Origin of the sequence: Actinosynnema sp. NPDC091369 (assembly GCF_044757065.1) — a bacterium.
GTDB lineage: Bacteria > Actinomycetota > Actinomycetes > Mycobacteriales > Pseudonocardiaceae > Actinosynnema.
Genome location: NZ_JBIVUG010000007.1, coordinates 269254 through 324768 on the forward strand (window position 1 = coordinate 269254; position 55515 = coordinate 324768).

General features: G+C 73.1%; 58 protein-coding genes (2 of these 58 cut by a window edge). 34 read left to right on the forward strand and 24 right to left on the reverse strand.

Going from position 1 to position 55515, the window contains the following annotated elements; translation table 11 throughout:
- A protein-coding gene (locus ACIQMJ_RS27230) for a hypothetical protein (protein ID WP_499763828.1) crosses the window boundary here: on the reverse strand, positions 1-360 show its 5' end (the start). It extends 873 nt beyond the left edge of the window; 360 of the gene's 1233 nt are visible here — the first part of the coding sequence; the start codon lies at positions 358-360; its stop codon lies off the left edge, out of view.
- Positions 361-589: 229 nt separating this feature from the next.
- On the opposite strand from ACIQMJ_RS27230, the gene ACIQMJ_RS27235 reads away from it, so the two are divergent.
- From ACIQMJ_RS27235 to ACIQMJ_RS27245, 3 genes are read left to right on the forward strand one after another with little or no spacing between them, the layout of a single operon-like run.
- The gene (locus tag ACIQMJ_RS27235) at positions 590-1990 is read left to right on the forward strand and encodes a hypothetical protein (RefSeq protein WP_499763829.1); all 1401 of its coding nucleotides are present in this window, start codon (positions 590-592) and stop codon (positions 1988-1990) included.
- Entirely contained in the window at positions 1987-3153 is a 1167-nt protein-coding gene (locus ACIQMJ_RS27240; protein ID WP_499763830.1) for an ARPP-2 domain-containing protein, read from the forward strand. Before ACIQMJ_RS27235 ends, ACIQMJ_RS27240 begins: the two co-directional genes overlap by 4 nt.
- Before the next feature lie 13 nt (positions 3154-3166).
- Complete coding sequence (locus ACIQMJ_RS27245) at positions 3167-4366, forward strand: MFS transporter (protein WP_499763831.1); 1200 nt, start codon at positions 3167-3169, stop codon at positions 4364-4366.
- Here the strand turns inward: ACIQMJ_RS27245 and ACIQMJ_RS27250 are convergent.
- Positions 4358-5368 (reverse strand): PaaX family transcriptional regulator, encoded by a 1011-nt coding sequence (locus ACIQMJ_RS27250; protein ID WP_499763832.1) that lies wholly within the window; start codon positions 5366-5368, stop codon positions 4358-4360. The two genes, ACIQMJ_RS27245 and ACIQMJ_RS27250, sit on opposite strands and share 9 nt — an antisense overlap.
- A gap of 300 nt (positions 5369-5668) precedes the next feature.
- Here ACIQMJ_RS27250 and ACIQMJ_RS27255 point away from each other — a divergent pair, with 300 nt between their 5' ends.
- A complete protein-coding gene (locus tag ACIQMJ_RS27255; RefSeq protein ID WP_499763833.1) occupies positions 5669-6907 on the forward strand; it encodes a poly(ethylene terephthalate) hydrolase family protein in 1239 nt (412 codons plus the stop codon).
- 100 nt (positions 6908-7007) lie between these two features.
- Here the strand turns inward: ACIQMJ_RS27255 and ACIQMJ_RS27260 are convergent, their stop codons facing one another.
- Both ACIQMJ_RS27260 and ACIQMJ_RS27265 read right to left on the reverse strand, forming a co-directional pair.
- Positions 7008-7826, reverse strand: coding sequence for a rhamnogalacturonan acetylesterase (locus ACIQMJ_RS27260; protein ID WP_499763834.1), 819 nt, complete (start codon positions 7824-7826; stop codon positions 7008-7010).
- Positions 7827-7863: 37 nt separating this feature from the next.
- Positions 7864-9240, reverse strand: coding sequence for a pectinesterase family protein (locus tag ACIQMJ_RS27265; protein ID WP_499763835.1), 1377 nt, complete (start codon positions 9238-9240; stop codon positions 7864-7866).
- Positions 9241-9468: 228 nt separating this feature from the next.
- Between ACIQMJ_RS27265 and ACIQMJ_RS27270 the strand changes: the two genes are divergently transcribed.
- The 3 genes from ACIQMJ_RS27270 to ACIQMJ_RS27280 all read left to right on the forward strand — a co-directional run bounded on the left by ACIQMJ_RS27270 (position 9469) and on the right by ACIQMJ_RS27280 (position 13771).
- Positions 9469-11541, forward strand: coding sequence for a sigma-70 family RNA polymerase sigma factor (locus tag ACIQMJ_RS27270; RefSeq protein WP_499763836.1), 2073 nt, complete (start codon positions 9469-9471; stop codon positions 11539-11541).
- A gap of 239 nt (positions 11542-11780) precedes the next feature.
- The gene (locus tag ACIQMJ_RS27275; protein WP_499763837.1) at positions 11781-13001 is read left to right on the forward strand and encodes a riboflavin synthase; all 1221 of its coding nucleotides are present in this window, start codon (positions 11781-11783) and stop codon (positions 12999-13001) included.
- A gap of 2 nt (positions 13002-13003) precedes the next feature.
- Positions 13004-13771, forward strand: a complete 768-nt coding sequence (locus ACIQMJ_RS27280) for a class I SAM-dependent methyltransferase (RefSeq protein ID WP_499763923.1) — start codon at positions 13004-13006, stop codon at positions 13769-13771.
- A 111-nt stretch (positions 13772-13882) separates the two neighbouring features.
- Here the strand turns inward: ACIQMJ_RS27280 and ACIQMJ_RS27285 are convergent, their stop codons facing one another.
- A complete protein-coding gene (locus ACIQMJ_RS27285) occupies positions 13883-14926 on the reverse strand; it encodes a DUF2330 domain-containing protein (RefSeq protein ID WP_499763838.1) in 1044 nt (347 codons plus the stop codon).
- 138 nt (positions 14927-15064) lie between these two features.
- Between ACIQMJ_RS27285 and ACIQMJ_RS27290 the strand changes: the two genes are divergently transcribed.
- From ACIQMJ_RS27290 to ACIQMJ_RS27320, 7 genes are all read left to right on the forward strand, one after another.
- Entirely contained in the window at positions 15065-15460 is a 396-nt protein-coding gene (locus ACIQMJ_RS27290) for a hypothetical protein (protein WP_499763839.1), read from the forward strand.
- 397 nt (positions 15461-15857) lie between these two features.
- Positions 15858-19490, forward strand: coding sequence for a nitrate reductase subunit alpha (locus ACIQMJ_RS27295; protein ID WP_499763924.1), 3633 nt, complete (start codon positions 15858-15860; stop codon positions 19488-19490).
- Positions 19490-21199 (forward strand): nitrate reductase subunit beta, encoded by a 1710-nt coding sequence (gene narH, locus ACIQMJ_RS27300; RefSeq protein ID WP_499763840.1) that lies wholly within the window; start codon positions 19490-19492, stop codon positions 21197-21199. Before ACIQMJ_RS27295 ends, narH begins: the two co-directional genes overlap by 1 nt.
- On the forward strand, positions 21196-21873 hold the full coding sequence (gene narJ, locus ACIQMJ_RS27305; RefSeq protein ID WP_499763841.1) for a nitrate reductase molybdenum cofactor assembly chaperone: 678 nt from the start codon (positions 21196-21198) through the stop codon (positions 21871-21873). The genes narH and narJ overlap by 4 nt, the downstream gene beginning before the upstream one ends.
- Positions 21870-22595: a respiratory nitrate reductase subunit gamma gene (gene narI / locus ACIQMJ_RS27310; protein WP_499763842.1), complete on the forward strand. Its 726-nt coding sequence runs from the start codon at positions 21870-21872 to the stop codon at positions 22593-22595. Before narJ ends, narI begins: the two co-directional genes overlap by 4 nt.
- A 180-nt stretch (positions 22596-22775) precedes the next feature.
- Entirely contained in the window at positions 22776-23972 is a 1197-nt protein-coding gene (locus ACIQMJ_RS27315) for a S8 family peptidase (protein WP_499763843.1), read from the forward strand.
- Between the two features lie 442 nt (positions 23973-24414).
- On the forward strand, positions 24415-25329 hold the full coding sequence (locus ACIQMJ_RS27320) for a LacI family DNA-binding transcriptional regulator (protein ID WP_499763844.1): 915 nt from the start codon (positions 24415-24417) through the stop codon (positions 25327-25329).
- Between the two features lies 1 nt (position 25330).
- On the opposite strand, the gene ACIQMJ_RS27325 is transcribed toward ACIQMJ_RS27320, so the two are convergent.
- A complete protein-coding gene (locus ACIQMJ_RS27325) occupies positions 25331-26644 on the reverse strand; it encodes an APC family permease (protein ID WP_499763845.1) in 1314 nt (437 codons plus the stop codon).
- 66 nt (positions 26645-26710) lie between these two features.
- On the opposite strand from ACIQMJ_RS27325, the gene ACIQMJ_RS27330 reads away from it, so the two are divergent.
- Positions 26711-27565, forward strand: coding sequence for a DUF4253 domain-containing protein (locus ACIQMJ_RS27330; RefSeq protein ID WP_499763846.1), 855 nt, complete (start codon positions 26711-26713; stop codon positions 27563-27565).
- A gap of 215 nt (positions 27566-27780) precedes the next feature.
- Entirely contained in the window at positions 27781-28014 is a 234-nt protein-coding gene (locus tag ACIQMJ_RS27335) for a cupin domain-containing protein (protein ID WP_499763847.1), read from the forward strand.
- Positions 28015-28065: 51 nt separating this feature from the next.
- Here ACIQMJ_RS27335 and ACIQMJ_RS27340 read toward each other — a convergent pair whose 3' ends face one another.
- Complete coding sequence (locus ACIQMJ_RS27340) at positions 28066-28209, reverse strand: hypothetical protein (RefSeq protein ID WP_499763848.1); 144 nt, start codon at positions 28207-28209, stop codon at positions 28066-28068.
- A gap of 159 nt (positions 28210-28368) precedes the next feature.
- Between ACIQMJ_RS27340 and ACIQMJ_RS27345 the strand changes: the two genes are divergently transcribed.
- Positions 28369-29688, forward strand: coding sequence for an amidohydrolase family protein (locus tag ACIQMJ_RS27345; protein WP_499763849.1), 1320 nt, complete (start codon positions 28369-28371; stop codon positions 29686-29688).
- Positions 29689-29748: 60 nt separating this feature from the next.
- Positions 29749-30432, forward strand: coding sequence for a thiaminase II (gene tenA, locus ACIQMJ_RS27350; protein WP_499763850.1), 684 nt, complete (start codon positions 29749-29751; stop codon positions 30430-30432).
- 3 nt (positions 30433-30435) lie between these two features.
- Here tenA and ACIQMJ_RS27355 read toward each other — a convergent pair whose 3' ends face one another.
- From ACIQMJ_RS27355 to thiE, 6 genes are all read right to left on the reverse strand, one after another.
- Entirely contained in the window at positions 30436-31206 is a 771-nt protein-coding gene (locus ACIQMJ_RS27355) for an HAD-IIA family hydrolase (RefSeq protein ID WP_499763851.1), read from the reverse strand.
- Positions 31206-31682: a nucleoside 2-deoxyribosyltransferase gene (locus tag ACIQMJ_RS27360; RefSeq protein WP_499763852.1), complete on the reverse strand. Its 477-nt coding sequence runs from the start codon at positions 31680-31682 to the stop codon at positions 31206-31208. The genes ACIQMJ_RS27355 and ACIQMJ_RS27360 overlap by 1 nt, the downstream gene beginning before the upstream one ends.
- Before the next feature lies 1 nt (position 31683).
- Complete coding sequence (locus tag ACIQMJ_RS27365) at positions 31684-32442, reverse strand: class I SAM-dependent methyltransferase (protein ID WP_499763853.1); 759 nt, start codon at positions 32440-32442, stop codon at positions 31684-31686.
- A gap of 34 nt (positions 32443-32476) precedes the next feature.
- Positions 32477-33502 (reverse strand): thymidylate synthase, encoded by a 1026-nt coding sequence (locus tag ACIQMJ_RS27370; protein WP_499763854.1) that lies wholly within the window; start codon positions 33500-33502, stop codon positions 32477-32479.
- Between the two features lie 69 nt (positions 33503-33571).
- On the reverse strand, positions 33572-34390 hold the full coding sequence (thiD, locus tag ACIQMJ_RS27375; RefSeq protein WP_499763925.1) for a bifunctional hydroxymethylpyrimidine kinase/phosphomethylpyrimidine kinase: 819 nt from the start codon (positions 34388-34390) through the stop codon (positions 33572-33574).
- A 176-nt stretch (positions 34391-34566) separates the two neighbouring features.
- A complete protein-coding gene (gene thiE, locus ACIQMJ_RS27380; RefSeq protein WP_499763855.1) occupies positions 34567-35232 on the reverse strand; it encodes a thiamine phosphate synthase in 666 nt (221 codons plus the stop codon).
- 145 nt (positions 35233-35377) lie between these two features.
- Here thiE and thiS point away from each other — a divergent pair, with 145 nt between their 5' ends.
- From thiS to ACIQMJ_RS27395, 3 genes are read left to right on the forward strand one after another with little or no spacing between them, the layout of a single operon-like run.
- Entirely contained in the window at positions 35378-35599 is a 222-nt protein-coding gene (thiS, locus tag ACIQMJ_RS27385; RefSeq protein ID WP_499763856.1) for a sulfur carrier protein ThiS, read from the forward strand.
- Positions 35592-36347, forward strand: a complete 756-nt coding sequence (locus ACIQMJ_RS27390) for a thiazole synthase (RefSeq protein WP_499763857.1) — start codon at positions 35592-35594, stop codon at positions 36345-36347. The genes thiS and ACIQMJ_RS27390 overlap by 8 nt, the downstream gene beginning before the upstream one ends.
- Complete coding sequence (locus ACIQMJ_RS27395; RefSeq protein WP_499763858.1) at positions 36347-37102, forward strand: tyrosine-protein phosphatase; 756 nt, start codon at positions 36347-36349, stop codon at positions 37100-37102. The genes ACIQMJ_RS27390 and ACIQMJ_RS27395 overlap by 1 nt, the downstream gene beginning before the upstream one ends.
- A 29-nt stretch (positions 37103-37131) precedes the next feature.
- Here the strand turns inward: ACIQMJ_RS27395 and ACIQMJ_RS27400 are convergent, their stop codons facing one another.
- The 4 genes from ACIQMJ_RS27400 to ACIQMJ_RS27415 are packed head-to-tail and all read right to left on the reverse strand — an operon-like array spanning position 37132 to position 40903.
- Positions 37132-38280, reverse strand: a complete 1149-nt coding sequence (locus ACIQMJ_RS27400) for an MFS transporter (protein ID WP_499763859.1) — start codon at positions 38278-38280, stop codon at positions 37132-37134.
- 31 nt (positions 38281-38311) lie between these two features.
- Positions 38312-39085, reverse strand: a complete 774-nt coding sequence (locus tag ACIQMJ_RS27405; RefSeq protein WP_499763860.1) for an ABC transporter ATP-binding protein — start codon at positions 39083-39085, stop codon at positions 38312-38314.
- Positions 39078-39866 (reverse strand): ABC transporter permease, encoded by a 789-nt coding sequence (locus tag ACIQMJ_RS27410; RefSeq protein ID WP_387490836.1) that lies wholly within the window; start codon positions 39864-39866, stop codon positions 39078-39080. Before ACIQMJ_RS27410 ends, ACIQMJ_RS27405 begins: the two co-directional genes overlap by 8 nt.
- Positions 39863-40903, reverse strand: coding sequence for an ABC transporter substrate-binding protein (locus ACIQMJ_RS27415; protein ID WP_499763861.1), 1041 nt, complete (start codon positions 40901-40903; stop codon positions 39863-39865). Before ACIQMJ_RS27415 ends, ACIQMJ_RS27410 begins: the two co-directional genes overlap by 4 nt.
- Before the next feature lie 297 nt (positions 40904-41200).
- On the opposite strand from ACIQMJ_RS27415, the gene ACIQMJ_RS27420 reads away from it, so the two are divergent.
- The 6 genes from ACIQMJ_RS27420 to ACIQMJ_RS27445 all read left to right on the forward strand — a co-directional run bounded on the left by ACIQMJ_RS27420 (position 41201) and on the right by ACIQMJ_RS27445 (position 46737).
- Positions 41201-41665 (forward strand): RHS repeat-associated core domain-containing protein, encoded by a 465-nt coding sequence (locus ACIQMJ_RS27420; RefSeq protein ID WP_499763862.1) that lies wholly within the window; start codon positions 41201-41203, stop codon positions 41663-41665.
- Positions 41666-41723: 58 nt separating this feature from the next.
- On the forward strand, positions 41724-42599 hold the full coding sequence (locus ACIQMJ_RS27425; RefSeq protein ID WP_499763863.1) for a serine hydrolase: 876 nt from the start codon (positions 41724-41726) through the stop codon (positions 42597-42599).
- A gap of 32 nt (positions 42600-42631) precedes the next feature.
- Positions 42632-43381 carry a class I SAM-dependent methyltransferase gene (locus ACIQMJ_RS27430; protein WP_499763864.1) on the forward strand — a complete coding sequence of 250 codons (750 nt, stop codon included), beginning with the start codon at positions 42632-42634 and terminating at the stop codon, positions 43379-43381.
- Positions 43382-43476: 95 nt separating this feature from the next.
- Positions 43477-45045 carry an MFS transporter gene (locus ACIQMJ_RS27435; protein WP_499763865.1) on the forward strand — a complete coding sequence of 523 codons (1569 nt, stop codon included), beginning with the start codon at positions 43477-43479 and terminating at the stop codon, positions 45043-45045.
- 82 nt (positions 45046-45127) lie between these two features.
- On the forward strand, positions 45128-45298 hold the full coding sequence (locus tag ACIQMJ_RS27440; protein ID WP_499763866.1) for a hypothetical protein: 171 nt from the start codon (positions 45128-45130) through the stop codon (positions 45296-45298).
- On the forward strand, positions 45295-46737 hold the full coding sequence (locus ACIQMJ_RS27445) for an MFS transporter (protein ID WP_499763867.1): 1443 nt from the start codon (positions 45295-45297) through the stop codon (positions 46735-46737). Before ACIQMJ_RS27440 ends, ACIQMJ_RS27445 begins: the two co-directional genes overlap by 4 nt.
- Here the strand turns inward: ACIQMJ_RS27445 and ACIQMJ_RS27450 are convergent.
- The 3 genes from ACIQMJ_RS27450 to ACIQMJ_RS27460 form a co-directional block, all read right to left on the reverse strand.
- Positions 46734-47999, reverse strand: a complete 1266-nt coding sequence (locus ACIQMJ_RS27450; protein ID WP_499763868.1) for a glycosyltransferase — start codon at positions 47997-47999, stop codon at positions 46734-46736. The genes ACIQMJ_RS27445 and ACIQMJ_RS27450 overlap by 4 nt on opposite strands.
- Positions 47996-48601 carry a TetR/AcrR family transcriptional regulator gene (locus ACIQMJ_RS27455; protein ID WP_499763869.1) on the reverse strand — a complete coding sequence of 202 codons (606 nt, stop codon included), beginning with the start codon at positions 48599-48601 and terminating at the stop codon, positions 47996-47998. Before ACIQMJ_RS27455 ends, ACIQMJ_RS27450 begins: the two co-directional genes overlap by 4 nt.
- A 75-nt stretch (positions 48602-48676) precedes the next feature.
- On the reverse strand, positions 48677-49000 hold the full coding sequence (locus tag ACIQMJ_RS27460; RefSeq protein ID WP_499763870.1) for a hypothetical protein: 324 nt from the start codon (positions 48998-49000) through the stop codon (positions 48677-48679).
- A 268-nt stretch (positions 49001-49268) separates the two neighbouring features.
- On the opposite strand from ACIQMJ_RS27460, the gene ACIQMJ_RS27465 reads away from it, so the two are divergent.
- Positions 49269-49487 (forward strand): hypothetical protein, encoded by a 219-nt coding sequence (locus ACIQMJ_RS27465; RefSeq protein ID WP_499763871.1) that lies wholly within the window; start codon positions 49269-49271, stop codon positions 49485-49487.
- The gene (locus ACIQMJ_RS27470; protein ID WP_499763872.1) at positions 49484-49906 is read left to right on the forward strand and encodes an SRPBCC family protein; all 423 of its coding nucleotides are present in this window, start codon (positions 49484-49486) and stop codon (positions 49904-49906) included. Before ACIQMJ_RS27465 ends, ACIQMJ_RS27470 begins: the two co-directional genes overlap by 4 nt.
- 4 nt (positions 49907-49910) lie before the next feature.
- Here ACIQMJ_RS27470 and ACIQMJ_RS27475 read toward each other — a convergent pair whose 3' ends face one another.
- The 3 genes from ACIQMJ_RS27475 to ACIQMJ_RS27485 form a co-directional block, all read right to left on the reverse strand.
- Positions 49911-50471 (reverse strand): EF-hand domain-containing protein, encoded by a 561-nt coding sequence (locus ACIQMJ_RS27475; RefSeq protein ID WP_499763873.1) that lies wholly within the window; start codon positions 50469-50471, stop codon positions 49911-49913.
- A gap of 134 nt (positions 50472-50605) precedes the next feature.
- The gene (locus tag ACIQMJ_RS27480; RefSeq protein ID WP_499763874.1) at positions 50606-50764 is read right to left on the reverse strand and encodes a hypothetical protein; all 159 of its coding nucleotides are present in this window, start codon (positions 50762-50764) and stop codon (positions 50606-50608) included.
- Positions 50765-50885: 121 nt separating this feature from the next.
- Positions 50886-51575 (reverse strand): TetR/AcrR family transcriptional regulator, encoded by a 690-nt coding sequence (locus ACIQMJ_RS27485; RefSeq protein WP_499763875.1) that lies wholly within the window; start codon positions 51573-51575, stop codon positions 50886-50888.
- Between the two features lie 97 nt (positions 51576-51672).
- Here ACIQMJ_RS27485 and ACIQMJ_RS27490 point away from each other — a divergent pair, with 97 nt between their 5' ends.
- The 5 genes from ACIQMJ_RS27490 (at position 51673) to ACIQMJ_RS27510 (ending at position 54820) form a co-directional block, all read left to right on the forward strand.
- Positions 51673-52350 (forward strand): arsenate reductase/protein-tyrosine-phosphatase family protein, encoded by a 678-nt coding sequence (locus ACIQMJ_RS27490; protein WP_499763876.1) that lies wholly within the window; start codon positions 51673-51675, stop codon positions 52348-52350.
- A gap of 14 nt (positions 52351-52364) precedes the next feature.
- Positions 52365-53075 (forward strand): aquaporin, encoded by a 711-nt coding sequence (locus ACIQMJ_RS27495; protein WP_499763877.1) that lies wholly within the window; start codon positions 52365-52367, stop codon positions 53073-53075.
- Positions 53072-53485, forward strand: a complete 414-nt coding sequence (locus ACIQMJ_RS27500; RefSeq protein WP_499763878.1) for an arsenate-mycothiol transferase ArsC — start codon at positions 53072-53074, stop codon at positions 53483-53485. The genes ACIQMJ_RS27495 and ACIQMJ_RS27500 overlap by 4 nt, the downstream gene beginning before the upstream one ends.
- A 9-nt stretch (positions 53486-53494) precedes the next feature.
- Positions 53495-54211 carry a spermine/spermidine synthase domain-containing protein gene (locus tag ACIQMJ_RS27505; protein WP_499763879.1) on the forward strand — a complete coding sequence of 239 codons (717 nt, stop codon included), beginning with the start codon at positions 53495-53497 and terminating at the stop codon, positions 54209-54211.
- Positions 54212-54550: 339 nt separating this feature from the next.
- Positions 54551-54820 (forward strand): hypothetical protein, encoded by a 270-nt coding sequence (locus ACIQMJ_RS27510; protein WP_499763880.1) that lies wholly within the window; start codon positions 54551-54553, stop codon positions 54818-54820.
- A gap of 78 nt (positions 54821-54898) precedes the next feature.
- Here the strand turns inward: ACIQMJ_RS27510 and ACIQMJ_RS27515 are convergent, their stop codons facing one another.
- Positions 54899-55515, reverse strand: partial view of a C40 family peptidase gene (locus ACIQMJ_RS27515; protein ID WP_499763881.1) — the 3' portion only. It continues 904 nt past the right edge of the window; the window shows 617 of its 1521 coding nt (coding positions 905-1521); the start codon falls outside the window, past its right edge; the stop codon is at positions 54899-54901.

Here is a 55515-nt window from a genome sequence, read left to right on the forward strand (position 1 = left end):
GAGCGCGTCGATGGCCTCTTGGGAGGCAACCTCGGGAACGATTGTGGACAACGAATCGCTGTAGAGAAGAGCTCGCACCAGGACCGGACGCGGCGCCTGGATGAACGGGTAATACAGCATTCCAGCCATGAGCCCTGCAGTGTACGACGCTGATCTCGCCGAGCTTGAGACCTCGTGGTCACTCGCGGTTCCTCGCAGGCGGATCACCGACCAGACCGGGGTCGGTGATCCGGTGCGGCGGCGAGGTCCTAGTAGCATCGAGTCCTCGAAGACCGTGGCGCGCGGCTCCAGCAGCGACCGCAGCCGTTCCGCGGCGGGGCTGTCCGCGCCGGCGTGCGCCAGGAAGAAGTCCCACTCCAACCCCGGTCCCACCTCACCGCGCGGCGCCCCTCGCAGTCACTGTGTCGGTCGGACCCCGCCCGGCGCTACGCCTTGATGTCGGGGCGGAGCCCGCCACGTCGTTGCTAGAGTTCGCCGGCCGGCCGCGGGACTCCGGTGCGACTTCCGGAACCCGCCTCTGAAGCGATGATTCGCTGATCGCGCCCCCACTCCCCGGCCGGCCTCGAACCCTCTCCCGGAGCGTGCACGCATGGACGCCATCACCGCCGACGACATGCTGATGTTCATCAACGCGGCGACGACGTCCACGGCGCAGCGCGAGTTCCACGGCGGGGCCGAGGAGCAGCGGTTGTCGCTGGACTTCCTGCACGACTACGTGATCGGCAACTACCGAGACCTGTACGCCGCCGCGCTGGCCCTGGACATCAACGACCACAACGCCGCCCTGATGGTCCGCAAGCTGCTGGAGACCGCCAATGAGGCGACCGGCGACCAGCGGCGCGTCGAGGGCGCGCTGATCGCGCGGCGCCTGCGGGTGATGCCGCCGCAGCGGGTGTACGACCTGTTCCGCGCGCTGCGCCGGGCACGGGTGAACAACCGGCGCACCCGCGCGATCATCCGGGAGTGGGTCGCGGCCCGGCCCGACCCGGTGTTCGACGCGGTGAAGTACCGCACCGGCCTGAAGCGGGCGCTGCGGCACGCGCACGTCGCGCCGGACGGCGAGCTGGGCCCGTTCCTGTTCACCGGTCGGCACCGCCGGTACGAGACCCCGCTGCTGGAGACGTGGCGGCGGGCGCACTACGAGCAGGCGTCGGTGTACGAGCTGCCCTACACCGTGGCCGAGGGGTTCGCCGCCCGGCACCGGATCGACCGGGCGACGTTCCTGCGGCGCATCGCGCCCCGGATGACCCGGCTGGAGCGGCTGCGGGTGCAGCAGGCCGCGCGCCGGGACGGGGCCGAGGTGGCGGTCGACCTCGGGTCGATGCCGCTGACCCGGCTGGCCTCCTACGTCCTGTCGCTGCCGGTGCCCGAGCGGGTCGACCGGCGCGGCGAGCTGACCGGGGCGCTGCGCGCCGCCGCGGTGCGGGCCGCCGGGCGGGTCGCGGGCGGGTGGGGCCGGGTCGCGGCGGTGCTGGACGACAGCTTCTCGGCGTCCGGTTCCGGGCAGAAGCGCCGCCGGCCGCTGGCGGTCGCGCTGGCCTGCCACTACCTGCTGGCCGAACTGGCGACCGAGTACGTCCCGCTGTGGACCTCGGGACGCACCGACGCCCTGCTGACCTACCCGTACGGGATGACTCCGCTGGGCGACCGGGTGCTCGACGCGCTGGAGCACGCGCCGGACCGGCTGCTGATCGTCTCCGACGGCTGGGACAACGCGCCGTACGGGCTCGCGTCGGAGGTGCTGCGGGTGTGGCGGGCGCGCCTCGACCCGGACCGCCGGGTGGTCGCGGTGCACCTCAACCCGGTGTACGACGCGGCCGACTTCGACGTGAAGCGGCTGGCCCCGGCGGTGCCGACCGTCGGCGTGCGCGACGCGGAGGACGTGCCCGCCCTGGTCGAGTTCGCCCGGTTCACCGAGGGCCGGACCGGGTCCGCGGACCTGCGCGCGCACTTCGACGACCGGGTGGCCCGGTTCCTGGAGGAGGGGTGACGGTGGAGCTCGACCTGACCGGGCTGACCACGAGGGCGGCGCAGGTGTGGGGCGGGGTCCGGCTCGTGCCCGTGACGCGGGACGAGCCGATCACCGGGCTGCGGCTGCACGCGCGCGCCTACGGCGACGAGCCGGGCGTGGTCGAGGTGGGTCCGCGCACGCACTACACGTCCTACATCCCGCACGGCTTCGTGGCGACGTGGTCCGACGACGACACCCCGGTCGCGGCCTACGGCACGCAGCTCGACCGCGGCGGCGCCGGCGACGACCGCCCGGCGCGCGGCCTGCGGCTGCGCTTCCACCGCCGGATGGCGCGCCGCGTCGAGCGCAACAGGCTGCGGTTCCTGCCCCTGCACGTGGCGGTCGAGGGGTACCTGGCGCTGCACTTCGGCGGCCCGGAGATCGTGTGGGACGAGTGGTCGCAGCGCGCGATCCGCCGGGGCCTGTCGCCGCGCGTGGAGGAGGCGTACCTCGGCGCCGAGGTCGAGGGCCTGGCGGACGCGCTGAAGCACTTCGAGATCCACCCGGGCCAGTGCGGCGTGCTGGTGTACGTGGCCGACGCGCCGGCCTCGGCGTTCGTCGTGCCGCACCCGGACGACTACCGGGCGCTGCACGCCACGCTGCTCCAGGACATGTACGGCGAGCTGGTGCACCACTACGCGACCCTGGCATCGCCCTCGCCCCGGTTCGACGTGCGGCTGCCCGACGACGTGGCGTCGGTGGCGGACCTGCGTGCGGCGGCGGCGCGGGAGCAGGCGGAGTGGGCGCGGTTCCACGACACGACGATGGCCGCCGGGCTGCTGGGCGAGACCTACGCGACGAGCCGCGTGTACCGGGCGGGCGACTACACGCTGTCCCGGTTCCTGCCGACGTTCCGGCTCAAGGAGGAGAACCACATCGGCGAGCTGATCACCGACCGCGACGGCCGCACGGCCTACCTGAAGACGTTCCGCCTCTCCGAGTCCCAGATCCGCCGCGGCCACCTGCTGACCACCCTGGCCGCGCACGACTGGCACCTGGCGACCGCCGCGGTCGCGTCGGGCGTCACCGAGCACCAGCTGGGCCTGCGCCTGGCCGGGGCGGGCTTCGGCGCGCTGCTGCGCGAGGACGTGCTGGCCCGCTACCGGGCGCAGAATGACCCGCGACGCAGCACGAGGACCTGAGGGGACGACCCGCGTGACCAGTGGACCCGGCAACGCCGGTGCGCAGCGCGCCGCCATCGCCGCCGTGCAGGTGCTCGGGCTCGCCGTGTGGTTCTCCATGTCTGCGGTGGCGCCCGGCCTGCGCGGCGAGTGGGGGCTCGACTCCGCCGAGGCGGTGTGGCTCACCGCGTCCGTCCAGCTCGGCTTCGTGACCGGCGCGCTCGCCTCGACCACGCTCAACCTCGCCGACCGCGTCCCGCCCCCGCGGCTGCTCGCCGCCGGCGCCGCCGCGGCCGCCGCGTGCACCGTGCTGCTGGCCCTGGTGGTCGACCGGTTCGCCGCGGCCGTGCCCCTGCGCTTCCTCACCGGCACGTGCTTGGCCGCGGTCTACCCGGTCGGCATGAAGCTCATGGTGTCCTGGGCGCCCAGCACCGGACGGGGCCGGACGATGGGCGTCCTCATCGGCGCGCTCACGCTCGGCTCGACGCTCCCCCACCTCATCGCGGGCCTCGGCTCGCTGCCGTGGCGCGGCGTGCTGCTGGCCGCCGCGGGGGCCGGGTTCCTCGCGTCCCTGGTCGCGCTGGCGTTCATCCGGATGGGCCCGCACGCCGCCGCGTCCGCGCCCGTCCGCAACCCGCGCTACGCCCTGACCATGTTCACCCAGCGCCGCCCGCGCCTGGCCAACCTCGGCTACTTCGGGCACATGTGGGAGCTCTACGCCCTGTGGACCTGGATCCCGGCGTTCCTGGCCGCCGGGGACGGGGCGGGGGGCCTGCCCGGATCGGTCGGGATCACCGTGTTCCTCACCATGGGCGTCGGCGGTGCGCTCGGCTGCCTGCTCGGCGGCTGGGGCGCGGACCGGTTCGGCCGACCTCCGGCCGCGATGGCGGCCCTGCTGGTCAGCGGCCTGTGCTGCCTGGCCTCCCCGCTGCTCTTCCCCGCGCCGCCCGCGCTCGTGGTGGCGTTCTGCGTGGTCTGGGGCGCCGCCGTGATCGCCGACTCCGGGGTGTTCTCCACCTCCCTGAGCGAGGTCGCCGATCCGCGCTACGTCGGCACGGCCCTGACCGCCCAGACCGCGATCGGGTTCGCCCTCACCGTCGTCACCATCCAGCTCACGCCCCTGCTCGCGGACGCCGTCGGCTGGCGCTACGCCTTCCTCCTCCTGGCCCCCGGTCCCCTCGCCGGGGCCCTCGCGATGCACGCGCTGCGGGATCGCCGCGCCCGGTCAGCGTGACGCCGTGCGCACCGCGGGCCGGGCCGTCACGCCGGTGCTCATCTCGGCCACGGTGTGCGCCCGGATGTCGGGGCGCGGTCCGTCCTGCTCGGCGACGGACCGCACGTGGTCCTGGGCCGGTTCGATCAGGCCGTCGTAGACCTCGCAGAACACCTCTCGCGCGCGGGCCCGCGGCCAGTCGGCCGGCAGCAGGTCGACCGGCAGCAGCGGGTCGAGCGTCGGGAAGCGCCGGTAGGTGTCCATCACCTCGGTGCGGGCCCGCACGGCGGACGCGCCCGTAACCCCGCCCGCCCGGATGCGGGGCAGCAGCGGCTCCCAGGTCCGGACGAAGGCCCGGTACCGCTCCGCGATGGCCGTGAGGTCCCACGCCTCGATCGGGTCGCGCGTGACGTCCGCCCGGAAGTCGAGCTGACGCGCGCGGAACGTGGTCAGCGAGCCCGGGGTCGCCGCGACCAGCTCCGCGTGCGCCTGCTCGGTCAACGGGTGCGGCGAGACCCAGACACCGTCGTAGAGCGGCCCGTAGCCGCGCCACCGCAGCTGCGCCCGCAGCGAATTCCGCCGGGTCTTCTCCTCCTTCGGCATGGTGAAGACGACGACCGTCCACGAGCCGTCCCACGCGTCGGGCTCGGTGGCGAAGGTGGCGATGGAGATGCCACCGCCGAGCAGTTCCGCCGCGGCGGGCTCGGTCAGGCGGTACGAGCTGGACCGGCCCTGCCGGCTGCCCTCGACCACGCCGCGCCGGGCCAGCCTGCTGACGGCGGTGCGCGCGGCCCCGGCCGTCACGCCGAACCCGCCCAGCAGCGCCACGATCGCGGTGGTCGGCAACCAGGCGCGGGTGCCGATGGTGTAGTCGGCGATCAGCGTCACCGCCAAGCCCTGCGGTGAGCTGCCGCTCTGCCGGCGCGGCAACCGCGCCGAGCCGGCTTCGACGTCGGGGAAGATCTCCTCCACGTTGAACGGGCTGATCACGCTGTGCTCCCGTCGCAGGTCCGCGTTGTCCACCGACCCTATCGAGACGTTTATTGACACTTCTGCGGACCGGAGACAAACTACCTGACATATTCGGGCTCGCCGGGACGCCGCCACGACGGCCGCAGCCGCGGCACGGGTCGGCGCCACCGACCGGATCGCACCACCGCACCCACCCCCCGCGCACGCCGGGCAGCCGGTGTCGCGCCCGACCCTGTCCACGTCACGTGGTAGGAGGGACATCCAGTGGCAGAACCAGAACGGGCACCCCGGGCGTTAGCCGGGCAGCCCCGCACCACCCGCCCGGGACGGTGGTGGAGGTACGCCGCCGCCGTGGCCGCGGCGGTGACCGTGCTCGGAGCGCTGACCGCCACGAGCGTCACGCGTCCCGCGTTGGGCGCGGCGGACAACCCCTACCAGCGCGGACCGGACCCGACCCCGGCCAGCGTCTCCGCCAACCGCGGCACGTTCGCGACCGCGGAGGTCGGCGTCGGCGCCGGGAACGGCTTCGGCGGCGGCGTGATCTACTACCCCACCGACACCAGCCAAGGCAGGTTCGGCGCGGTGGCGGTCGTGCCCGGCTACACCGCGACCTGGGCTGCCGAGGGCGCCTGGATGGGCCACTGGCTGGCGTCGTTCGGGTTCGTGGTCATCGGGATCGACACCAACAGCCGCACCGACTGGGACACCGCGCGGGGCACCCAGCTGCTGGCCGCGTTGGACTACCTGACGCAGCGCAGCTCGGTGCGGGACCGGGTGGACGCCACGCGGACCGCGGTCATGGGCCACTCCATGGGCGGCGGCGGTGCGGCGGCCGCGTCGTTGCAGCGGCCCTCGCTGAAGGCTTCGATCGGCCTGGCGCCGGCCAGCTTCTCGCAGAACCTGACGACCACCCGCGTGCCCACCATGCTGCTCTCCGGGCAGAACGACACCACGATCACGCCGGCGAGCGTGCTCACGCTCTACAACGGCATCCCGGCGTCGGTGGAGAAGGCGTACCTGGAACTCGCCGGCGCGGGCCACGGCTTCCCGACCTCGAACAACACCACGATGATGCGCAACGTCATCCCGTGGTTCAAGGTCTTCGTCGACAGCGACACCCGCTACACGCAGTTCCTGTGCCCGCTGGCGAACTGGAACGGCATCCGGACCTACCAGAGCACCTGCCCGCTGGTGCCCTCGACGCCGCCGACCAGCACCACAACCAGCACCACAACCAGCACCAGCACCAGCACGACGACGTCGACCACCACCAGCACGACCACGACCACGCAGCCCGTCGGCGCGTGCAGCGCCACCTACCGGACCGCCAACTCGTGGGAGGGCGGCTACCAGGGTGAGGTGACCGTGACCGCCGGCGGCTCGGGCGTCAACGGCTGGACCACCCGGTGGACGCTGGGCAGCGGCCAGACCATCAGCCAGGTCTGGAACGGCACGCTCACGGTCGACGGGTCGACCGCGTCCGTGCGCAACGCCTCGTACAACGGCACGCTACCGGCCGGGGCGTCGGCCACGTTCGGCTTCATCGGCGGCGGCTCCCCGCCCACGTCCCTCACCTGCACCAGCCCGTGACGGCCTGACGGCGGCGATGGTCCCGGCCGAGGGGGAACGCTTACCTCCTCGGCCGGGACCGTCGCGGAAGTCCAGCAGGGCAACAGGCGTCCGGCAGCGGTCAGTACGGCGGGGTGTCGGGCCAGACGATCGAGCTGGTCGGGACGGGTGCGGTGAGCCTCCGGAAGCGGTGGGGCGGGACGGCTCCGCGGTCGCGCAGGCCGGTGGCGACGAGTCGGGCGACCTCGATCGCGCCGAACGCCCGGAAGTGCGTGTTGTCCTGGACGCCGTCGGGGTAGTTGGCCGATTCCCCGGCCGCCAGGTGCAGGAAGTGCTCCTTCGTCCCCTCCACGCCCGCGCGGTTCCACAGCGCCGTGCTGGACGCGGTCAGGTCGACCAGCGGCACCCGCTTGGCGGCCGCGAGTTCCCGCATGGCCTCCGGGTAGGCGCCGTGCGACGGCGCGGCGACGCCCGCGCCGGTGAAGCGACGCCGTTCCACCGGCGTGATCAGGACCGGGATCGCACCCTTGGCCCGGCTCCGGTCGACGTACTGCGACAGGTAGGACTTGTAGGTCGTGGACGGCTCGGTGTAGCGGGCCGGGTCCTCGACCTTCTCGTCGTTGTGCCCGAACGAGATCAGCAGGTAGTCGCCGGGCTTGATGCGGGCCAGGATGTGGTCGAGCCGGCCCAGGTCGACGAAGCTCTTCGAACTGGCCCCGGACTTGGCCACGTTCACCGCCACGGCGCCGGGGGTCAGGAACGCCGGGAGCGCCTGCCCCCAGCCGGTCCGGGGAGCCAGCGAGGACACGTAGGTCGACGCGGTGGAGTCCCCCGCGATGTAGACGTGGACGGGCGGCGCCGCCGAGGCCGTGCCCGTGACGGCCAAGGGGGCGAACGACACGGCCACCACGGCGCCGATGGTCAGGCGTTTCAGGCTCATGCGCGGTGTTCCTCTCCGGTTCCCGGCTCGGGGCGGCTCATCCGACGGGGTTCCAGCCGTCGGTGCCGGCCAGGTACTTCTGCGGGGTGTAGTCGGCGGCCTGGGTGTCGGGCAGTTGTGGCCGGTTGGTGTTGGTGCCCGCGCCGGTGCCGGTGTTGCGGTATTCGAGGAATCGGGCGTTCTTCCACGAGTTGCCGGACATGTCGGTCCAGGGTTGGGCGGTTTTGATGGTCGCGTTGAGGGTGGATTCGCGGTAGAGGACCTGGGCGTCGGGTCGCCAGGGTCGGCCGAGCTGGGTGGTGTTGTTCGTGGTGCCGGTGATGGTGGAGCGGTGGAACAGGAAGCCGTACTTCTTGTCGGCCGGGGTGCTGGCGGCGGTGATGGGGCCGCCGGTGGTGCGCTTCTCGTGCACGGTGGTGCGGTCGAACACGATGGTGCCGCCGCCGAAGATGAAGTCGACGGTGCCTTCGACGTAGGAGTCGGCCATGTAGGCGCGGGTGTCGTTGTTGACGAGGAAGGTGTCCTGGTCGCCGAGCAGGCGGACGTTGCGGAACACGGCGCGGTCGGCGTTGAGGTGCAGCGCCACCGCCTGCTGGTCGGCGGCGCTCCAGTCCTCGTTGTAGTCGTTCGAGATCGTCAGGTTCGTGGCGGTGAAGTCGCGGCCGTCCACGAACATGCTGGCACTGTTGAACGTGCCGCTGGTGACGGCGTGGTTGTTGTAGACGATCACCACGTTCGACGGCGACGTGCCCAGCCCCTGGAGGGTGATGGCGGTCTTGGTGGACGGCACCCGCACCACCTCGCGATAGGTGCCCGGCTTGATGGTGATGACCCGGCGCGTCGTGCTGTTGGCGGGCGCGGCGTCGATCGCGGCCTGCACGGTGCGGTAGGTGCCGGTGCCGTCAGCCGCCACCGTGGGCTTGGTCGTCGACGGTGACGTGGTGGTCGTCGGCACAGTCGTGGTTGTAGTGGTGGGTGCGGTCGTGGTGGTGGGTGCGGTCGTGCCGGTGCACGCGACACCGTTGAGGGTGAAGCTCGTGGGCGCGGGGTTGGCGCTGTTGTTCCAACTCCCGTTGAAGCCGACGGTGACCGAGCCGCCGGTGGGGATCGGCGCGTTGTACTCGACGTTCGTGGCCACCACGTTCCCCGAGGCCGGGTCGGCGGTGAACCCCCACGCGCTGGTCACGCCCTGCCCCGCCGCGAACGTCCACCCCAGCTTCCACCCGTTGACCGGGTCGCCCAGGTTGTGCACGGTGACCGACGCGGTGAACCCGCCCGACCACTGGCTGCTCACCTGGTAGTCCACCCGGCAACCGACGGCCGCTGCCGCCGGTGGCGCCGACGCCACGACGGCGCCCATCACCGCGGCGACGGCCATGACGGCGGTCGTGCCCGCGATCGTCCTGCTCCGCATGTCGGACCTCTCCTCGAACTACCGGCATCGTCGGCGGCGGTGCGGACGACCACCACGCGCGCGGGCGTCCGCAGACACAGACCCGCGCTCGTGCTCGGGGATAACGAGAACCGCGGTGTCGAATTCGTTCGACGGTCCGTCGAACGGATTCGAGGCGCGCTTTGCGCTTCGGAATGAGCTGGTGTAAGCCTCACGGAGGAGGACGAGCGCGGGAGGCGGGACGACGGCGTGAGGACAACGGCTGATTCCGCGTTGGTCCGGGCCGCCGCGACGGGCGACCTGCGCGCTCGCGACGAACTGGTGGCGTGGTGCCTGCCGTTGGTCCGCAACGTCGTCCGCCGCGCCCTGCCGGACGACCCCGAAGCCGACGACGTGGTGCAGGAGACGATGCTGCGGGTCGTGCGCGGCCTTCCCGGGCTGCGCGATCCCGAGCGGTTCCGCGCCTGGCTCGTCACCACGGCGATCCGCCAGGTCCGCGACCACGCGCGGGAACGGCGGGCGTGGTCGGTGCGCAAGCTGCCGCTGGACGTGCTCGACGACGCGGCGGACCCGACGCCGTCCGCGGCCGAGGACGCCGTCGACCGGGTGGAGTTCGAGCGGGAGCGCCGCGACCTGCTCGCCGCCACGCGCTGGCTGACCCCCGACGAGCAGCGGGTCCTGACCCTGTGGTGGCAGGAGGTCAACGGCGAGCTGACCCGGGCCGAGGTCGCGCAGGCGCTGGAGTTGAGCCCGCAGCACACCGCGGTGCGGGTGCAGCGGATGCGGGAACGGCTGCTGCTGGCCCGCACGGTCCTGCGCGCGTGGCGGGCCGCGCCCCGCTGCCCCGGCCTGACCGAGGCGGGGCGCGGGTGGTCGGGAACGGCGGAGAGCAAGTGGTTCAAGCGGTTGGCCCGGCACGTGCGCGGCTGCCCGGTGTGCGGCGCGGTCGGCGCGCCGCGCGTCCCCTCGGACCACCTGGCCGTGGCGATCGGCGTGCTCGCCGCTCCCCCCGCGGTGCAGGCGCTGCCGGCCGCGGGGTCCTTCACCGAGTTCGCGCACTGGGTGCTCGGGCACCTGTCGGTCAAGACCGCCGCGGTGGGCGCTCCGGCGCTGGCCGCGGCGGTGGCCGTCACGGTGTGGACGACGTCGCCGCCGGACGAGCCGCCCGCCGCGGTCGCGATCCCGTCGATCCCGGCGGCCACCTCCACGGCCGCTCCCGCCTCCGCGGCCCCCGTCGCCTCCAGCGCACCCGCGATCCCCAGCGCCTACTACGTCTCGCCGACCGGCGACGACACGGCCGAGGGCAGCGAACAAGCGCCGTTCGCCACCCTGGGTCGCGCCGTGGCGGCCGTCCAACCGGGACAGACGATCTACCTGCGCGGCGGCACCCACCGCGCCACCGCGTCCGTCGACATCACCACCAGCGGCACGCCCGACCGCCGCATCACGCTCACCTCCTTCCCCGGCGAGCACGCCGTCCTGGACGCCGCCGGCGCACCCGCCGACCGGCCGTTCATCGCGCACGGCGCGGCCCACTGGACCGTGCGCGGCCTGGAGATCACCGGTGCGCCGAGCACGGCCTACTCCTGCCGGTCGTGCCGCGGCACGGTGTTCCAGCAGTTGTCGGTGCACGACAACCTCGGCACCGGACTGCACCTGTCCGGCCCCGGCACGGCGGACAACCAGGTCCTCGACAGCGACTTCCACCGCAACGCCGACACCGCCGGGCGCGAGGCCGACGGGCTGGCGATCGGTCCGGGCGACGGCACGGGCAACGTCGTGCGCGGCACCCGCACCTTCCACAACCTCGACGACGGCCTGGTCGTGCAGGACTTCGTCGACCCGGTCGCGGTCGACTCGGCGTGGTCCTACGGCAACGGCGTCGACCGGTGGTCGTCGTCGCGGCCGACCGGCTCCGGCCACGGCTTCGACCTGGGCCGGGTCGGGGCGCACGTGGTCACCCGCAGCGCCGCCTGGAAGAACAAGGGCCACGGCTTCACCACCGGCGGCGTCACGGGCAAGCAGTTCACCGCCAACAGCGCGTTCCGCAACGCCGAGGACGGCTTCGCGCTCGGCGACACCTCCTCGGTCGTCCGCCGCAACTTCTCCTTCGGCAACAAGGCGCAGGTCGTGCCCACCCGCCGCAACCCGGACGAGGGCAACACCTGGGACCTGCCGGGCTGGGGCACCGACGTGCTGCGGGAGCTCGACCCCGCCACCGCCGAGGGACCGCGGCAGCCGGACGGCTCGCTGCCCGTGACGGCGTTCCTGACCAACACCAAGGACGCCTCGGTGGGAGCCCCGATGACCGCCGGCCGCTGACCGGCCGGTTCGCGCCGGCCCGTCGAGCGGGTGTCGTGCGCCGGCCTCCGGTGGTGGTATACAGGGATCGGTGCGATTCCAAGGTGCGGTGGTGACAGCCCACCGGTCCCGTCGTGACGGGACGACCCGGTGCGATTCCGGGGCCACGCGGTGAGACCCCGCCTCCTCTCGGGCCTGTTCCGGCCCCTGGTCCTTGCCCGCGGGAGGAACGTCCTCCCGCTGTCGAGAGGTGGAGTCGCATGTTCACCGGACACATCCACGAGGTCGGCACGGTGGTGGCCGTCGACGGGGGCCGCATCGAGGTCAGCGCGCCCGGCACGGCGGCCGTCGAACCGGGCTCGATCTGCCTGAACGGCGTGGGGCTGACCGTGATCCCCGGCGAGCGGGGCGCGGGCGTCCTGACCGCGGTGCTGTCGCCGGAGACCCGGCGCCGGTCGACGCTGGACGGGGTGCCGCCCGGCACGCGGGTCAACGTGGAGGCGCCGCCCGCGTTGGGCGACCGGTTGGGCGGTCACCTGGTGCAGGGCAACGTGGACGCCGTCGGCAAGGTCGTCCGGGTGGACGACGAGCCGACCGCCAGGCGGTTGTGGATCAAGCCGCCGGAGCGGTTCCTGCCCCTGGTGGTGGCGAAGGGGCAGATCGCCGTCGACGGCGTCAGCCTGACCGTCGCCGAGGTGGCGCGCGACCGGTTCTCGGTGGCGCTGGTGCCCGTGACGCTGCGGCACACCACGCTCTCCGCCCTGTCGGTCGGTGACCGGGTGAACCTCGAACCCGACCTGGTCACCCGCTTGGCGCGGCGCTGGCCGGACGACCCGGCGCGGGCGGTGTCCGAGGTGGTCGCCGCGCTGCCGTGGGCGGGCCGCCGCACGGGCGCGCGTGGTGTGCAGGAGGCGATCGCGCAGGTCGCGGCCGGTGGGGCGGTGGTGGTGTGGGACCCCGACCGCGAGGGCGAGGGCGACGTGGTGTTCGCGGGGGCGCACCTGCGTCCCGAGGCGTTCACGTTCCTGCTCACCCGGGTGTGCGGCCACCCGAGCGTCCCGTGCGCGCCCGAGGTCCTGGAACGGCTGGAGATCGACCCCATCCCCGGACCGGGCGACCGGCACGGCACCCTCCCGCACGTCCCGGTGGACCTGGCCGCCGGGACCGGCACCGGGGTGTCCGCGGCCGAACGCGCGGCGACCGTGCGCCGGCTCGCCGCCCCGCACGCCACCCCGGACGACTTCCTCCGGCCGGGACACGTGTTCCCGCTGGCCGCCCGTCCCGGCGGGCTCGCCGAGCGCGCCGGGCACACCGAGGCCACCGTCGCCCTCTGCGTCGCGGCCGGGCTGCCGCCGGTCGGGGTGTGCTGCGAGGTCATGAACCCGGACGGGACCATGGCGAAGGCCGCCGACCTGGAGCTCGCCGCGCTGCGCTGGGGTTTGCCCATGGTGGATGTCGACGACCTGCGGAAGTACCTGTGACGATGGCGGGGCGCGACCTCTACGACGACGCCCGGTTCTTCGCCGGGTACCGGGCGTTGCGGGACTCGGGCATTGCGCTCAACGACGCCGTCGAGATCCCCGCTCTGGAACGCGTGCTGCCCCCGGTGGTCGGAGCCTCGGTCGTCGACCTGGGCTGCGGCGCCGGCGAACTGGCCCGCCGGCTGGCCGACGCCGGCGCGGCGCACGTCCTGGCGGTGGACTCGTCCCGGCGGATGCTGGCACTGGCCGTGCCGCACCCGCGGGTGCGGCACCTGCGGGCCGACCTCGAAGAGCTGGCGCTGCCGCCGGGTTCGGCCGACCTGGTGGTCAGCAGCCTCGCCCTGCACTACGTCGCCGACTACCCCGGTCTCGTCCGGCGGGTCGCCCGCTGGCTGCGACCCGGCGGCCGGTTCGCGTTCTCGGTCGAGCACCCCGTGTGCACGGCCGCCGACCCCATGACCGGGTGGGTGCGGACCGAGCGCGGCACGGTGTGGCCGGTCGACGACTACGCGGCCGAAGGTCCCCGGACCCAGCGCTGGATCATCGACGGCGTGCGGAAGCACCACCGGCGGTTGGCCACGCTGATCGGCGCGCTGCTCGCCGCGGGCCTGGAGCTGACCGACGTCGACGAGCCCGTCCCCGACCCCGCCGCCCTCGCGGCGCACCCCGAGCTGTCCGACCACCTCCGGCGTCCGCCCCTGCTCGTGCTGGCCGCCCGCTGCGGCGACGACGGGACGAAACCGACCGCACGGGAAAGGGGAACGCGGTGATCGATGCGCGAACCGAACGACCGCGCGGACGTCCCGGCGTTGGCGCTCACCGGAACCGGAGGGGTGTTCTCGGCCGGTGTCGGCAAGCGCGTCGTGGACGGCGGGGGCGAGTCACGTGGCCGTCGACCGCCGGCGGGTGGTGAAGCGCCGCACGGCGAAGCCGGCACCGACGAGCAGGGCCAGTCCCCCGAGCAGCAGGGGGACGCCCGGCAGCGGCCAGGAGGAGCGGACGTACTCGGTCACGGTCACGGTGGCCCGGTACGGGTCGTCGGTCGCCGAGCGGGTGAAGCGGATGTCGTCGGTGATCTGCGCCGGGCGGAACCGGCCGTCGTAGCGGGTCAGGAAGCGGGGGCCGGTCAAGGTGGCGGACAGCGACGGGTACCCCGGGTCCGGGGCCACCTCGCCCGCGAACGTCAGGTCGGCGGGGCTGCCGGTCGGCGCGGGGTTGGTGATGTCCACCCGGTGGTCGGCCAGCACGTACAGGCGCAGCGGTTGCGCGGACTCGGCGGTGGCGGACAGCCGCATCGGGTAGACCGGGGTGTCGGTCTCGAACGCCAGGCGCATCGGCGGCAGGCCGGCGGCGAGGCTGCCCGACGTCGGGGCCAGGCGGACGGCGACGACGAGCCAACCCTCGGCCAGGTACGGCTCCAGCGCGCCGCCGAGCACGGTGGGCAGGGTGAAGTCGTGCTCGTCCAGCCACTGCGCCACGGCGGTCGCGTCGGTGCCGGCGAGCTGGGCCACCTCGTACGGCCCCACCTCGACGTGGTCCACGACGGTCGCGCCGCGCTCGGACCCCGGCGCGCTGCCGGCCCCGTCGCCGTCCACCACCACCCGGCGCACCTCGACGGCCGGGCGGGTGATCCGGTCGAGCTCGCCGAACAGCCCGCCGTCGGCCACCTCGAACCGGGCCCGGCCCGGCACCGGCATCAGGAACGCCGCCTGGGTCGCCTCCGACCGGGCCTGCACCGAGAGGGTGATCGACTCGGTGCGGCCGGTCAGCTCGACCAACGCGGTCTCGTCCTGCGCGCGCAACCGGTCGTTCGCCACGAACGCGCCGCACGCGCACGCCCCGGACGTCGCGGGGTCGAGCGCCACGGCGGTGAGGGCGAGCGCGAGCACCACGGCGATCCGGGTCGCCATCCGGCTGGTTGCCATGGCCCGTCCGACGCGGTCGGCGGCCCTCGGGTTCCGGCCCGGCACGACCGTCGGCGGCGGGTGCGGGGCCCCGTCGCGGCGCGTGACCGGGTGCCCACGTCGCGCTACGGTGCCGGGAAGTCGAAGGAGGGGCTCCCGATGGGCATGGCGGACCGCTTGGCGGCCTGCACGTCGACGTTGCGCGAACAGGGCGCGATCCGCACCGCCACCGCCGCGCACGCGTTCCGGCGGGACCGGTGCGCCACGCACTCCCACCCCTCGCCGGGCTCGCGGATCGACGTGGCCCCGAAGGCTCCGCCCGAAGCGGCGTCGGACGTGATCCACCGCGACACCCCGCTGCCCGGCGGCGGCGCGCCGGGCCGGGCCCCGTTGCCCCTCGCCGGCCCCCATTCGACACAGGTGGTCCGGATCAATCGCGACGACACCTTCGGCACTCCCGCGCGGTCTACCTCGTCCCGGGATTACGACCGGTCGCCCGCCGCCGAGGAATTCACCCGTCCGGAATACCCGATTCCTATCCCTACGCGCCGGTAGTGCGCTACCGACCATCCCGGATGGTGTGACCCGGGTGTTAAAGATACGTGTCGCCCGCGCGGCACCGCGTGCCGCACACCCTGCCATCCGACTGCGCCAACCACAATTCCAGCAGCTCAGAGCAGGATTCACCGAACAGGTTCCGGGATGACCGAAGGAAGGTCCGTGAACACGACGTTACGTCCGGCTCACCGTCCCCGCGCGGAAAGCGTGCGGACCGAAATCCCTTCTTGGTGGGCGCCGCCCCGGCCCCCTATGGTGACCCGGCAGGGTCGATGACGATGGCTGTCGATTTAGCGAATCACTATTTGCTTCGGAGGTGATCGCCGTGTCGAAATTCTCTGCCGGCAACGTTCGTCCGGACGGTGCGCGGGAAGATTCGGGGGCCGGCGACTCGCTGCTGCGCCTGGCCAGGCACTTCCAGCGGGGCGAGACCTCGGTGGACGGGCGCACCTTGCACCAGATCGGCGGGCGCGGCGCCGACGTGTTCTACCGGGACCGGTGGGCCTACGACAAGGTCGTGCGCTCCACCCACGGCGTGAACTGCACCGGGTCGTGCTCGTGGAAGGTCTACGTCAAGGACGGCGTGATCACCTGGGAGGCGCAGCAGACCGACTACCCGTCCATCGGGCCGGACAAGCCGGAGTACGAGCCGCGCGGCTGCCCGCGAGGCGCGTCCTTCTCCTGGTACACCTACTCCCCCGCGCGGGTGCGCTACCCGTACGTGCGAGGCGTGCTGCTGGAGCTGTACCGCGAGGCGAAAGAGCGGCTGAAGGACCCCGTGCTCGCCTGGGCGGACATCGTCGAGGACCCGGAGAAGTCCCGCCGCTACAAGGCCGAGCGCGGCAAGGGCGGCTTCGTGCGCGCCGAGTGGTGGGAGGCGGCCGAGATGGTCGCCGCCGCGCACGTGCACACGATCAAGCGGTACGGCCCGGACCGGGTCGCGGGCTTCTCGCCGATCCCGGCGATGTCGATGGTCAGCCACGCGGCCGGCGCGCGGTTCGTGTCACTGGTCGGCGGCTCCATGCTCAGCTTCTACGACTGGTACGCCGACCTGCCGGTGGCGAGCCCGCAGGTGTTCGGCGACCAGACCGACGTGCCGGAGTCCGCGGACTGGTTCGACGCCGGGTACCTGATCATGTGGGGCTCCAACGTCCCGGTCACCCGCACCCCCGACGCGCACTACATGACCGAGGCGCGGTACCGCGGCCAGAAGGTCGTCGTGGTGTCCCCGGACTACGCCGACAACACCAAGTTCGCCGACGAGTGGCTGCCCGCCCGCCCCGGCACGGACGCCGCGCTCGCCATGGCGATGGGGCACGTGATCCTGCGGGAGTTCTTCGTCGAGCGGACCACGCCCTACTTCACCGACTACGTCAAGCGCTACACCGACCTGCCGTTCCTCGTGACGCTGACCGAGACCGAGGACGGCCACGTGCCGGGCAAGTTCCTCACCGCCGCCGACCTCGGCGACACCGGCGAGGGCGCGGAGTCCAAGACGGTCCTGCTCGGCGCGCACGGCGAGCCCGTGGTGCCGGCGGGGTCGCTCGGGCACCGGTTCACCGACTCGGGCCGGGGCAGCTGGAACCTCGACCTCGGCGGCGTCGACCCGCTGCTGTCGGTGCACGGCGGCGACCCGGTCACCGTGGCGCTGCCCCGGTTCGACACCGCCGAACCGGGCGTGCTGCGCCGGGGCGTGCCGACCCGGGTCGTCGCCGGCCGGCGCGTGACCACCGTGTTCGACCTGCTGCTGGCCCAGTACGGCGTGGGTCGTGACGGCCTGCCCGGCGAGTGGCCCACCGGCTACGACGACGCCACCCAGCCCTACACCCCCGCCTGGCAGGAGGCGATCACGGGCGTGCCCGCCGCCGCGGCCGAGCGGATCGGGCGGGAGTTCGCCGACAACGCCGAGCGCTCCAAGGGCCGGTCCATGATCCTGATGGGCGCGGGCACCAACCACTGGTTCCACTCCGACCAGATCTACCGCTCGTTCCTGGCGCTGACCATGCTGACCGGCTGCCAGGGCGTCAACGGCGGCGGCTGGGCGCACTACGTCGGCCAGGAGAAGTGCCGCCCGATCACCGGGTGGTCCACGCTGGCGTTCGGGCTGGACTGGCAGCGCCCGCCGCGCCAGATGCAGGGCACGATCTTCTGGTACCTGGCCACCGACCAGTGGCGCTACGACCCGTTCACCGCGGAGGTCATGTCCTCCCCGCTGGCCACCGGCCGGTTCGCCGGGCGCACCGCGGCCGACAACATCGCGCTCGCGTCCCGGCTGGGGTGGATGCCGAGCTACCCGACGTTCAACCGCAACCCGCTCGACCTGGCCGACGAAGCGGAGCGGCTGGGCAAGACCGCCGCCGACCACGTGGTGGACGGGCTCAAGTCGGGGCACCTGCGGTTCGCCTGCGAGGACCCCGACGCGCCCGAGAACTTCCCGCGCGTGCTCACGGTGTGGCGGGCGAACCTGCTGGGCTCGTCGGCCAAGGGCAACGAGTACTTCCTCAAGCACCTGCTCGGCACCGACACCAACCTGCGCGCCAAGGACGCCGACGGCGTGCGGCCGCAGGAGGTGACCTGGCGCGACGAGGCGCCGGTCGGCAAGCTGGACCTGCTGCTGTCGCTGGACTTCCGGATGACGTCGACCACGCTGTTCTCCGACGTGGTGCTGCCCGCGGCGACGTGGTACGAGAAGCACGACCTGTCCTCCACCGACATGCACCCCTACGTGCACGCGTTCTCGCCCGCGATCTCGCCGCCGTGGGAGACCAAGACCGACTTCGAGGCGTTCCACCGCATCGCCCGCGGTTTCTCGTGGCTGGCGGAGAAGCACCTGGGCAAGCGCAAGGACGTCGTGGCCGTCGCGCTCACCCACGACACCGCCGACGCCACCGCCCAACCGGGCGGCCGGGTGCTGGACTGGAAGGCCGGCGAGTGCGAGCCGATCCCCGGCAAGACCATGCCCCGGCTGGTGGTCGTGGAGCGGGACTACCCGGCGGTCGCCGACAAGATGGCCGCCCTCGGCCCGCTGGTGGAACAGGTCGGGCTGACCACCAAGGGCGTCACCGTGCACCCGGACGAGGAGGTCGAGTACCTCAAGGGCGCGAACGGGACGGTCGCGTCCGGTGTCGCGGCGGGACGGCCGTCGCTGGCCAAGGACACCCACGCCGCCGAAGCGATCCTGGCCCTGTCCGGCACGACCAACGGCCGCCTGGCCACGGAGGGCTTCCGCGCCCTGGAACGCCGCACCGGCACCGAGCTCGCCGACCTGGCCGCGGAGAGCGAGGGCAAGCGGATCACATTCCCCGACACGCAGGCGCGGCCGGTGCCCGTGATCACCTCGCCCGAGTGGTCGGGCAGCGAGGCCGGCGGCCGGCGGTACTCGCCGTTCACCATCAACACCGAGCGGCTCAAGCCGTGGCACACGCTCACCGGTCGGCAGCACTTCTTCCTCGACCACGACTGGATGTTCGAGCTGGGCGAGCAGCTGCCGGTCTTCCGGCCGCCGCTCGACATGACGGCCCTGTTCGACGAGCCCGCCGTCGGTGCGCTGAACGGCGGCGCGCTGAACGGGGGCGTGACCGTGCGGTACCTGACGCCGCACTCGAAGTGGTCGATCCACTCGGCCTACCAGGACAACCTGCACATGCTCACGCTGTCGCGCGGCGGCCAGGCCATCTGGATGTCCGACCGGGACGCCGCGAAGATCGGCGTCGAGGACAACGACTGGATCGAGGCGGTCAACCGCAACGGGATCGTGGTGGCGCGCGCGATCGTGTCCCACCGGATGCCCGAGGGCACGGTGTTCATGTACCACGCGCAGGACAAGGCGGTCGGCGTGCCGCGGACGGAGGCCACCGGCAAGCGCGGCGGCATCCACAACGCGCTCACCCGGCTGATGATCAAGCCGTCGCACCTGATCGGCGGCTACGCCCAGCAGTCCTTCGCGCTCAACTACCACGGTCCGACCGGCAACCAGCGCGACGAGGTCACGACCATCCGTCGACGCAGCCAGGAGGTGCAGTACTGATGCGCGTGATGGCACAGCTCGCCATGGTGATGAACCTCGACAAGTGCATCGGCTGCCACACGTGCAGCGTCACGTGCAAGCAGGCGTGGACCAACCGCGGCGGCGTCGAGTACGCGTGGTTCAACAACGTCGAGACCCGACCCGGGCAGGGTTACCCCCGCCAGTACCAGGACCAGGACAAGTGGAAGGGCGGCTGGACGCTCACCAAGCGCGGCAAGCTGACCCTGCGCACCGGCTCGCGGCTGCGGCGGTTGGCGAACATCTTCGCCAACCCGGACATGCCCACCGTGGCCGACTACTACGAGCCGTGGACCTACGACTACCAGAACCTGCTGTCCGCGCCGCCGTCGGACACGACCCCGACGGCGAAGCCGAAGTCGGCGATCACCGGCGAGGACACGAAGGTCACGTGGGGCGCGAACTGGGACGACGACCTGGGCGGCGGACCCGCGCAGATCGGCAAGGACCCGCTGCTGGGCAAGCTGTCCGAGCAGGTCAAGCTCGAGTTCGAGCAGACGTTCATGTTCTACCTGCCGCGCATCTGCGAGCACTGCCTGAACCCGTCGTGCGCGGCGTCCTGCCCGTCCGGCGCGATCTACAAGCGCGCCGAGGACGGCATCGTGCTGGTGGACCAGGACAAGTGCCGCGGCTGGCGGCAGTGCGTCACGGGCTGCCCGTACAAGAAGATCTACTTCAACCACAAGACGGGCAAAGCGGAGAAGTGCACGTTCTGCTACCCGCGGGTCGAGGTGGGCATCCCGACGGTGTGCTCCGAGACGTGCGTGGGGCGGCTGCGCTACATCGGCGTGCTGCTCTACGACGCGGACAAGGTCGGCGAGGCGGCGTCGGTCCGGGACGAGAAGGACCTCTACCCCGCGCAGCTCGACGTCTTCCTCAACCCGCACGACCCGCGCGTGGTCGCCGAGGCCGAGCGGGCGGGCATCTCCGCGGAGTGGATCGAGGCCGCGCAGAACTCCCCGGTGTACCGGCTGATCGTCGACTACCAGCTGGCGCTGCCGCTGCACCCGGAGTACCGCACCATGCCGATGGTCTGGTACGTGCCGCCGCTGTCACCGGTGGTGGACGTGCTCAGCCAGACCGGGCACGACGGCGAGGCGGTGGGCAACCTGTTCGGCGCGATCGACGCGCTGCGCATCCCGGTGGAGTACCTGGCCGAGCTGTTCACCGCCGGGGACGTGGGGCCGGTGCGCGCCTCGTTGCAGCGGTTGGCCGCGATGCGGGCGCACATGCGCAAGGTCAACCTGGGTGAGGAGGTGGACGACTCGATCGCCGCGTCGGTGCGGCTGGCGCCGGGCGAGATCGAGTCGATGTACCGGCTGCTCGCCATCGCCAAGTACGAGGACCGCTACGTGATCCCGGCCGGCGCGGGGTCCGACGCGCACCGGCTGGAGGCCCTGACCACGGGGTGCAGCCTGGACGGCGACGGCGGTCCCGGCATGACCGCGTTCGAGGTGATGGACGAGAAGTTCCGGCTGAGCGACACCAACGGCGCGGCGCCGCCCGACAAGGCCAAGCGCATCAACCTGCTCGACTGGGACGGCACCAGCACCGCGGGCCTCTTCCCGACCTCGGGCAAGAGCAACGGCGCCGGCAACGGCACCGCGAACGGCAACGGCTCAGCGAATGGCAACGGTGCCGGTACGGGTGCCGGTGCCGGTTCCGCTCACGAACCCGAGGCCATCGGATGAGCGTGCTGCGCAAGCGGGACAAGGTCGTCGCACCGCCGGACCGGGACAGCAGGCTGGTGTGGCGGATCGCCGCGCTCCTGATCGACTACCCCGACGCGCGGCTGGCCAAGATGCTGCCCGAACTGCGCGAGGCGGCCGCGGCGCTGCCCGCGCCCGCCGGACCGGCCCTCGTGTCGTTCGTCGACCACGCCCTGTCCTCGACCGGGAGCGCGCTCGCGCAGCACTACGTCGAGACGTTCGACCTGCGCAAGCGCAACTGCCTGCACCTGTCGTACTACGCCTACGGAGACACCCGCAAGCGCGGCATGGCGCTGCTGCGGTTCAAGCACGCCTACCGCGCGGCCGGGGTCGAGCTGGGCGAGCACGAGCTGCCCGACCACCTCTCGGTCGTGCTGGAGTTCGCCGCCACCGCCGATCACGAAGCCGGGCGGCGGCTGCTGGTGGAGCACCGGCCGGTGCTGGAGATGGTCCGGCTGTCCCTCGCCGACGGCGGCTCGCCGTACCTGGCCGTGCTGGACGCGGTGTGCGCCACGTTGCCGGAGCTCAGCGCCGCCGACCGCCGCAAGATCGCGACGCTGGCCGCGGAGGGGCCGCCGGAGGAGGACGTCGGGCTGGAGCCGTTCGCGATGGACCCCAGCCTGCACGCGCACGCCGAGTCGGGAGGACGACGATGACCACGCTGCTGTGGCTGGCGCTGCCCTACATCGCGCTGACCTCGTTCCTGCTCGGGCACGTCTGGCGCTACCGGCACGACCAGTTCGGCTGGACGACCCGGTCCTCGCAGCTGTACGAGAGCAGGTTGCTGCGCCTGGGCAGCCCGCTGTTCCACTTCGGGCTGCTCGCCGTGATCGGCGGTCACGTGCTGGGCCTGGTGATCCCCAAGAGCTGGACCGAGTTCGTCGGCGTCACGGACGGGATGTACCACCTGGTCTCGGTGACCGCCGGCTCGCTCGCGGGCGCGGCCACGGTGGCGGGCATGGTGGTCCTGCTGTACCGCCGGTTCGCCGTACCCGCCGTGCGCAAGGCCACCACGCGGGGCGACAAGGTCATGTACGCGCTGCTCGCGGCGGCCATCGCGACCGGCATGGTCAACACGGTGGGCGAGAACCTGATCGGCGGCGGCTACGACTACCGCGCCACGGTCTCGGTCTGGTTCCGGGGCCTGTTCACCTTCTCCGCCCGACCGGAGCTGATGGCGGGCACCCCGCTCAGCTTCCAGGTGCACAACGTGATCGTCCTCGTGCTGCTGGGCATCTGGCCGTACACCCGCCTGGTGCACGTGTTCAGCGCCCCGGTCGGCTACCTGGTCCGCCCTTACGTGGTCTACCGCCGCCGTGACCCGAAACGGCCCGACACCAACCGCTACGCCCGCGCGTGGAGCGACCAGCACGAGTGACGAGGTCACCCCTGCGGTGGGCGGAGGTGCTTGATCACAAGGTGCGATGGGGGGGGCATTGCGGCACTCGTCGTTGACAGTCCGTTCCGGGCGGTCAACCAATACACCCGAATGGTGGAACACGGACGGGTCCGGGCGGGTGCAGCATCGTGGTCCCTGCTCCGCCGCCAAGGGAGAACCATGCGAAAACTGCCTGGCACAGCCCTGTTCGCCGCCTTGCTGCTCGGTGTCGCCGTCGTTCCCGCACCCGCCTCCGCCGCGGGCGCGGTGTCGTACGTCGTGCTGCTCGCGGACGGTTCCGCGTTGTCGTCGCTCGCCGCCGACCCCGCCGTCGCGGTCACGCACCGCTACGAGTCGGCGGTGCGCGGTTACTCCGCACGCATGACCCCGGCCGCCGCCGCACGCCTCGCCGCCGACCCGCGCGTGGCGCTGGTGCAGCGCGACGGCGTGGCCACCATCGCCGCCCAGTCGGTGCCGACCGGCATCGACCGGATCGACGCCGAGAGCAGCCCCACGGCCCGCATCAACGGCGTCGACGAGCGGGTGAACGTCGACGTCGCCGTCATCGACACCGGCATCGACCTCGACCACCCGGACCTCAACGTGCACACCGCGGGCGCGAAGAACTGCTCCACCGGGCGTTCCGCGGACGACGGCAACGGGCACGGCACCCACGTCGCCGGCACCATCGGCGCCAAGGACGACACCAACGGCGTCGTCGGTGTCGCGCCGGGCGCGCGCGTCTGGCCGGTGCGCGTGCTGAACAACAACGGCAGCGGCAGCTGGTCGGACATCATCTGCGGCATCGACTTCGTGACGGCGCACGCGAACGAGATCGAGGTCGCCAACATGAGCCTCGGCGGCTCGGGCACCGACAGCGCCTGCGGCAGCAACCAGGACGCCATGCACGAGGCGATCTGCCGCTCCGTCGCCGCCGGCGTCACCTACGTCGTGGCCGCGGGCAACAGCGCGGCCGATTCCGCGTCGTTCGTGCCGGCCACCTACGGCGAGGTGATCGCGGTCAGCGCGCTCGCCGACTTCAACGGTCAGCCGGGCGGCGGCGCGGCTTCGACGTGCCGGTCCGACGTGGACGAGACGTTCGCCGACTTCTCCAACCACGGCGCGGACGTCGACCTGATCGCACCCGGCGTGTGCATCCTGTCGACCTGGAAGGACGGCGGCTACAACACCATCTCCGGCACGTCGATGGCGAGCCCGCACGTCGCCGGCGCGGCGGCGCTCTACAAGGCCACCCACCCGTCCGCCTCACCCGCCGCGGTCAAGTCGGCCCTGCAAGCCGCGGGCACCTCGGACTGGACCACCTCCTCCGACCCCGACTCCGCCCACGAACCGCTGCTGAGGGTCGCGACCTTCTGACGACGGCGCACCGCGCAACCGTGGACCCCGGCCTCCGTTGGCCGGGGTCCACGGCTTGCGCGTTCCGCGACTGCGGTCAACGCTCTGGTTCCGAGAAAGGCAAGACCCTGATCGGACACCGGAATCGTTCACAAGGATGAACCCGGTCGGCATTCTTGCTTAAGCGGTCAAGTTGACGCATCCAGCTGACCTGCACAGAAATAGTTGAGTGATGACGGTCAATCAAGACAGGGCAGGTCAAGTGGCCAAGCCTCGCATGAGGTCTGAATGGTCTAGACTTTCTCGCCTTGTCCACATATGCGAACCACTCGCCATCGCACACCATCTTGGTCGACTGTTCGCGAACGCGAAACTTAAGCGATAAAGGCTTGCGTGCCGCCGGGTGCTCGTCTTCAGTGTCAGCAACTCGCGCGACGGCGCGCGGGGAGAGGAGCTGTGGCTGATGGAGGGATCCGACGTGGTCACCCTCGCCCAGGTCGCCCGGCACGCCGGTGTCGCGACGAGCACCGCGTCGTACGTGCTGAGCGGCAAGAGGTCGATCTCGCCGGCGACCCGCAGGCGCGTCGAGGAGAGCGTCCGGCAACTGGGGTACGCGCCCCGGTCGCTGCCGAACGTCAAGCTGGTCGCGCTGGTGCTGCCGGACCGGGCGGACGGCTGGCTCGGCGCGTTCCTCTCCGCCGCGGGCACCCTCGCCAGGCGGGCCGGGGCGGACCTGGTGCTCTGCCCCTCGGCCGAGTCGGTGCGGCTGCGCAACCCCGACGCCGTGATCGTCGTCGCGCCCACTCCCCCGCCGCTCGACGTGGCGGTGCCGGTGGTGCGGGTCGGCGCGCCACCCGACCGGGGCGGGCACGGGACGGTCGACGTCGACCGCGCCGAGGCGGGCGTCCGGTGCGCGGAGTACCTGGCCGACCTCGGGCACCGCACGATCGCGGTCGTGCACGGCGGCGGGCCGGACGCGGTCCACCACGGCGTCCGCGGGGTCGCGGAACGGCGGGGCATGGCGGTGCGGTGCCACACCTGGCCCGTGACGCCGGACGACCTGTTCGCGGGGGCCACGCCGTTGACGGCGGTGATCGCAACCGACGACCACCTGGTCGCCCCCGTGCTGGCCCACCTCGGCCGACGCCACCTGCGCGTGCCGCGGGACATCTCGGTGGTGGCGCTGTGCGCGGACGAGACCGCCGAAGCCCTGGGCCCGAGCGTGACGTCGGTCGGCACGTCGGCCGCCGAGCTGGGACGTGCCGCGATGGGCCTCGCCCTGGCCGAGGAGTCCGGGACGACGGTGCTGGCGCCCCGGCTCACCGTCCGCTCCAGCACCGGACCGGCCTGGGCGGGCGCGGACGCGCCGGTCGCCTGACCTACCCGACCGGGGTGGGTTCGGCCCGCCCGGTCCGCTTGGCGCGCACCAGGTTCACCGCGCCGAGCACCACCCCCAGCCCGACCAGGACCAGGCCGCGCACCCACACCGCGCCGTCGATCCGGGTGAACAGCAGCACGCAGGACGCCAGGCCCAGCCACGGGACGACCGCGGGCACCCGGAAGTGCTCCCCCTCGCCCTCGTCGCGGCGCAGGACCAGCACGGCCGCGTTCACCGCCACGAACACCACCAGCAGCAACAGCACCAACGTCTCGGCCAGCGCGGCGACCTCCCCGGTCAACGCCAGCACGAGCGACACCGCCGACGTGGCCAGGACCGCCACCCACGGGGTCCGCCGGCCCGGCAGCACGCGGGCCAGCGCCGAGGGCAGCAGGCCGTCGCGGGCCATGCCGTAGGCCAGCCGGGAGGACATGATGCCGGTGAGCAGCGCGCCGTTGGCCACCGCGACCAGCGCGACCAGGCTGAACAGCCCTTCCGGCACGCCACCCGCCAGGCGCACGACCTCCAGCAGCGGACCGGTCGAGGCCGCCAACCGGTCGGTCGGCACGGCGGCCGACGCCACCACGCCGATCAGCAGGTACACGACACCGGCGGTGAGCAGCGCGCCGAACAACGCCCTGGGGTACGACCGGCGCGGGTCCTCGACCTCCTCGGCCAGGTTCACCGACGTCTCGAACCCGACGAACGAGTAGTAGGCCAGCACGGCGCCCGCGAGCGTCGCGCCGACGACCCCGTGCCCGCCGCCGCCGAACTCGGTCAGCCGGCCGACGTCGCCGTCACCGCGCAGGAGCACCCAGGCCCCCAGGCCGATGATCAGCACCAGGCCGCCCACCTCGACGATCGTGGCCACGACGTTCGCGCCCAGGGACTCCTTGATGCCGCGGATGTTGAGCAGCGCCAGCGCGCCCAGGAACACCACCACGACGGCCACCGTCGGCAACGACACCAGCGCGCCGAGGTAGTCCCCCGCGAACGCCCGCGCCAGCGCGCCCACCGACACCACGCCCGCCGCGAGCATGCAGAACCCGATCAACGACCCGGCGGCCGGGCCGAACGCCCTGGTCGCGTAGTGGGCCGACCCACCCGCCCGCGGGTACTTGGTGGCCAGCTCAGCGTAGGAACCGGCGGTCAGCGCGGCGAGCAGCAGCGCCGTCACCAGGGGCAGCCACACCGCGCCGCCGGACTCGCCCGCGACCGAGCCGACGAGCACGTACACCCCGGCGCCGAGGATGTCGCCCAGGATGAAGAAGTACAGCAGCGGCGTGCTCACCGCCCGCTTCAGCGAGGAGACCATGCCGTCCAGTACCCCGTCCCCCGCCTGTCCAAGCCGGGACGCCCGGGGCGGCCTACGATCCGTTTCATGATCTCCGCACCGCTGCCCGCCGAGCTCCGGTCGCTGTTCGCCGACGGCGCCGACGCCGGTCGGGCGCTGTCGGTCCCGCTGCCGCCCGGCCGTCCCGTCGTGGGCGAGGACGACGCCTCCGGCAGGCCCGCGTTCTGGCTCGGGGACGCGCTGGCGCCCGCGGGCATGTGGGCCCGGCTGAGGGCCGAGCACGCCACGTCGGGGCTGTGGCCGTTGCTGCTGGACTCGCTGGACGACGAGGACGCCGACTACCGGCCGTGGGGCAACGGCGACGTCCTGCCCGGCGAGATGTCGTCGCCGGACGGGTACGCCCCCGACGCGCTGCTGGCCCGCTGGTGGGCCGACTGCACCTCGCACGACCCGGACGACGAGCTGTCACCGGCCGAACGCGCGGCGGTCACGGCCCCGTTCGGCCGCACGTGGCCGGGGTCGGCGCCCCCGCCTCGGCCGGCCGCCGATCCCGGCCCCATCGCCGACGGCCTCGCGGAGCACCTGCTGGCGGGTCACCCGTCGCTGCGCCTCGGCCTGGTCGCGGCCGGCCGCGGCGCGGACGCCCTGACGGTGGCCGGCTGGACCGGTCCGACGAACCACACCGGGGACACCGCCGAGATCTCCGCCGTGGTGCGCAGCTGGGAGGACCGGTTCGGCGCGCGCGTCGTCGGCCTCGGGTCCGCCACCCTGGTCCTGAGCGTCGCCACCCCACCGACCACCCGCGAGGCGGCGCTGGCCGTCGCCGCCGAGCACTTCGCGTTCTGCCCGGACAACGTCTGGCAGGGCCCGGCCCCGAACACCCTGTCCGCCTACGCCGACCGCCTGCTGAACGACCACTCGTGGACGTTCTGGTGGGACTGATGCTCCATCAGGCCGCACCGCGGGTCCGGGGACTCGCACTGCGGGCGGTGGAGCATGGTGCTGCTGGATACCTCGATGTTGCCGGCCCGCGACCGCGTGGAGGCGTTCCGGGAGGTCTTGACCAACGGTTCCACCAGGAACCACCGGGTCGTCCACGAGGAGCCGCCGGAAGGGCTGCACGGCCGCATGGAGGGCGTGCAGATCGGCTGCCCGACGTGTTCACCTCGCAGAACACCGGGTTCCGCCTGGTGCGCACGCCGCGGCACGTGCGGCAGGAGAGCAGTCCACTCGTCGCCCTCGCCGTCCAGCCGCTGGGCCAGGGCCGGTTCGAGCTGGAGGGCGAGCAGCAGCTCGTCGGCCCGACCGACCTGATGCTCAACGACCTCAACCGGCCGCACGACCTCAGCTGGACGCCCGGTCAGCTCCTCGGTGCTCGCCCGCAGCGGTGACGCCGTGATCTCCCCTCGCTCCGCCTCCGAAGTCGTGTACTGGTCCCAGAATCACCGCATCGCGTCACGCCGCAGGAAGTAGCCCTCCGCGAACTCGTGGTACGACGGCGTGGCGGTGAACGTGAGCACCGGTCTGCCAGAAGGTCCCCACGCGGCCGATCCCCGCTCGGGCGCGATGCGGATCGCGACCACCATCGTCGACAACCTCGAGCGGGCCTGAGGCCGGGACGGCGGCGCGCTGTCGCGGGCGTTCGGGATGGCGCAGCGCCGGCCGGGACGCCTCGCCGAGCCCGGCCGGGCAGTGAGGTGGATCACTACGCTTCGGGGGTCGGATCGACTGGGTGAGGAGCTGTCATGGCTGATCGGCTGGTAATCGCCAACGGGATCGTGGTGACCATGAACGACGCCCGCGAGGTGCACCACGGCGGGACCGTGGTGGTCGAAGGGGACCGGGTGGTGGCGGTCCACCCGCGCGGCCCGGAGGCGGACGCCGCCCGCGACGGCGCGAGCCGGGTCATCGACGCCACCGACAAGGCGGTCTTACCCGGGCTCGTGGACCTGCACTACCACACCGCGCTGGGCAAGGGGTACAGCGACCACCTGCCGCTGCTGGAGTACCTGGAGACGTGCTGGTACCCGATCATCCGGGCGCTGGACCACGAGGCGGCCTACTGGGCCGCGCTGGCGAGCTACAGCGAGTCGTTGCGCTGCGGGGTGACCACGGTCAACGACATGTACCGGCGGCTGGACGCGCTGGCGCCCGCGGCCGAGCGGATCGGCATCCGGGCCGTGCTGTCCAACGACGTCGCCACCGACGAGCACCGGCTGGACACCCTGGCCGACAACGAGCGCGCTTACCGGGAGTGGCACGGCAAGGCGAACGGCCGCATCGAGGTCTACGTGGGCATCGAGTGGCTGCCGCTGGCCTCGCCCGAGCTGTTGCGCGACGCCAGGGGCCTGGCCGACGACCTGGGCACCGGCATCCACGTGCACCTCAACGAGTCCTTGGGCGAGGTGCAGACCGTGCTGGAGAAGTTCGGCCGGCGTCCCACCGAACTGGCCTTCGACACCGGGCTGCTCGGCCCGGACTGCATCGCCGCCCACTGCGTGTGGCTGAACGACACCGAGATCGCCCTGATGCGCGAGACCGGCACGCGGATCTCGCACAACCCGGTCTCCAACGCCAAGCTCGGCAACGGCATCGCCCGGGTGCCCGAGATGCTGGCCGCCGGCCTCACCGTCGGGCTCGGCCACGACGCGGCCGAGTGCAACAACAGCCGCGACCTGTTCGAGGTGATGAAGTACGCCTCGTTGATCCACCGCGCCAACCGCGTGGACGCGGGCCTGTTCCAAGCGCCGGACGTCCTCGCCATGGCCACCCGCGACGGCGCCGACGCGCTGGGCCACCGGACCGGCCGGATCGAGGTGGGCCGCAAGGCCGACCTGGCGCTGGTCGGCCTGCGCAACCAGATGTTCACCCCGCTGGAGCCGGGCAACGCCGACCACCTCTACTCGCACCTGGTGTTCGCGGCCAACGGCAGCAGCGTCGACACCACGATCGTGGACGGCGTGGTGGTGCTGGACGACGGCGTGTTCACCACGATCGACGAGGACGAGGTGCTGGCCAAGGCGAACGAAGCCTTCCTGCGCGTGCTCGACCGCATCCGCGCCTGACCGCAGCGGCGGGTCGCGCGGCCCTGTCCGCGACGGCGGCGTGCGGGTTAGCCTGCTCGGGTGGCCACTCCGCACGCCGTCACGGCGCCCTTCACCGACACGCTGTGGTCCGGCGTCGAGGACATCTACGCGAGCGTGATCGCGCACCCGTTCCTCACCGGCCTGCTGGACGGCACGCTGCCGCGCGAGTCGTTCCGGCACTACATCGTCCAGGACGCCCACTACCTGAGCGGGTACGCCAAGGTGCTCGCGCTGTGCGCGGCCATGGCGACGCGCGACGAGGACACCGCCATGTTCGCCCGGCACGCGGCCAACACCGTGGCCGTCGAACGCGGCCTGCACGAGTCGCTGCTGGCCGAGCTGGGCACCACCCCGGAGCAGGCCGCGGCCGAGCCGGTCTCCCCGACCACGCAGGCGTACCTGGACTTCCTGTTCGCGAGCGCGCGCGGTGGTTACGCCGAGGCGGTGGGCGCGGTGCTGCCCTGCTACTGGATCTACGCGCGGGTGGGCTCGGTGCTGCGCGTGCAGGGCTCGCCGGACCCGCTGTACGACCGCTGGATCAACGCCTACGGCGACACCGCGTTCCAGGGCCTGGTGGACGAGGTGCTGGCGGCGACGAACCGGCTCGGCGAGCTGCTGTCCCCCGACGACCGGCTGCTGGTCGGCACGCGGATGCGCACGGCGGCCCGGTACGAGTGGATGTTCTGGGACGCCGGGTACCGCCGCGAGTCCTGGCCCGTCTGAGGCTCAGCCGGGGGCGAGCAGCCCGGTCAGGTCGGGCACCACGTGGTCCGGGCGCGGTCCGGTGCCCTCCGGCACAGGGTCGGGCCCCACCAGCACGGTGGGCAGGCCGGCACGCCTGCCGCCCTCCACGTCGGTCTGGACCCGGTCGCCGACCACCGCCACCCGACCGCCGCCGACCAGCCCGTGCGCGACCCGGAAGATCGCCGGTTCCGGTTTGCCCAGCGCGGTGGCCCGCCTGCCCAGCGCGGTCTCCACGGCGGCGAGCACCGCGCCGGTGCCCGGCCAGACCCCGTCGGGCATCGGGAAGGTGGCGTCCCGGTTGGTGGCGAACAGCTCCGCCCCGTTCGCGCCGGCCCGGCACGCGGCGCGCAGCTCGGCGTAGTCGAACCCGTCGTGGCCGGCGACCAGGATGCGCTCGGCGCGTCCCGCCTCGTCGGCCGTGAGCACCACCGCGCCCGCCTCGGCCGCCTCGGCGCGCAGCTCGTCCGTGCCGATCACGAACACGCGCGCGCCGCCGGCCGCGACCTCGGCCGCGGCGAACCACCCCGAGGTGACCACGGCCTCCGGCGAAGTCGGCAGCCCCCACCCGGTCAGGCGCGCCGCGACGGTGGCGCGGGCGTGGCGCGGGTCGTTGGTCAGGTACACGATCCCCTTGTCGTCCCCGGCCAGCGCGGACAACGTCTCCACCGCGCCGGGCAGCGGGTGCCCGCCCACGTGCACCACGCCGTCCAGGTCCACGATGAACCCGTCGAACCGGTCCGCCAGGACGGCCATCACCCCTCCCCGACCGGCGTTCGCGCCTCGATGTCCCGCAGCGCCCCGGCCACCAGCTCGGCCACGTCGGAGTCCGGGCCGACGGGCACGAACACGACGTCGGCGACGGTGTGCAGCCCGCGCACCAGGAACGCGTACTCGGCTCCGTCCTCCAGCAGCAGCACGACCGGCTTGCCCAGGGCCGACGCCCAGCCGATCTCCACGTGCGTGCCCGGTGACGCGGGCGCGCCGGGGAAGGCGACGAAGACGTCGCTCGCCGAGATCTCCTCGAAGTCCAGCCGGGTGCACTCCTCCGGCGTCAGGAACGCCGCGCCCCACCCCTCCCGGCGGTGGGCGTTGTGCACCTCGTGGCCGTCGCGTTCGAGCCGGGCGATCACCGACTCCAGCCGGGTCCGTTCCGCGGCGCGCAGCGTGCCCGTGGCCGGGTCGACCGACGCCTTGAACGGTCCGCCGAGGAAGATCCGTCGTGCGGTCACTTCACTTCTCCCCTGTGGTGACGAGGAACGGCGGATGGTCGGCCTCGGCCGGCCGGTCGACGTCCAGCGGCGAGCCGGGCACGGCTCCCGCGGTGTCGGCCACGTCGCCCAGCAGCGGCGCCGCGGTGGTGACGTCGCGGAAACCCGCGTCGGTCAGCACGTCCACGTAAGTGTCGCGCGGCCAGTGGTGGTCGCGCAGTTCGAGGATCCCGCCGCCGGGCAGGTGCAGCAGCACCCGGCGCGGCTGGCCCGCCTCGTAGCGGACACCGGGCTCGCCGCTGACGAACGTGGAGAACCGGACGCCGGTGGTGTCGGGGTTCGTGTCCAGCACCGCGAACCGGCCGCCCGGCCGCAGCACCCGGTGCACCTCGGCGGCGATGGCGCGGATGCGGTCCAGGTCGCCGATGTTGATGAACACGTAGCAGCACATCGCGGCGTCCACCGAGTCGTCGGCCAGGAAGTCCAGGCGCGGCCCGGTGAGCCGGTGGTAGCGGATGCCCGGGTGGGCGCGCCGGGTGCGCGCGATCTCCAGCATCCCGGGCGAGATGTCCACGGCCTCGACCGCCACGGGGTGGTTCTCCGCCACCCGCAGCGAGACCTTGCCCGGCCCGCACCCGTAGTCCAGCACGGTGCGCACGTCCGGGTCGCCCAGCCGCAGCGCGGAGAACACCGTCGGATAGCCCAGCACCCGCTCGGGCAGGTCGTCGTAGTCGTCGAACCCGGTCGCCACGGCGCCACCGGCCTGCCAGTCCGTCCCCATGCGACTCCTCCTCCGTCGGTCCTCGTGCCGGCCGTCAGCAGGGCAGCGTGACCGGGTCGGCCACCAGGTCGGGCCGCCACCGGCCCACCAACCACCGGTAGCAGGGCCACAACGCGGCGGCCGTGCCCACGTCCGGCGCTTCCCCGTGGCGGAACGCGCGGTGCAGCTCCAGCACCAGCAGGACCTGCGCCCAGTAGTCCGGCAGCCCCGCCAGGTCCACGTCCGGGTCCAGGCGGTGCCGGTTGAGGCGCATCCGCTCTTCCAGGTCGAGCACTCGACGCACGAACGGCCAGTTGTCGCCCTCGGGCATCTCCGGGAACGACAGCTCCGGGTCCGCCGCCGCGGCCGGGTCGGCCAACACCTCCCGCGCGCGCCGGGCGTCGCTGTCGTAGACGTGCATCGAGCCCACGCTGTGGACGTACCCGCCGAGGCGCAGGCCGAGTTCGCGCGCCATCAGCTCCTGGAGGAACGTGAACGAGAACACGTCGCTGGACATGCCCCGGTAAGCGTCGTTGGCACGCATGAAAGCCACGGCGTGCAACGCGCCTTCGCGGACCAGGAACTGCACTCCCAGCGTGCACGACACGTCCGGGTTGCCGGGCACGGCCAGCTCCTCGCCGCGGAAGATCTGCAACACGGCGCGCTTGCTGTCGGGGTCGTCGCGCAACTGGTCCACCACCGCGCGCCACTGGTCCGGCCGCCCGTCGCCGCCGAAGATCGCGCGCCCGTAGGCGGTGCCGGTCAGCCGCACGCCGTCGGCGGAGTACTTGCGCATGCCGGGCGCGTAGTAGCCGATGAAGTCCAGGTCGTCCCGACCGGACAGGTACCACAGCGCCTCGGCGAGGTTGAACGCGATGTTGAGCCGACGGGCGGGCACCAGCGGCACGCGCTGGCTCGGGCGGCGCAGCCGGTACTGCACGCCGAGCCGTTCGCTGCTGGGCTGACCGCGCGGCGCGTTGCGGTAGGACGGCTCGTCCACCAGCGATCTCAACACCGCGGTGTAGGCGTGGTGGAAGGTGTCGAACTCCACGGTGTCGAAGTCCACGGTGTCGGATCCCACGGCGGTGTCTCCTCCAGAGCGGTCGGCTGCTCCCGCGGGCCCTCGCGCACGGCCCGCCGGTGTCGTCGGCTATCCGGCGGGTTCTTCCCACCAGCGCCTGGTCGCCCACAGCGCGGACACGGGGCCGTACCCGGCGCCCAGGGCGAACGAGTGGCGCACCGCCTCCACGACGTAGCGCTTGCCGAACCCCACCGCCTCCGGCACGGACAGCCCGCGGGCCAGTCCCGCGGTGATCGCCGCGGCGAACGAGTCGCCGCCGCCGTGGGTGTTGTCGGTGTCGAACCTCGGGCCCGGGAACTCGGTGAAGGTGTGGCCGTCGTAGAGCACGTCCACGCTCACGTCGGTGTCGCCGGCCAGGTGCCCGCCCTTCACCAGCACGTGCCGCGCGCCCAGGTCGTGCAACGCCTTCGCCGCCTCGTGCTGGCCCGCGCGGTCCCGCACGTCGACGCCGACGAGCAGGCGGACCTCGTCCAGGTTGGGCGTGGTGACCGTGGCCACCGGCAGCAGCAGCGTCCGGTAGGACTCCACGGCGGCGGTCGTGGCCAGCGCGTGGCCGTGCATCGAGGCCAGCACCGGGTCGACCACGAGCGGCACCGAACCGTCACCGCCGATGCCCAGCGCGGAGCAGGTCCGGACGACCTCGGCGACGACCTCGCCGGTGCCGAGCATCCCGGTCTTGGCCGCGTCCAGGCCGATGTCCTCGACCACCGCGGTGATCTGGGCGGCCACCAGCTCCGGCGGCACGCCGTGCACCGCGTTCACGCCCAGCGAGTTCTGCGCGGTGACCGCGCACACGGCCAGGCACCCGTGCACCCCGCAGGCGGCGAACGCCCGGAGGTCGGCCGCCGCGCCCGCGCCACCGCCGGAATCGGTGCCCGCCACGGTCATCACCCTGGGCGGCGCAACACCGACAGCCCGCTCCCCCATTGGCCCTCCACCCCGTCGACACCGCTGTCGCGCAAGCACTGCAGCACCGGCGGTGATGACCGGTGCCCGCCACGGCGAGATGCGAGTTCCTCACCGACCGTAGCCGCACCCTCGCTCACTGGCAACATGCCGGCGGATCAACCCGCGACGGCCGACCTGAGTTCCGCCGCGGCCCGCCGGGGGTCGGCCGCCGCGCCGACCGCGCGCACCACCGCGACGCGACGCGCGCCCGCCGCCAGGACTTCCGGCAGGCGCGCCGCGTCGATGCCGCCGATGGGGAACCACGGCTTGTCCCCGGCGACCTCGGCCGCGTGGCGCACCAGGTCCAGGCCCGTCGGCGCGCGTCCCGGTTTGGTCGGCGTGGCCCAGCAGGGCCCCACGCTGAAGTAGTCCACCTCCGGGTTCCCCGCCGCCTCCGCCACCTGCTCGGGGGTGTGCGTGGACCGACCGATCAGCACGTCCGGCCCGAGGAAACGGCGGGCGTGCGCCACCGGCAGGTCGTCCTGCCCCAGGTGCACCACGTGCGCACCGGCGGCCGACGCGAGGTCGACGCGGTCGTTGACCGCCAGCAGGGCGCCGTGGCGCGCGCACGCCTCGCGCAGCACCTCCAGCGCGGCCAGCGCCTGCCCCGCCTCCAGCGGACCGAACCGGCGTTCGCCCTCGGACCCCTTGTCCCGCAACTGGATCACGTCGACCCCGCCGGCCAGCGCGGCGTCGGCGAACCCGGCCAGGTCGTCGGTGTCGCGGCGGGCGTCCGTGCACAGGTAGAGCCGGGCGGCCATCAGGCGGTCGTGCAGTCGCATGTCCGCGACGCTAGCGACATCCCGCGCCGCGCGGCACTCCTCCGGTTCGGGGAGGGCAGACCCGCACGAGTGGCGGTATGGCGCGCACGGAGATCAGCACTACCGTCGAAGATCCGGTGGGCGCACCGGAACCGACACCATGTCGATGCCCACGCTCGGGGAGGCGCTGGTGAACCTCGTGGTCAACGGACAGGCGACCGAAGTGGCGGACGGGTGCACCGCCGCCCAGCTGGTCGAGCGGCTGTCCGCCCGGCGCACCGGGATAGCGGTCGCCGTGGACGGCGAGGTCCTGCCCCGCCACGCGTGGAACACCGCGCTGCACGACGGCGCGGCGGTCGAGGTGCTCACGGCGGTGCAGGGTGGATGAGCCGCTGCGGATCGCCGACCGGGAGCTGGGTTCCCGGCTGATCATGGGCACCGGCGGCGCGACGAACCTCGCCGTGCTGGAACGCGCGCTGGTGGCGTCGGGCACGGAGCTGACCACCGTGGCGATGCGCCGGGTCAACCCGTCCGGCGGCGGCGTGCTGGACCTGTTGGAGCGCCTGAAGATCGGCGTGCTGCCCAACACCGCCGGCTGTCGCGGCGCGGCGGAGGCGGTGCTGACCGCGCGGCTCGCGCGCGAGGCGCTGGAGACCGACTGGGTCAAGCTGGAGGTGATCGCGGACGAGCGGACCCTGCTGCCCGACGTGACCGAGCTGGTGGTCGCGGCCGAGCAGCTGGTGGACGACGGCTTCACCGTGCTGCCCTACACCACCGACGACCCGGTCGTGGCGCGGCGGTTGGAGGACGTGGGCTGCGCGGCCGTGATGCCGCTGGGTTCCCCGATCGGCACCGGGCGGGGCATCGCCAACCCGCACAACATCGAGATGATCGCCGAGCAGGCGGGCGTCCCGGTGATCCTGGACGCGGGGATCGGCACCGCCAGCGACGCCGCGCTGGCCATGGAGCTGGGGTGCGCGGCCGTGCTGCTGGCCACGGCGGTCACCCGGGCCACCGAGCCCGAGCGGATGGCGCGGGCGATGGCCGACGCGGTGACGGCGGGGTTCAACGCCCGGTTGGCGGGCCGCATCCCCAAGCGGTACTGGGCGCAGGCGTCGTCGCCGGCGGTGGACTGATGGACGTGCCGTCGCGGTTCCTCGACATCGACGGCCTGTTCAACTTCCGCGACCTGGGCGGCTACCGCACGGGGGACGGGCGCTCGGTGGCGTGGGGGCGGCTGTACCGCTCCGACGGCCTGCACCGGCTCACCGAGCACGGCGTGGCGGCGTTCCTGGCGCTGGGCGCGGCCACCGTGCTGGACCTGCGCACCGCCGCGGAACTGGCCGAGCGGACGTGGGAGCCGCCCGCGGACTGGCCGGGCCGCCTGCTGCACCTGCCGCTGCTGCGCCGCGTGCCGGACTGGTCGGCGTTGCCGCCGGAGGACTCGGCGCGCCCGGACTTCGCGGTCGACCACTACCGGGAGATCGCGGCCGAGGGCGCGGCCGGGCTGAAGGCGGCGGTCGAGGCGCTGGCCGCGCCGGACGCGCTGCCCGCGGTGTTCCACTGCGCGGCGGGCAAGGACCGGACCGGCGTGCTGGCCGCGTTGGTGCTGCGCCTGCTCGGCGTCCCGGCCGAGGACGTCGCCGACGACTACGCCCTGAGCGAAACCGCCACCGCCCGCTGGCAGGCGTCGGTGACGGCGGGCGGTGAGGACGACACGCAGGCCCACTGGTCGGACGTCCCCCCGTCGATGCTGACCGCGAACCGGGGGACCATGCTGGCGTTCCTGCGGGCGGTCGAGGACGAGCACGGCTCACCGGCGGGCTTCGCGGCCGGCCTGGGCCTGTCCCCCGCCACGCTCGACCGCCTGCGCGCCGCGCTGCTCGACTGACCGCTGGGGCTCGACCACCTCGCCGACCTTCACGACCCGGCACCGGCCGCGTGGTCCGGCCGGCCGCGCAGCGCCCCCGCCCCCGCCGAGACCGCCAACGCCAGCACGACCAGCGCCGCCACCGCGAGCCGCAGCGACGACGCCGCGGCGATCCCGCCGATCGCCGCCGGCCCGGCGAGGAAGCCCAGGTAGCCGATCGTGGACACCACGGCGATCGCGCCCGCCGGGTTGTCGTGCCCGTCGGCGGCGGCGCTGAACAAGGTCGGCACGACCCCGGCCAGCGCGAGCCCCACCAGCCCGAACCCGACCACGCCCGCCACCACGCCGGGACCCAGCACTGCCAGCCCGAGCCCCGCCGCCGCCAGCACGCCCGCCGCCCGCACGTACCGCACCCGCCCCACCCGGTCGACGAACCGGTCCGCCACCAGCCGGCAGCACGCCATGGAGAGCGAGAACGCGGCGAACCCCAGAGCGGCGACCGCCGGGCTGCCACCGACCTCGTCCCGCAGGTAGACCGCGCTCCAGTCGTACACCGCGCCCTCGCACAGCAGGCTGCACAGGACCAGCGAGCCCAGCAGCACCAGCCGGCGGTCGCGGCGCGGCGACCCGCGACGCCCGACGTCGCGGTCCGGTGACGAGGGCAGCAGCCCGAAGGTCGCGACCATCCCCGCCACCAGCAGCACCAGGGCGATCACCGGCAGGTGCACCGCCGGTGACGCGCCGATCCCGGCGGCTCCCGCCCCGACCAGCGCACCCGCCAGGCCGCCGAAGCTGAACTGCGCGTGGAACGCCGCCATGACCTGCCGGGCGTACCGGCGCTCCACCTCGACCGCGGCGGTGTTCATCGCCACGTCCAGCATCCCGTTGCCGACACCCAGACCCGCCAACGCCGCCGTGAGCAGCACGAGGTCCGGCGCCACCCCCACCGCGACGAGCGCCGCGGCGTACCCGACCAGCACCGCCCGCACGACCGCCGTGCTGCCGAAGCGGGACACCAGCACACCGGACAGCGGCAGGCCGACCACCGCACCCGCGCTCAGCCCGAAGACCGCGACCGCGACGGCCGCCGGACCCGCGCCCACCCGGTCCGCGATCGCGGGCACGCGCGAGGCCCAGCTGGAGAACACCGCCCCGTTGACGAAGAACACCACCGCGACGCAGAACCTGGCCCGCCCCACCGGCAACCGCCTCCCCCGTCGACCGACGCGCTCACGCCTCCGGGTGCCGCCCCCGCAACGCGTTGAGCAGCACGTCCTCCAACTGCGCGAACCGCGGCTGGGTGATCACGTCCAGGCGTCGGGGGTGCGGCAGGTCGACCTCCACCTCCAGGTGCACGCGCGTGGGCCGGGGCGCGAGCACCAGGACCCGGTCCGACAGCAGCACCGCTTCCCGGATGTCGTGGGTGATCAGCAGCACGGTCCACTCGAACCCGGTGCGGACGCCCTCCAGCCACTCCTGCATGTCGGCGCGGGTCATCGAGTCCAGCGCGCCGAACGGCTCGTCCAGCAGCAGCACGGCCCGGTCCTGCACGACGGTCCGCAGCAGGGCCGCCCGCTGCCGCATGCCGCCCGACAGCTCCTGCGGGTGCGCCGACTCGAACCCCGCCAGGCCGAACGGCCCGAACAGCGCGCGGGCCCGTTCCCGCGCGACCCGCCGCGGCACGCCCGCCACCTCCAGCCCCAACGTGGTGTTGTCCAGCACGGTCCGCCACGGGAACAGCAGGTCCTGCTGCGGCATGTACGCGAACGGGTCGCTGCGCCCGGTGGTGTCCCGCCCGTCCACCACGACCCGGCCCGCGTCCGGCCGCTCCAGCCCGGCGATGACGTTGAACAGCGTGGACTTGCCGCAGCCGCTCGGCCCGATCACCGAGACGAACTCGCCGGGCGCGATGTCGAACCGGACGCCGTCGAGCACCGGCAGCACGCCCGCGTCGGTCCGGAACGACTTGTGCAGGTCCTCCACGGACAGCTTGACCTCACCCACGGCGCCTCTTCACGTGCCACGGGATGACCAGCCGCTCGACGAGGTGGGTCAGCCCGAACAAGCCGATCGACAGCAGCGCGGTGACCACCACCGCCGCCAGCACCAGGTCGGTGCGGAACGAGTTCTTCTGCAGGCTCATGAAGATGCCCAGGCCCTCCTTGGCCCCCGCGTACTCGGCGAAGACCGCCCCGGTCACCGCGTAGGTGATGCCGATGCGCAGCGCCGTGAAGAACGACGGCAGCGCGCCCGGCAGCCGCACGTAGCGGAACCGCTGCCAGCGCGAGGCGCCCATGCTGCGCAGCAGGTCGGTGGCCTTGCGGTCGGTGGCGGCGAAGCCCTCGATCAGGCCGATCGCGATCGGGAAGAACGTCACCAGCGCGATCACCACCACCTTGGGCAGCAACCCGAACCCGAACCAGATGATCAGCAGCGGCGCGATGACGATGATCGGGATCGTCTGCGACGCCACCAGCAGCGGGGTCAGGGCGCGGCGCAGCCACCGGGAGAAGTCGACCGCGATGGCCAGCGCCCAGCTCAGCGCCAGCGAGCAGGCGAACCCGATGGCGGTGACCTGGAGCGTGGGCACCGTGTGGGTCCAGATCAGCTCGCGGTTGCGCCACCCCTGCTCCAGCACGCGCAGCGGTGAGGGCAGCACCTGCGGGCGGACGCCGGTGGACGTCACCGCCCACTGCCAGACGACCAGGCCCACCACCACGAGCACCAGCGGCGGGAGGACCGCGGTCAGCGTGCGCCGGGCCCGCCCGCGCGCGGGTGCGGTCACGGGGAGGGCGCCAGGTAGTCGTTGGTGAACCAGGTCGAGAAGTCCGGCCGCTGGGTCAGCGGCGAGCCGTCCGGCCCGGCCAGCACGCCGGAGTCGAACAGGAAGCCGGACAGGCCCGTCCAGATCTCGGCCGTCTGCGGCCCCACCACGCCGTTGGCGTCGAGCAGGTACTTCTCCGCCATCATCCGCACGCCCCGCGACACCATCTCCTGCTCGCCGAACGCGGCCGGGTCGGCCTCCGCGAGCAGCGCGGCGCCGCGCGCCGGGTCCTCGGCGGCGAACTGGTAGCCGCGCTGGACGGCCTGGACGAACTTCTTGGCCGTGTCGCTGTTCTCGGCCAGCCACGGCGTCCTGCCGACCAGGATGACGTTGTAGGAGTCGGGGAAGCCGTAGTCGGTGTAGGAGAACGTCTTGAACGGGGTGCCGCGCAGCTCGGCCTGCACGCCCTCGACGTTCATGAACGGCTCGGTGAAGTCCGCTTCGCCCGCGTAGACGGCCTCGTACGCGGCGGTGCCCAGCACGATGGTCTCGAACTCGCCCTTGCCGCCCGCGTTCTTGATGACCTCTCGCATCTTCGGCACCTCATAGGCCGCGCCGAAGCCGCCGTAGACCTTGCCGTCGAGGTCGGCGGGGGTCTTGACGTCGGTGCGGTCGCCGCGGACCGCGATCGCGGTGGCCCAGTGCTGCACGATCGCCATCACCGACGTGATGTCCGCGCCGGACGCCTTCGAGAAGCTGAACGAGTCCTGGAAGCTGATGCCGAAGTCGGCCGCGCCGGAGGAGACCAGCGTGTCCGGCGAGGTGTTGTTGTAGGGCAGCAGTTCCACGTCCAGCCCGGCCTCCTCGAACCACCCCTGCTTCTGGGCGATGAAGATGCCGGTGTGGTTGACGTTGGGCGTCCAGTCGAGGGCCAGGCGGACCTTCGGGCGGTCCTGCCCGCCCTCCGCTCCGCCGCCGTCACCGCTGCCGCAGGCCGTCAGTGCGACGGCGACGAGCGCGATCACGGCCGTGACGCCGAACCTGGTGGACGTGCGCATGCAAAATCCTCCCTACGCCGGTACGAACCGGGTCAGGTGCGAACGGTCGACGGCCGATCGTGCCGTCCTCTCAGCCCGGACGCGCAGGGCTCCCGCGGGGGTGGCCCCACCCTACGCGGTGCGGCCGGGCGTCGACACCGGCCCACCGGTGGCGTGCCCCACCCGTTCGGGGTGCCGCACCGGCGCGAGCACGCGTGGCGGACTCGTCACGCTCTGTCACAGACGGTGCCGACGTCCGGGCCCACGGGCCACGACCACTGAAACGAGGTGCCCTCCGCATCGCGGCAGACTCCCCCGGTGCCAGGTCTGCGCCATCCCGGTGAAGCAGTGCAACGGGCCCCTCCCCCGTCGCCATGCCACGGCTGCTCGGTCTGCGCGCCGCCGTCGCAGCCGGTGCCGCACCGGTGCACCGGCAAGGAGGTCGATTCCGAGACCGGCCTGTACTACTTCGGGGCGCGCTACTACGACCCGCGCACGCAGCTCTGGCAGAGCCCGGACCCGGCACCGGAGTCCTACCTGGACGGTGCGCCGAACGCGGGCGTCCACTCGCCGTCGGACCTCGTGCTGGTAGACGTCGGCATCGAGGGCGTCCGGCAGGCGGTCAAGGGCCAGTTCGACGGCGGACGCCTCGCCGGAACCGCCGCCGCGGGCGTGGTCTCCGGCCGGCGACCGGTTCCGCAGGCGGGCCGCGGAACGGGTGTTCGCGCTCGTGAGCGACGTGCGCGAGAAAAGGTTGTCCAGGATCATGCCCCGTTGTCATGAGGATGGTCACGGGCGTTTATCGGCCGCTTCGGGAAGCGCCCTGCTAACTTCCGTCGGTATGAGCCTGATCACTCGACGGCTGGTCGCGACCGCGCTGCTCGCGGCCACCTTCGCCACGTCACTGGTCGCCCCGGCGGCCGGCGCCGAGCCCGCGGCGGCCACCGGCGTCGTGGCGCGCGCCAACCAGGTCACCGCGGCGGCCCACTTCGACTGGCCGCTGCTCAACCGGATCCGCCACGCGAACGCCTACGCCGAGAGCCGCCCCGGTTTCGCCGGGATCGTGGTGCGCGACCGCAAGACCGGCGCGGTCTGGCGCAGCGCCCACTCGGACGTGCTGATCTGGGCCTGCTCCACGCCCAAGCTCGCCATGGTCGTGGACCTGCTCCTGCGCAACGACGCGGGCACCGTCACCCTCACGGCCGAAGACCGCGACCTCATGCACCGCATGCTGAACTCCAGCGACGACAACGCGGCGCACACGCTGTGGACCCGCTACGGCGGCGAGGCGGAGTTCGCCGCGCGCTTCCCGTCCTACGGCATGACCGACATGCGGTTCACCGACCAGCACCCGCACCACTGGGGCTGGATCCTCACCACGGCGGACGACCTGGACCGGCTGATCAACTACGTGCTGACGAAGCTGCCGGCCCGGCACCGCGACTACATCGTCACCGAGATGCGCTCGGTCGACGCCAACCAGCAGTGGGGCGTGTGGGGTGCGGGCGCCGCGGCCCGACCGGGCAACAAGAACGGGTGGTCCGACGACAACGACGACGGTTCGTGGCTGATGAACTCGGTCGGCTTCGTCGGCCCCGAGGAGCGCTACACGCTCGCCATCATGAACAACACCCAGGTCGTCGAGAACGGCTACGCCGTCGGCATGGAGACCACCACCGGGATCAGCCGGATCATGTTCGACGGCTACTTCGGCTGATCCCCGGCTCGCGCCGTGCCACGATGGGGTGCATGTCCCGCGCTGCCGAGGAAGACGCCTTCACCGCCGTTCCGTCGCGAGCGGGCGACTACGACGGCTTGGCCGAGGGGTACGCGGCCGAGAACGAGACCAGCATCATCAACGCCCACTACGAACGGCCGGCGGCCCTCGCGCTGGCCGGTGACGTGGCCGGCAGGCGGGTCCTGGACGCCGGGTGCGGCTCCGGGCCGCTGTTCGCGGCGCTGCGCGAGCGGGGCGCCGTGGTGAGCGGCTTCGACGGCAGCGCCGGGATGCTGGCCCAGGCCCGGCGCAGGCTCGGCCTCGACGCGGACCTGCGCGTGGTCGACCTGGCCGGTCCCCTGCCCTACCCCGACGGCGAGTTCGACGACGTGATGGCGTCCCTGGTGCTGCACTACCTGCGGGACTGGGGTCCGCCGCTGGCCGAGCTGCACCGCGTGCTCAAGCCGGGCGGGCGGCTGATCGCCTCGGTCGACCACCCCGTCCTGATCAACGTGATCCGGCGCATGACCGGGCCCAGGCCGGACTACTTCGCCACGGCCAACCGGGTCGAGCGGTGGACGATGGGCGGCCAGACCGCCGAGCTGACCTTCTGGGACCGTCCGCTGCACGCGATGACCGACGCGTTCACCGAGGCGGGCTTCCGGATCTCGGTCGTCCACGAACCCCGGCCGGTGCCGGCCGCGCGCGAGCTGTTCCCCGAGGAGTTCCACCTCCTCGACACGTTCCCGAGCTTCCTGTTCTTCGTGCTGCACGCGGAGTAGGCGGTCCCCTCGTCCCGCGGGTCTTCCGGTTGACGCGGTGTCGGTCCCCCTCCTCGCCTTGACCTGAACCTTTGTCGAGGTTTTAGCGTCGTCGCATGAACCCGACTGGTGCGTCTCGTGCCGGGCGACGCGAGTGGGCCGGGCTCGCCGTGCTCACCCTGCCGACCTCGCTGGCCTCGTTGGAACTGACCATCCCCAACCTCGCCCTGCCCGCGATCTCCCAAGACCTGGCCCTGACCGGCGCGCAGTCGCTGTGGATCGTCGACATCTACGGCTTCGTCCTCGCCGGCTCGTTGATCACGACGGGCACGCTGGGCGACCGCATCGGGCGCCGCAGGCTGCTGATGATCGGGTCGGCGCTCTTCGGCATCGCGTCCGTGCTCGCCGCCTGCTCGGTCAACGCCGAGATGCTGATCGTGACGCGAGCCCTGCTCGGCATCGCCGGCGCGACGCTCATGCCGGCGGCGCTGTCGCTGGCCGCGTCGCTGTTCCGGGACCCCCGTCGGCGCACGGTGGCGATCAGCACCGTCATCGCCGGCGTCGCGGGCGGCACGGCCATCGGCCCGCTGATCGGCGGCTGGCTCCTCCAGCACTTCTGGTGGGGCGCGGTGTTCCTGATCGCGGCGCCGGTGGCCGCGCTGGTCCTCGTCCTGTGCCCGCTCCTGCTGCCGGAGCACCGCGAGGCGCGCGTCGGCCGGATGGACCTGGTGAGCGCCGTGCTGTCGCTGGCCGCGGTGCTGGCGGTGATCTACGGGCTCAAGCACATGGCCGTCAGCGGTCCCGGCGTGGTGCCGATCGCGTCGATCGCGGCCGGTCTGCTCATCGGCTCCTGGTTCGTCCGCCGGCAGCACCGCCCCGACCCGCTGATCGACCTGCGGCTGTTCCGCTCCCCCTCGTTCAGCGTCTCGCTGGGCACGCTGCTGTTCGGCGTCTTCGTGCTCTTCGGCGCGAACTTCTTCCTCGCCCAGTACCTCCAGCTGGTGTTCGGGCTCTCGCCGCTGCACGCGGGCCTGTGGACCGCGCCGTCGGCGTGCGGCGTCATCGTGGGCTCCACGGTCGCGCCGGTGCTCGTGCGCCGCGTCCGCCCGGGGTTCGTGGTCGCGGCCGGGTTGGTGCTCTCCGCGGTCGGGTTCGCGGTACTGACCCTGGTCGCGCCGGGCACCGGGCTCGCGCCGCTGGTGATCGGCTCGATCGTCGTCTCGCTCGGCCTGGGGCCGATGATGACCCTCACCACCGCGCTCGTGGTCGCCTCCGCGCCGCCGGAGCGGGCCGGTGAGGCGTCCGCGCTGTCGGAGACGGCGCCGGAACTGGGCGGTGCGCTGGGCATCGCGATCCTCGGCAGCGTCGGCACGGCCGTCTACCGCGCCCGGGTGGCCGACGCGGTACCCGACGGCCTGCCGGGGGACTCGGCGCGTGCCGCGGCGGAAACACTGGGCGGCGCCGTGTCGGCCGCCGAGCAGGCCGGTGGCCCGGTGGGCGACCAGCTGCTCGACGCCGCCCGCTCGGCCTTCACCGAGGGGCTGCACCTGATCGCCGGGATCAGCATCGCCGTGCTGGCCGCCACCGCGGTGCTGATCGCCGTCATGCTCCGCCACGTCCCGCCGTCGAACGAGGCGGAGCAGAGGGCGCAGGACGAACCGAGCGTGCTGGGGCAGGACACCTGACCCCGGCCGGTCGAGGAACGCGGCCCGGTCCCACCCCCGTCGCGCGGGACTTCTCGCACCAGGCTTGTGCCATCATGCGATCATGCGACCACCGACTCGGGACCGCCGGGAGACCGCGCGGCGGGCGGCGGCGAGTCGGATCGCCCAGCAGGTCGGCATGTCGTGGTCCGAGCTGCGCGAGTGCTCCGAATCGTTGCCCGACCACCGGACGCCGGCGCGACGCGCGCGGCCCTGCCCCGCCTCGCGCTGGTGAGCGAAGCCGTCTCCCAGGGGTCGGCGGAGGCGCGCAAGTCCCCCGGCAACCACGCGGCGATGCTCCTGGTGCTGCTGGCGGCGACGTTCCTGGTGCGGTTCGACTTCTTCGTGGTGAACGTGGCGGCGCTCAGCCTCGGCACGGACCTCGGGGCGAGCGCCACGGCGCTGGAGCTCGTCGTCGGCGGGTACGCGTTCGCCTACGCCGCGGGCATGATCACCGGCGGCCGGCTGGGCGACCTGCACGGCCACCGCAGGCTCTTCGTGATCGGCGTGATCGCCTTCACGGTCACCTCGTTGCTGTGCGGCGTCGCGGTCACCGCCGAGCAGCTCGTGCTCGCCCGGCTGGCCCAGGGGCTGGCGGCCGCGCTGATGGTGCCGCAGGTGCTCGCCGTGATGACCTCCGACTTCCCGCCGCACGCGCGGGGCCGGGCGTTCGCGGGCTACGGCATCGCCTCCGGGCTGGGCTCGATCGCCGGCCAGGTGCTGGGTGGCGCGCTGGTGCAGGCCGACGTGGCGGGGCTCGGGTGGCGGCTGATCTTCCTGGTCAACGTGCCGATCGGCGTCGTCACCGCGGTCGTGGCGGCCAGGGTGCTGTCGGACCGGCGGGACGGCCCGCGCACCGGCCTGGACCCGCTCGGCACGCTCGGCCTGTCCGGTGCGCTGGCGCTGCTCCTGGTGCCGCTGGGCATGGGCCAGACCGCGGGGTGGCCCGCGTGGACCTGGGTCTGCCTGGGGCTGGCCGTGCCGGTGGCGGTGGCGACCGCGCGCTGGGAGCAGGTGCTCGGCCGGCGCGGCCGGAGCCCGGTGCTCGACCTGCGCCTGTTCCGGGTGCCGTCGTTCCGCCTGGGCCTCGTCGCGGGTGTCGCGTTCAACACGTACTTCGGCAGCCTGATGTTCACCCTCTCCCTGCTGCTCCAGGCGGGTCTGGACCTCAGCCCGTTCGCGGCGGGCCTGGTGTTCTCCCCGATGGGGGTCTGCTTCTCGCTCACCGCCCTGCTCGGCGGCCGGCTCTTCACCAGGTTCGGGCTGGAATCGCTGGTCTGGGGAAGCCTGGTCACCGCCGCCGGGTTGGCGCTGCTGGCCGCGGGGCTCCACGTCTTCGGCGCGGACGTCGGTGTGGCGTGGATGCTCTTCTGCCTGGCGCTGGTGGGTCTGGGCAACGGCGTGGTGCTGCCGTCGTTGATGGGCGCGTCGTTGACGCGCGTGCGGCCGGAGTCCGCCGGCGTGGCATCCGGTGTGCTGGCGACCTCGCAGCAGTTCGCGGTGTCCGGCGGCGTGGCGGTGATCGGCGCGCTCTACTTCGGCGTGGTCGGGCACGACACCGGCGGCGCGGCGCACGCGTCGGCCATGCGGTGGGCGTTGTGGGTCGACGTGGTGCTGGTGTTCGCGGTGATCGGCGTGGTCCTGGCGCTCAAGCGGGCCGAGCGGGCCGGCTAGCGGACGGCTTGCTCCAGCGCGGCGACCGCAAGCGCGACGCCGTTCTCCGCTCGGACGACGTCACCGATCTCCGTGGCCCTACGGCGCATCGCCGGGTCGTTCACGGCGGTGGCGAGCGCGTCGGCGAGCGTGTCGACGGTGAGTCGTCGTTGCCGCACCGGCGGTGGGGCGACGCCGATCGCGTGCGCGCGCTGCGCCCAGTGCGGCTGGTCGGCGACGAACGGGCACACCACCTGCGGCACGCCGGCGGCCAGCGCGGCACCGGTCGTGCCGCCACCGCCGTGGTGCGCCACCGCCGCCATGCGCGGGAACAACCGGTCGTGCGGCGCCTGGTCGATCACGAGCACGTCGGCCGACCCGGTGGACGCCGGCCCGCCCCACCCGGTGGCCAGCACCGCGCGCACGCCGGCCCGCCGCACCGCCTCGACGACGGTGCGGCCGCTGCGTTCGGCGTCACGGCCCGCCATGCTGCCGAACCCCAGGTAGACCGGCGCGGGACCGTCGTCCAGGAACCGCTCCACCGCGGGCGGCGGCGACCAGGGCAGGCTCGGCAGGTACCAGAACCCGGTGGTGCGCACCTGCGCGGGCCAGTCGGGGTCGACCGGGGTGACGTGCGGGCTGAACGCCTGGAGCACCAGCCGGTGCCGTCCGTCGGGCGCGCGCAGCAGGTCGTGGCCGGCGCGCCGGCGCGGCAGGCCGAGTTCGTCGACGCGCCAGCGGTCGGCGGTGCCGGCGAAGCTCCGCAACGTCGCCGTGACGGTCAGGTAGGTGGCGCGGTTGAGGGCCCGGGGCAGGCGCGGCAGCGGCACCATCGGGCACGGGAACAGGCCGGTGGGCACCCAGCCCGGCTGGAAGGTCGCCACGGCGGCGGGCACGTCGAGCAGTTCGGCGACGTGCTGGGCGGGCACGGCCGGCGTGTGCACCACGACGTCGGCGCGGCAGCCGCGGGCGATGTCGGCCAGGTCGTGCAGCACCCGTGCCATCAGCGGCTTGATGCGGCGCGCGGTGCGCACGGCGGTGACCTTGCCGCGCACGCCCCTGTACCCGCCCTCGATCGCCTGCTTGACCACCGGGTCGTCCAGCAACCGGTTCGGCCCCTCGTCCAGGGCCGCGAACTCCACGTCGTGCTCGGCCGCGCTCGCGGTGAACGACTCCGGCGCGGCCAGCAGCGCCTCGTGGCCCGCCCGGCGCAGCGCCACGGCCAGGGCGAGCATCGGCTGCACATCGCCGCGCGTGCCGTGGGTGACCAGCAGCGCCCTCATCGCCCGGTCCGCAACGCGCTGAACGCGGTCAACCAGCGCTCGTCGGTGAACACTCCCCCGGTCAGCATCTCCAGCCCCGCGCGGGCGCCCCGGGCAGCCGTGTCCGCCTCCGCGGGATCGCCGCCGAGCAGACGACCGACGTGCTCGCCGAGCAGCAGCGGCGCGAACTGCCAGGACACGTAGACGACCGCACGTGCCCTCGCGTCGCCGGACGGGCGCACCCGACCCGCTTCCTCGCCGGCTGCCAGCCACTTCTCGGTGCGGTCGACGATCCGCGCGAACAGCGCCGCCGCGCTGTCGGTGCCGTCGAGCAGCGCGCGGGCCAGGTAGCGGCGGACCGGCGTGGCCCCGGCGACCAGGTCGGCCAGCGCCGTGACGTCGAGGTCGTCGTCGACCTCCACGGCCGCCAGGACGTGCTCGTCGCACGCCTGCCGGAGCCCTTCCTTGGAGCCGAAGTGGTGCACGACCAGGGCGGGCGACACGCCGGCGTCGGCGGCGATGGCCCGCAGCGAGGCGCCCGCGATGCCGTCGGTCCCGAAACGGGCCAGCGCGGCGTCGCGGATGCGCGCGCGAGCGGTGAGGTCGGACGTCGCTGAACGCATGAACAGATCTTTGAACACTCGTTCAGCCCGGTCCACGTCCCTTGACGCGATCTTGACGGCTCCGAGCCCCTCGGCTCACCGGTCGTGCGAACCAGCAGTCCTCTGTGGACGGACGAGCAGGGCGATCGTGCCACCGAGCGCGGCCACGGCGCAGCCGACCGCCACCCCGGTGACCACCTCGTTGCCGTGCCCGGTGAACCACGCCCCGACGACGCCGTAGCCGAGCGCGAACGGTGACACGACCAGCCACAGGCCGAGCAGGAAGGCCGCCGAGCTCAGCCAGGCGGAGACCGCGTGACGCCGCGGCGGGCGGGGCGGTCCGGCGCCGGCGACGCGGAACGGGTGGTCCGGTTCGTGGTCGACGATGACCTCCGGGGTCAGCCGGCGCGGTGCGGACACGAGTCCGACCCGGCCACGGCCACGCTGCCGGAACCGGCCTTCCCCGGCGGACGGGAGGGCAGGCGTCGGCCGCGACGGTGCGGCCGACGCCTGGTCGTGCGCGGGAACGGTGCTCCCGAACGCCCGCACCACTCTCGCCCGGAACGGCCCCGGTGCACCTTGCGGTCAGCTTGCGATCGGGACGTGACGATTCGTCAGGTACTTGTCAGGTCGACCACCTGCGGATTCCCGCAGGATGGACGGCGAACCGAGAAGAACGGGAGCAGCCGTGGCCGCAGACACCCCCACGCAGGACCCGCTGTGCCGTACGACCGCCGCGGCACTGGCAGCGCACTTCGGCGGACGTCTGTCCACAAAGGTCGTGTCCCGGGCCGTCGCCGAAGCGCGGCACGACCTGGAAGGCCGCATCCAGCCCGAAGCGCTCGCCGAGATGCTGCACCACCTGGCCAGGCACCGGCTCGACGCCCTGATCCCGGCGCGGTCGTGAGCGCGGTGGCCGCGGAGCGGACGACGTCGGTGCCGGCGGACGCCGAAGCGGTGTTCGACGTCGTCACCGACCTGGAGCACCTGTCCGCCTGGCTGCCCGCGGGCGTCGAGGTGGAGCGGTACGGCCCCGACCTGGTCCGGCTGTGGCTCGGCGAGGACGTGGTCGAGCGCCGCATCGCGGTCGACTGGGACAAGCTGCGCATCGACTGGGGCGGCCGGTCGGCGACCACCTGCTACGGCGCGCTGCGGGTCCTGCGCCTCGGACCGGGGCGCAGCGCCGTCACCGTCCGGTTGACCGGCCCCGCCGGCTTCCCCGCGCCCCGCCTGGACGACTGGCTCGCCGCCGCGCTCGACGCGCTGGTCACCACCGTCCGCGCCGAACGCGCCGCCCCGCCCCGGTTCACCGGCGCGGTGGGCTGACGGCTCACGCCACCGGTCGGCCCATCCACCAGTTGCCCGGCGACTCGGGGTCGGAGCTGGACCAGAACTGCACGCACGCGGTGATGAACTCCTCCGACGTGAGGTGGCCGTCCCCGTCGCCGTCGAGGTGCTCGAACGCCTCGGCGGCCTCGGCCTCGGTCAGGCCGGGGAAGTGCCCGCGCTGGAAGACGAGGTACTCCTCCGGGCTCACGCGCCCGTCCGCGTCGATGTCGGCGATGCCCAGGAACGCCTCGGCGAGTGCGCCGACGCTGGCCCGCGCGGCCTGCGGGTCGTCGGCGAGCGAGCCGGTGGACTCCAGGAACCGCTCGCGGGAGATGGCCGTGTCGCCGTCGGGGAGGTGCGGCAGGTGCAGGTCGTGCCAGATCCGCAGGTACGCCTCGACGATGCGCTGCTCCTCCGGCGAACCGGGCGCGTGCCCGAGGGCTTCGGCCGCCCGCCGGCCCATCAGGACGTGGTCCTGCTCGGTGAGCAGCCCGTCGCCGTCGACGTCCAGGTGAGCGAAGCCGCGGTTGATCTTTGCCTTGAGCAGGTCGTTGACCGGCACGAACCCTCCGTACGCACATGGTCGGGTGACGCGGACGGCACACAGGATGGGCCGGACGGACGCGCCCGGACAACGTCCGAACGGGTTCCCGGACAACTCGATCGGGTGGTCACGCGGTGTCCACCGATCGGCGGTCAGTTCCCGGCGCCGGCGCACCGGTCCTCGTGGTCCGCCAACGCGTCGAGGTCGCCCTCCTGGTGGCCGCAGCGGTAGCACGAGTGCGTCAAGCGGTACAGGAACTCCTCCCGGTCCTCGTCGGGCAGTTGGCGTTGCCACGGCTTGAGATCGGTCACCACGCTCCACAGTGGACGCACCGGGTATCCGGACACTGGTGTAACAGGTACAGCAACGTATCACCCGACCCGGGTGTCGGCCACGCAGAGCGACGGCGTGTCGCCCGGCGTGCACCGCGCCTCACCCGGGCAGCTCGGGCAGCGGCACGTCCGGGTCGAGCTCGACGCCGACCTCCCGCAGCACGTCGTCGAGCAGCGCCCACACCGCGGACGTCAGCCGCCGCACGAGCCCCGCCTGGTCGAGCGCGCCGGGCACGGCCAACCACCGCACGGTCGCCGACTCCACCATCCCCGCCACCCCGAAGGCCGCCAGGTCCGCGGGCTCCGGGTCCCCGCCGAGCAGCCGCACGTACCCGCCGAGCAGCTCGCGCAGCCGGTCGGCGACCTGCACGCGCAGGTCGGCCGCCCGCCCACGACCGGAAGCGAGCCCCACCGCGCGCACCACCATGTAGTCGTACAACGAGGCGTTGTCGACCATCCACGCCACGAAGGTCCCCACGACCCGGCCGATGATCCGGCGGGGGCTGCCGGTCGGCCGGGTCAGCGCGGGCAGGACCGCGGCGGCGAACAGCTCCGCGACCCGGTGCGCGACCGCGTCGTGCAGGTCGTCGGCGTCGGCGAAGTGCCGGTACAGCTGCGGCCGGGACACGCCCGCCCGGTCCGCGATCCGCTCGGTGGACACCCACGGGCCGTGCTCGACGATCGCCGCCAGGGCGGCGGTCACGACCTCGGCGCGGCGCTTCTCCCGGTGGCCTGCCCACCGGGCCACCCTGCCGTCCACACCCACGACCCGCCGACCGCCTTCCGCCATCCCGGCAGCGTATCCAGACCACCGGCCGTGATCGCGGCGGCGAGCGGACCGGGCGGTCGAGTTGACCCGGGAAGACAGCTCAAGCATGATTGAGTCAATGAGTACTGACTGGTCTCCGGACACGCTGGCGCGGGCGCGCGTGCACGCGGCCCTCGGCGAGCCCGCCCGGCTCGCGGTGGTCGACCTGCTCGTGCTCGGCGACGCCTCCCCCGGCGAGGTCGGTCGCGCGCTCGGGCTGCCCAGCAACCTGCTCGCGCACCACGTGAAGCTGCTGGAGCAGGCGGGGATCGTGGAGAGGTCGCGGTCCGAGGGCGACCACCGGCGCACCTACCTGCGCCTGCGCACCGCCGCGCTCGCCGACCTCGTGCCCAGCGGGCTGCGGCAGGCTCCCCGCGTCGTGTTCGTGTGCAGCCACAACTCGGCCCGGTCGCAGCTCGCCGCCGCCCTGTGGCAGCGGCGCAGCGAGGTGCCCGCCGCGAGCGCGGGCACCCGGCCCGCCGAGCGCGTGCACCCGTTGGCCGTCGCCACCGCCCGCACCCACGGGCTCTCCCTGGCCCACGCCCGCCCCCACCACCTCGACGACGTGCTGCGAGCGGACGACCTGGTGGTGGCGGTGTGCGACAACGCCCACGAGGAGCTCGACCACCACGACGACCGGCTGCACTGGTCCGTGCCCGACCCGGCCGCGGTCGGCACGCCGGACGCGTTCGACGCCGCCTACCGCGACCTCGCCGACCGCGTCGAACGCCTCGCGCCCGCCGTCCACCCCGCCTGAAGAGGGAATCCCGCATGCCCCGCCCGCTGCCCCACCGGCTGGTCGCCGAGTACCTCGGCAGCCTGCTGCTCGCCGCCCTGGTGATCGGTTCCGGCATCGCCGCGCAACGACTGTCCCCCGGCGACGTCGGCCTGCAACTGCTGGAGAACGCCGCGGCCACCGCCGTCGGCCTCTACGCCCTCATCCTGGTCTTCGGCCCGGTCAGCGGCGCCCACTTCAACCCCGCCGTGTCCGTCACCGACGCGGTGTTCGGCGGGCTGGCCTGGCGCGACGTCCCCGCCTACGCGCTCGTCCAGGTGCTCGGCTGCGTCACCGGCGCGGTGCTGGCCAACGTGATGTTCGAAGCCGCCCCGGTCAGCATCAGCACCACCGACCGCGCGACCTCCGCCCACGCCGTCTCCGAGGTCGTGGCCACGGCCGGCCTGCTCCTGGTCGTCTTCTCGCTGGCGCGGTCGGGCCGGGCCGCCCTCGCACCGGCCGCCGTGGGCGCGTACATCGGCGCGGCGTACTTCTTCACCAGCTCCACCAGCTTCGCCAACCCCGCCATCACCGCGGGGCGGGTGTTCAGCGACACGTTCGCCGGGATCGCGCCCGCGTCCGCGCCGGTCTACGTGCTGGCCCAGCTCGTCGGCGTCGCGGTGGCCATCCCGCTGCTGCGCCTGCTCTACCCCACCCCGACCACCGCCGACCGCACCGCACCCGTCACCGAAGGGCGAGTCCGTTGAACCGCAAGCCTGAAGTCCTGTTCGTCTGCGTCCACAACGCCGGCCGCTCGCAGATGGCCGCCGCGTTGCTGGAGCACTACGCGCTGGGCCGCGTCACGGTCCGCTCGGCCGGCTCCGCGCCCGCCGACCGGGTCAACCCGGCCGCCGCCGAGGCGTTGGCCGAGCTCGGCCTGGACATCACCGCCGAGGTGCCGTCCAAGCTCACCACCGACGACGTCGAAGCCTCCGACGTCGTCATCACCATGGGCTGCGGCGACACGTGCCCCGTCTTCCCCGGCAAGCGCTACCTCGACTGGGAGCTCGACGACCCGGCCGGCCAAGGCGTCGACGCGGTCCGCCCCATCCGCGACGACATCGACCGCCGCGTCCGCGCCCTGCTCGCCGAACTGCTCGACGGGGCACCCGCGTAGATTGTCCGGATGAGCGCACGCTTCCAGGAACTCGACTGGCGTCGGACACCGCTGGGCGAACTCGTCCTGCGCCGCCGGTGGGACCCCGTGTTCGACCGCGAGGTCCACGAGATCAAGCTGAACGACGAGTTCCTGATGTCGAGCCTGTTCACGGTGTCCGAAGTGGAGCTGGCGCGGCTGGCCCTCGCCGACCTGCCCGGGCCGCTGGACGTCGTCGTGGGCGGCCTCGGCCTCGGCTACACCGCCCGGACCGTGCTGGAGCACCCGACCGTGCGCTCCATGCTCGTCGTCGACGCGCTCGGCGAGGTCATCGAGTGGCACCGCGACGGGCTGCTGCCGGGCGGCCGGGAGCTGGCCGGCGACCCGCGCTGCCGCCTGCTGCACGAGGACTTCTTCGCCCTCGCGCGGTCGGCCGACGGGCTCGACCCGGACCAGCCCGGACGCCGGTTCCACGCGATCATCGTCGACATCGACCACTCGCCCCGCCACCTGCTGCACCCCGGCAACGCCGACTTCTACGAGCCCGAGGGCCTGCGTCGGCTGGCCGACCGGCTGCACCCCGGCGGCGTGTTCGCCCTGTGGTCCAACGAACCGCCGGACGACGACTACACCGCCGCGCTCACCGACTCGTTCGACCGGGCCGGCGCGGAAGTCGTGCGCTTCCCCAACCCGCTGCAACAGCGCGAGGCGACCGCCACCGTCTACTTGGCCCGGACGGCCGGGTGAACTCCCGCCCGGCCCAGGGCGGTGCCCGCCGTCAATGCCTTTTCGTCCGCGCGGGCGCATTGGTGCGAACAATGTTCGACATCGCCGGATACCGACCATCCCTCCCCTCTCATCACACCATCGTGTAATCGACACCAATACCCCCGGAACATACCGTGGTAACCGGATCGGATAAACGCCCGATCCGCACGAATCGACACTCCGTCAGGAATCGACACTGGGGGTTTCACCGTGAAGAAGTCTGTGCCAGCTTTGTTGGTCGCCGCCGCGCTCAGCGTCGGAGTGGTGGTGACACCGGCTTCGGCCTCACCCCGGGAATCGGGGGTGAGGTGCAACCAGTTGGACAGCGGTCTGCTGTGCCTGGGAGTCGAGGGCCGGGACGTCGGCGTCGCGTACGCCAAGACGTCGGGCGCGTCGATCTGGGTGCGCTTCGGCTACGACCACGCGGGTGTGTCGCACCCGGCGGCGACCGAGGTCGAGATCTACCCCGACGAGGCCAAGGGCGAGAACTGGTCGAATCAGACGTTGCACTGCGGCCAGGACATCGTCGGCTGGATGGACGTGCGCGGCCAGCGGCGCTTCCAGACGCCGGGCATCCAGATCTGCTGACCACAACCCGACGGTGTGCCCCGGTCGCTGCCGCGACCGGGGCACATCCCGTTATCGCCTCATCGGCGAGGCGGATCGTCACGCACGTGTCGGGATGTTCAGGTCCGCGCCGATCTGGAATGCCGTCACCGAATCCGGGTTGACCGTCAGCCACCCCGGGCCGAGGTCGCCGTGCTTGACGAGCAACCCGCCGTCCCGCAGCACCGCGATGCGCACACCGTCGAGCTGAAAAGCACCGACACCCATTTCCTGGGAAACCCAGGACGCAGTCAGGTCGCCCTCTTTGACGACCAGTTCGCCGGATTTCCGCAGCACGGCGATCCGATCGGTGTCGAGCTGGAAGTCGACCGCGGAATCGGCGGCCACGGTTTCCCAGCCGGGACCGAGGTCACCTTCCTTCACCAGCAGCGCCTCACCGACGAGGGCGGCGATGCGGTCGCCGGACAGCTGGAACCGGGTCACGCCGTGCTCCTGCGACACCCAGGGCGAGGTCAGCTCCTCGTCCTTCACCAGCAGCTCGCCGTTCTTCAGCGCACCGATCCGCGCGCCGAAGAGCTGGAAGTCCGTCACGCCGGTCTCGACGGTGACCCACCCCGGCCCGAGGTCGCCCTCCTTCACCAGCAGCGTGCCGTCCTGCTTGAGCACACCGATCCGGTCGCCGTGCAGGTGGAACTCGCGCACGTCGGCTTCCTGCA

Bases quoted from the DNA above. Each gene is read 5' to 3' on its own strand.
- ACIQMJ_RS27235 (WP_499763829.1), top strand. From the start codon at position 590: ATGGACGCCATCACCGCCGACGACATGCTGATGTTCATCAACGCGGCG.
- ACIQMJ_RS27260 (WP_499763834.1), bottom strand. From the start codon at position 7,826: ATGAGCCTGAAACGCCTGACCATCGGCGCCGTGGTGGCCGTGTCGTTC.
- ACIQMJ_RS27265 (WP_499763835.1), bottom strand. From the start codon at position 9,240: ATGCGGAGCAGGACGATCGCGGGCACGACCGCCGTCATGGCCGTCGCC.
- ACIQMJ_RS27275 (WP_499763837.1), top strand. From the start codon at position 11,781: ATGTTCACCGGACACATCCACGAGGTCGGCACGGTGGTGGCCGTCGAC.
- ACIQMJ_RS27280 (WP_499763923.1), top strand. From the start codon at position 13,004: ATGGCGGGGCGCGACCTCTACGACGACGCCCGGTTCTTCGCCGGGTAC.
- ACIQMJ_RS27285 (WP_499763838.1), bottom strand. From the start codon at position 14,926: ATGGCAACCAGCCGGATGGCGACCCGGATCGCCGTGGTGCTCGCGCTC.
- ACIQMJ_RS27290 (WP_499763839.1), top strand. From the start codon at position 15,065: ATGGGCATGGCGGACCGCTTGGCGGCCTGCACGTCGACGTTGCGCGAA.
- narH (WP_499763840.1), top strand. From the start codon at position 19,490: ATGCGCGTGATGGCACAGCTCGCCATGGTGATGAACCTCGACAAGTGC.
- narJ (WP_499763841.1), top strand. From the start codon at position 21,196: ATGAGCGTGCTGCGCAAGCGGGACAAGGTCGTCGCACCGCCGGACCGG.
- narI (WP_499763842.1), top strand. From the start codon at position 21,870: ATGACCACGCTGCTGTGGCTGGCGCTGCCCTACATCGCGCTGACCTCG.
- ACIQMJ_RS27315 (WP_499763843.1), top strand. From the start codon at position 22,776: ATGCGAAAACTGCCTGGCACAGCCCTGTTCGCCGCCTTGCTGCTCGGT.
- ACIQMJ_RS27320 (WP_499763844.1), top strand. From the start codon at position 24,415: ATGGAGGGATCCGACGTGGTCACCCTCGCCCAGGTCGCCCGGCACGCC.
- ACIQMJ_RS27325 (WP_499763845.1), bottom strand. From the start codon at position 26,644: ATGGTCTCCTCGCTGAAGCGGGCGGTGAGCACGCCGCTGCTGTACTTC.
- ACIQMJ_RS27330 (WP_499763846.1), top strand. From the start codon at position 26,711: ATGATCTCCGCACCGCTGCCCGCCGAGCTCCGGTCGCTGTTCGCCGAC.
- ACIQMJ_RS27340 (WP_499763848.1), bottom strand. From the start codon at position 28,209: ATGGTGGTCGCGATCCGCATCGCGCCCGAGCGGGGATCGGCCGCGTGG.
- ACIQMJ_RS27345 (WP_499763849.1), top strand. From the start codon at position 28,369: ATGGCTGATCGGCTGGTAATCGCCAACGGGATCGTGGTGACCATGAAC.
- ACIQMJ_RS27355 (WP_499763851.1), bottom strand. From the start codon at position 31,206: ATGGCCGTCCTGGCGGACCGGTTCGACGGGTTCATCGTGGACCTGGAC.
- ACIQMJ_RS27365 (WP_499763853.1), bottom strand. From the start codon at position 32,442: ATGGGGACGGACTGGCAGGCCGGTGGCGCCGTGGCGACCGGGTTCGAC.
- thiD (WP_499763925.1), bottom strand. From the start codon at position 34,390: ATGACCGTGGCGGGCACCGATTCCGGCGGTGGCGCGGGCGCGGCGGCC.
- thiE (WP_499763855.1), bottom strand. From the start codon at position 35,232: ATGCGACTGCACGACCGCCTGATGGCCGCCCGGCTCTACCTGTGCACG.
- thiS (WP_499763856.1), top strand. From the start codon at position 35,378: ATGCCCACGCTCGGGGAGGCGCTGGTGAACCTCGTGGTCAACGGACAG.
- ACIQMJ_RS27395 (WP_499763858.1), top strand. From the start codon at position 36,347: ATGGACGTGCCGTCGCGGTTCCTCGACATCGACGGCCTGTTCAACTTC.
- ACIQMJ_RS27415 (WP_499763861.1), bottom strand. From the start codon at position 40,903: ATGCGCACGTCCACCAGGTTCGGCGTCACGGCCGTGATCGCGCTCGTC.
- ACIQMJ_RS27425 (WP_499763863.1), top strand. From the start codon at position 41,724: ATGAGCCTGATCACTCGACGGCTGGTCGCGACCGCGCTGCTCGCGGCC.
- ACIQMJ_RS27430 (WP_499763864.1), top strand. From the start codon at position 42,632: ATGTCCCGCGCTGCCGAGGAAGACGCCTTCACCGCCGTTCCGTCGCGA.
- ACIQMJ_RS27435 (WP_499763865.1), top strand. From the start codon at position 43,477: ATGAACCCGACTGGTGCGTCTCGTGCCGGGCGACGCGAGTGGGCCGGG.
- ACIQMJ_RS27440 (WP_499763866.1), top strand. From the start codon at position 45,128: ATGCGACCACCGACTCGGGACCGCCGGGAGACCGCGCGGCGGGCGGCG.
- ACIQMJ_RS27450 (WP_499763868.1), bottom strand. From the start codon at position 47,999: ATGAGGGCGCTGCTGGTCACCCACGGCACGCGCGGCGATGTGCAGCCG.
- ACIQMJ_RS27455 (WP_499763869.1), bottom strand. From the start codon at position 48,601: ATGCGTTCAGCGACGTCCGACCTCACCGCTCGCGCGCGCATCCGCGAC.
- ACIQMJ_RS27485 (WP_499763875.1), bottom strand. From the start codon at position 51,575: ATGGCGGAAGGCGGTCGGCGGGTCGTGGGTGTGGACGGCAGGGTGGCC.
- ACIQMJ_RS27490 (WP_499763876.1), top strand. From the start codon at position 51,673: ATGAGTACTGACTGGTCTCCGGACACGCTGGCGCGGGCGCGCGTGCAC.
- ACIQMJ_RS27495 (WP_499763877.1), top strand. From the start codon at position 52,365: ATGCCCCGCCCGCTGCCCCACCGGCTGGTCGCCGAGTACCTCGGCAGC.
- ACIQMJ_RS27505 (WP_499763879.1), top strand. From the start codon at position 53,495: ATGAGCGCACGCTTCCAGGAACTCGACTGGCGTCGGACACCGCTGGGC.